We start from the raw sequence: 51,126 nt of genomic DNA, 5'->3' as shown, positions 1-51,126 counted from the left end.
CTCGACCGCTACGCCGACGCGCGTGCGGACTTTGTGCAGGAGGCCCTTGCGGAGTCGAAAGCGCGCGATGCGGTCGCTCACTTGCTGCGCGGAACGGCTGATTTCCTGACAGAGAAATGCAATCCGGTCGGGTGCCTGCTGGTGCAGGGCGTGGCGGGCGCTGGCGACCACGCCCAACGCATCCGCAACGAGACGACGGCGCGGCGCGCCGTTGGCAAGAAGAAAATTCGCGAACGCCTGAAGCGCGCGCGCGCCGAAGGCGACCTGCCCAAGACGGCCGACCCCGCCTCGTTTGCCCATTACCTCATCACCGTGATTGAGGGCATGGCCGTTCAGGCCGCGAGCGGCGCCACCAGGACCGAGCTCCGGCGCGTGGCGGAAACCGCCATGAAGGTCTGGCCGTAACCCCTCGCAAGACTTGACGAAAAGCCCCCAGCCGCCTTATTACCCTGGTCAGCAAGCCGGATGGCCGCTTCGCCAGTGTTGCGTATCAAGGCGGAGAGGAAAGTCCGGGCTCCCAGGAAACACGGTGCCGGATAACGTCCGGCGGGGGCGACCCCAGGGAAAGTGCCACAGAAAGCAGACCGCCGTCTGTCGCCGGAGACGGAGGCCACGGTAAGGGTGAAAGGGTGCGGTAAGAGCGCACCGCGTTCTTGGTAACAAGGACGGCACGGCAAACCCCACCGGGAGCAAGACCGAATAGGGGTGGCGGGGGCAGAAATGCCCGATCCTGTTTCCGGATCAGCCGCCCGGGTTGGTTGCACGAGGCGCCCGGCAACGGGCGTCCCAGATGAATGGCCATCACCTCGCGCAAGCGAGGCACAGAACCCGGCTTACAGGCTTGGTGACATGTTACGGCCGGCGCGTGGGTGTCCCCCGCGCGCCGGCCTCCAATTCCCCAATCCCTACTCGGCGGCTTCGACGCCTTGCGGCATCTTCTGCTGCTGCGCGATCTCGGACGCCTTGGCGCGCGTCATATGCGCGAGCGCGCGGCGCACGCCGGCCTCATACTCGGGATGCACCTTCTTGAAATGGGCAGGCTGCCGTTCGACGATCTCGTCTGGAATGCCCCACATCGCCTCGGCGCAGTTGAGGAAAAGGCGTGCGCGCTGACCCTCGTCGAAGAGATTGAACCGCGCCGTCACCTGCCGGTAGTCGTCATTGCCGTCGCGATGATTGTAGCGCTCGGCGTCGCCCGCGATCTTCAGCGGCGGTTCGGCGAAGCGCTCATCTTGCACAGCGCCGCCGAACTCGTAAAAGGCATCCGCCGCGCCGGTCTTCTGCTCGAAGAACCGCATCGGCCCGTCTTTATGATAGTGGTGCACGGGGCAGCGCGGGCGGTTCACCGGCAGCATCTCGTAATGCGTGCCAAGCCGGTAGCGATGCGCGTCGGCATAGGAGAAGATGCGCGCTTGCAGCATCTTGTCGGGCGAGAAGCCTATGCCCGGAATGATGTTCGACGGCGAGAACGCCGCCTACTCGATCTCGTTGAAATAATTCTCAGGATTGCGGTTCAGCTCGAGCACGCCGATGTCGATCGGCGGATAGTCCCCATGCGGCCAAAATGCGGTCGCAGCGGCAATCGTCTTCAGCTTGCTCTCCTGGGCGGGAGCGGCGCAGGTTGCACGTCGCCGCAGGCGAGCGACGAGGCTCGTGGCGTACCCGCCGCAGTGACCGTGGCGCGCACAACGATGATTCCGGATCGCACCATGTTCGTGGATGGGGCCCTCGCCAAAGGCGGCGATGGATCCGCCGGCAAACCGTACAACCATCGGCGCTGCGATTGATGCTGCAAGTCCCGGCGCCGTGATCTGCGTCGCGGAGGGCAGCTACCCGGAGCAGCTTTCTCCCGGTGTGAAATATTTCACGCTCGCGGGTGGTTTCCAGAGTGGAACGGACTTCAAGATGCGCGACTCCGCGACCTACGATCACCAAGGCGGTCGGGAAGGGCGGTTCGTTCATCCGGATTGAAGATCCGGGCCCCACGGGCGACCAGCTCACAACCATCGACGGCTTCGATATCAGCGGCTATTCGCAAGCCATCTACCGCGACTTCTACGAATCGCAGCGTTTCGACTTCACCAACAATTTCATCCATGACAATGTCTGCGCCGATCAGTCCCTCGCCGGCGCCGGCTTCGCGCTGAACAACGTCTCGGGCACGATCAAGGGCAATGTGTGTGCGAACAACGCCTGCGGCCGCGGCGGTGCCGGCTTCCTCAACGACACCACGAACAGAATAGCGTGTCGATCGAGAATAATCGGATCGAAGGCAATTCAGGCACGGAGCCCGACAGCGCGCATGGCGGCGCGCTCTATCTGTTCGGCAATACTCTCGACATCGTCGGCAACGCCTTCAGCAATAATAGCGTGACGCAATGGGGCGCTGGGCTCTATGTCGGCGCCTTCACGCCGGGCAACCAGCCGACCAAGGCAACGCTCGCCTGGAATGTGTATCGCGGCAACCGCGCATGAAATGGCGGCGGCGGTTTCTTCTGCGTCGATGGCGCAACCTGCGAAAGCGACCACGAGATTTACGATAGGAACTGCGGTGGCAATATACTGGTCGACGGCGGCTCGGCGGGCTCGGGGCCCACAATCGCCAGCTTCAACCATCTCACCAACGTTGGCGCGCTCGAACCGGGATACGAAGCTCCGGGTGCGGGCTTTTTCATCGATACCTATGAGGGCGTCGCCGCCGATGCATATGCAATCACCAACGCGATCTTCTGGGGCAATGCGCCTGACCGCGACGTCGTCACCGCGTGCAGCAGCGGCTGTGGGGCCATCAAGTTTGAAATCTCCTATTCGATGGTGCAAACACAATACGTAGACGGCAGCATCGCGATCGGCTTCGGAGAAGGGAACGTCGCGCCCGCCGACCCGCTCTTCGCCGCACCGGACCAGGGCGACTTCCAACTTGGGCCGGGTAGTCCGGCGATTGGCAAGGGGAACCCGAGCGGCAGCGATTGGCGCCTACGGCAACAGGGGCTGGGGCGTCCCACGCTCGCTAAGCTCGAAAAAGCTTGCGAAGACAGACGCCGAAAAATGGTATTGCCGTCCGAAAGCAGGCCGGATTATTCCTTCAGCGTGCCCGCCAGGAATCCGCGGATAAGCTCTGCGGTGGCCTCGGGCTGCTCTTCTTGCGGCATGTGCCCGCATTCGGAGATGATGCGCAGCGTGGAGTTGGGCATCGTGCGCCTAAGCTTCAGCCCGACGTCGAGCGGCACGATACGGTCGTGGTCGCACCATACGATCAGCGTAGGCAAGGTGATCGAGCTGTAGCGCTCCGAGAGCTCGCTCAAATCGTCGGGCACGATCTGCCGCGCGCTATGGATGATCGCGTGCTTGCCGGCCGCCGTGCGCAGCGGCTCGGAATAGGCGCGCACGTGCTCGTCGTCGATCTTGCTGTCGTCGAAATAGGCGATCTGGAGCGCGAGCTTCACTTGCGCGGTAGGAGGCACCATGCGCACGCCGAGATGGGCGAATACCGGCATGTCCAGCATTTTGAAGAAGACCGGGATCTCCTGCGGATAGGCGACGGTATCGAGCAGCACGAGTTTGGAGAATCGGCCCTTCATGCGCGGGTCGAGCGCGAGCATGAGGGCGATGCCGCCGCCATAGGAGTGCCCGACCAGAGTTAGGTCGCGGAGGTCCCGCACCTCGATGAGTTGCGCGAGCAGCGCCGCCTGATCGCGGGCGGCATAGCGCTCGTCGAGCGGCTTGTCGGATTGGCCGAACCCTTTGAGATCGACGGCGATGACGCGGTGGTCGCGGGCGAGGTCGGGCGCCACACCGCGCCACGTGAAGGTGCTCGCGCCGAAACCGTGAATGAGGAGGAGGGGCTTGCCTTCGCCCTTTTCTTCAAGAAACAGCCGCACCGGCTCGTCCGGAGGGCCGAGCCGCGCAAAGGGACCGTCGGAGACAACGTTCGCGCTGAGGCCGCAGGCGCAAAGCGTGACGACAGTCGCGATGAGAGCGGCCGCCGGTGTCAATCCGATGCCAGCCATGAGGTCCGCCGCGACCGCCTTAAGCTTGTTACGCCAATACGCGGGGTGCGGGCTCTCGAGGGCCGTACGGCCCATTTTTCGATCAATGCCGGAGCAAGCGCAGCAACCCCTTCGCCACGTTTGTATGCGCTTCGCGCCGCGGCGGCAATTCCTTGCGTTCGTGCCGTGTTTGCCCGCAGACCGACCCGGCGCGAGAGGCCATTTTCCACAGTCCTCCCGGGCCTTTCCGTTGACGCCCATGAAATCCCATGCTATCCCATTATTGCCCGTTCGGTGAGTAAGTGGGGGAGGATGGCAGCGCTCCTTAGAGGCCACGGGGGGATGTTGCGCCTCCTCTCCCACTCGATCCCGGGGCATGGGGTCTGCACCAAGTTCGTTGAAGTCGCCGCGTCAGTCAGTCGGGTGCTTGTGAGGGGGAGATGGACCAGTTTGTCTCGGCATTCACAAATAAGATCGACACCAAAGGCCGCATCTCGGTCCCTGCTTCTTTCCGCTCGGTGCTCGCCAAAGACGGGCTTGACGGCATCTACTGCTATCCTTCGCTCGACGCGCCCGCGCTCGACGCCGGCGGCCAGCGCCTCATCGATAAGATCAATCATTTGGTCGAAGACCTCGCCCCCTATTCCGATGAGCGCGATCAGCTCGCGACAGCGCTCTTCGGTACCAGCGAAATCCTCTCCATCGATCAGGACGGTCGTACGATTGTGCCTGAGCGCCTGCGCGAGCACGCGGGCATCACGAGCCACATCACTTTTGTCGGGCTCGGCGAAAAATTTCAGATGTGGGAGCCAAAGCGCTTCGAAATCAATCTTTCGGAGGCGCGCAACAAAGTGCGTGACCTTCGCAAACTTCTCGGCGCGGGGCGTCGCGCAAGCGGCGGGCCAGAGGGAGCACGGGAATGATGGCGGGTCGCGGCAAGGATTCACCTTCCGCCGGCGGACCGGCTCGCCACATTCCCGTGATGCTCTCCGAGGTCCTGGCGGCGCTCAACCCAACTAGCGGCGAGACCATCATCGACGGCACGTTCGGCGCGGGCGGCTACAGCAAAGCCATCCTCGACGCCGCCGACTGCAAGATCACCGCCATCGACCGCGATCCTGACGCCGTCGCAGCAGGCCGCGCGCTCGCGGATCAGTTTCCAGAACGCCTTACCCTGGTCGTCGGTCGCTATAGCGACATGGATGCGATCGCCGAGAGCCAGGGGCATGTCACGGTGGATGGCGTAGTGCTCGATCTCGGCGTCTCCTCCATGCAGGTCGACCAGGCCGAGCGCGGCTTTTCCTTTAGCCATGACGGTCCCCTCGACATGCGCATGGGCAAGGAAGGCCCGAGCGCGAGTGACATCGTCAACGAGCTTTCCGAATCGGAGTTAGCCGGGATTATTGCGGTGCTGGGCGAGGAAAGACGCGCCCGCGCCATCGCGCGCGCCATTGTTGCCGTGCGCTCGGAACGGCCCATCGCCAGGACAAGCGAGCTTGCCGACATCGTGGCGAGCGTCTTGGGCCGTCGATGGGACGAGAGCAAGCACCCCGCCACGCGGACCTTTCAGGCGCTCCGGCTCTACCTCAACGAGGAGCTCGATGAGCTGGCGGAAGGCTTGAGCGCGGCCGAGCGCGTGTTGCGCGCGGGCGGCCGGCTCGTGGTCGTGACCTTCCATTCCCTGGAGGATCGCATTGCCAAGCGCTTCTTTGCCAGCCGCAGCCTTCCCGGGCCGCGCGGCTCCCGCCATCTCCCCGAGCAGATGGGCGAGGCGCCGCCAAGCTTCCGGCTTCTTAACCGTCGTGCGCTACACCCATTGACAGAAGAGATTCGGCTGAACCCGCGCGCCCGCTCCGCCAGCCTTAGGGCAGGGGAGCGAACCGAGGCTCCGCCGCATCCCTTGGACCTGGCCGCCCTCGGGGTGCCTCGGGTGGGACGTTGATGAGGCATCCTAAAGTAACCTTGCGAGTACCGTCATGCTGCGTTTCGTCAATATTTGTCTCGTTCTAGCTCTCGTTGCGCTCGCCTATGTCAATTATCAGGTGAAATACGAGGCCCGCGGCCTGGACGAGGAGATCCTTTCCCTCAACAAGAAGATTGAGGACGAGCGCGACGCCATCGCGGTGCTGCGCGCGGAATGGAGCCTGCTCAATCGGCCTGAGCGCATCGAGCGGCTTGCGGAGAAGCATTTGAAGCTTGGGGGCACGCAACCCCAGCAGCTCCTGACACTCGACACGGTGTCGGATCGCGACTTCGAGCGGCCTCCGTTAGAGGCTGAAGAGAGCGCGAAGCCGATCACAGTGCGCGCCAAAACCGCCGCTCGCTAGGCCGATACGCGTGTCCGAAACCGAAAAATCGACAGTTGCCACGGCCCGCGCCGAACGCGCCTATCTGGCGCGCAGCCGCTACCGCTATCGCTTTGTGTGTCTCGGTTTTGCGGTCGCCTTCCTATTGGTCGGGTCGCGACTGGTCGTCCTTGGCTTTACGGGCGCGGAGCCGAATCAGGGCGGCGTCTACGACATTTCGACCACCGTCCATCGCCCCGACATCCTTGACCGCCGTGGCAGGCTGCTCGCCACCGACATCAAGGGCGCGACCGTCTACGCCGATCCGAAGCGCGTCATCGACGAGGACGAGCTGGTCGAGCAGGTCGCGACCGTGCTGCCCGACATCAAGACTGCGGAGCTTCGGCAGCGCCTGAAGAATGGCCGCCGCTTCGTCTCCATTCAGCGCGAGCTCACCCCGAAACAGCAGGCGGAGCTTTATGAGCTTGGACTGCCCGGCCTTGGCTTCGTCCAGGAATACCGGCGCGTCTATCCGGTCGGGGCCACGGCCTCTCACGTGGTCGGCTATGTCGACGTCGATAACAAAGGCCTCTCCGGGATCGAGCAGTTCGTCGACGACAATCCGCAGCTTGCCATGTCGCATGCGGGATCGGCCGTCGGGGAAGACACCGTCACCCTCTCGCTCGACCTCGGCGTGCAGCACGTGTTGCGCGAGGAGCTGAAAAGCGCGGTGGCGACATTTCACGCCAAGGCCGCGTCGGGCATGGTCATGGATGTGCATAGCGGCGAGGTTTTGGCGCTCGCATCTCTGCCCGACTACGATCCAAACCGGCGCGAGCAGGCCCTCGACAAGAACCGGATCAACCGGATCGGCTCCCGGGTCTACGAGATGGGCTCCGTATTCAAGATCTTCACCGTCGCCGGCGCACTCGATGGCGGCGTTGCCACCATGCGCTCGAGCTATGATGCCACCAACCCCATCAAGGTCGGCTCCTTCAGCATCAGCGATTTCCACGGCAAGAAGCGATCGCTGACGGTGCCGGAGATCTTCATCTACTCCTCCAATATCGGCTCGGCGAAGATCGCGCTCGACATGGGGACCGAACGCCATCGCGCCTTCCTGAAGAAGCTTGGACTCTTGGGCCGCATCCGCACCGAGCTCGGCTATGGACCCGCGCCCATCATCCCGGCGCATTGGCAGCGGCTGAACACAATGACCATCGCCTTTGGGCACGGTCTCTCGGTGACGCCGCTCCAGCTCGCCGCATCGGCTCTGCCTCTTGTCAATGGCGGCATCGGCGTGACGCCAACCTTCCTGCCGCGCTCGCGCGAGGAGGCGATGTCCGTAAGCCCGCGAGTGCTGAAGGCGTCGACCAGCGAATCGATGTTGAAGCTGATGCGGCTCAACGTTCTGAAAGGAACGGCAAAACGCGCCGAGGCGGTCGGGTATCGCGTCGGCGGCAAGACCGGGACCGCGGAGAAGGTGGTTGGCGGGCGCTACAACACCTCCGCGTTGCTCACGTCGTTTCTTGCCGCCTTTCCGACCGACGCGCCCGCATATCTTGTCCTCGTCATGCTCGATGAGCCGCAGCGCGTCGCCGCGAGCAGCAATCAGGCGACAGCCGGCGTGAATGCGGCCCCCACCGCGCGCAAGATCATCGAGCGCATCGCGCCGATTCTTGGGGTTGCGCCCAAGCTCGATGCGGACAGGCCCGCGTTTGACGGTAAGGTCACCGCCTCTTATTAGAGGACCGAACCGTCTTTCGATTGGTCAGCAAGCCATTGATTTAAGCACAAACTGCGGCTTTTAGGGGCGATGCCGCTTATGACCCTTGGCGACTTGATCGGGCCGGCGGCGGGACAGCCCGCCCCTTGGTCGCGCGTGCCCATCGCAGGCCTCGCGTCTGACAGCCGCGCCGTGAAGCCGGGCTATCTTTTTGCTGCTCTGCCCGGCACAGCCACCGACGGTGCGCGCTTCATCGCGGATGCCGTGCAGCGCGGGGCCGCGGCGATCCTGGTGGCGTTGGGTTCCGCACCTGCGAACATCCAGACTCCCATCGTCGAGGATGAAGATCCGCGCCGGCTTCTGGCCCTGATCGCTTCGCGCTTCTTCGCCCCACAGCCGAAAACGGTGATGGCGGTCACCGGCACCAACGGCAAGACGTCGGTTGCCGCCTTCCTTCGCCAGCTCTGGAGCGAGCGCGGCCTCGCTGCGGCGAGCCTCGGCACTGTCGGAATCGTCAGTCCGAATGGCACGCAGGCGCTCGCACACACGACGCCCGATCCGATCGAGCTGCACCGAATTCTGGCACAGCTCGCAAGCGAGGGCGTGACTCATGCCGCCATCGAGGCGTCGAGCCATGGCCTCCAGCAGCGCCGCCTCGATGGCGTACTACTCGCGGCTGGCGCCTTCACCAACATCTCGCGCGATCATCTGGATTATCATGCGAGCTTCGAGGATTACTTCGCGCAGAAGCTCCGCCTCTTTCGCGAGCTTCTGCCGCAAGGCGCAACAGCCGTCGTGGATGTCGACAGCGAGGCCGGGATGCAAGTTGCAACGGAGTCGGCCTCCCGCGGTCTGCATGTCGTCTCAGTCGGGCGCAACGGGACAACGCTAAAGCTCGTCTCGGCGGAGCGCGATGGCTTTGGGCAAAATCTGGTGATCGAGCATGCGGGCGCCGAGCATAAGGTGCGCTTGCCGCTCGTCGGTCATTTCCAGGCTGCCAATGCGCTCGTCGCGGCGGGCTTGGCGCTCGCCGGCGGAGAAAGCGCGAATGATGTCCTGCCCGCGCTGGCGCGCCTGCATGGCGCGAGGGGGCGTCTGGACCTCGCTGGCAGCGCGCGCAGCGGAGCGCCGATCTTCATCGACTATTCCCATACCCCCGATGCCCTCGCCAAGGCGCTCGAAGCGCTGCGCCCCTATGTGACGGGCCGGCTGATCATCGTCTTCGGCTGCGGGGGAGACCGCGATCGCGGCAAGCGTCCGCAGATGGGCGCTGTGGCGGCCGCGCAGGCCGACCGCGTCATCGTCACGGACGATAATCCCAGAAGCGAGGATGCCGGCGCAATTCGCAGCCAGATCCTCGCAGCGGCACCAGGAGCGGAGGAGATTGCCGACCGCGCTGCCGCCATCCGTCATGCTATTGCTGCCCTTGGAGAGGGCGACGTTTTGCTCGTGGCCGGGAAAGGTCACGAGATCGGGCAAACCATCGGGACAACGATCGTACCCTTCTCCGACCATGATGCGGTGTCGATTGCCTTGCAGGAGGTTGCGTAGAGTGGCCGAGTCGCTCTGGACCTTGGCTGAGATTATCAAGGCGACCCACGCCCAGTGCCTGGGTGACGCCCATGTTCGCGTTGACGGGTTCTCGATTGACACCCGCAGCCTCGCACGCGGCGAGGGCTTCATCGCCATCCAGGGGCCCAACCGCGACGGTCACAGCTTCGTTGAGGCGGCGCTGGCAGGCGGTGCCGCCTGCGCCATCGTCGATAGAACCTTTCCTGAGAGTGTCGACGAGGACCGGCTCGTGCGCGTTCAGGTTACGCTTGAAGCGCTCAACGACCTAGGTCGAGCGGGCCGCGCCCGCGCCAAGCGCGCCGCGGTGATTGCCGTCACCGGCAGCGTCGGCAAGACCGGGTCCAAGGAGGCCCTCAGGCTCGCGCTTGCCCCCAGCGGCAGCGTCCATGCATCGGTCAAGTCCTTCAACAATCAATGGGGCGTGCCGCTATCCCTTGCCAACATGCCGAAGGAGACGCGGTTCGGCGTGTTCGAAGCGGGCATGAACCATGCGGGAGAGATCGACGCCCTCACGCGGCTGATCCGTCCGCATATTGCGATCGTCACCACGGTCGCGCCCGTGCATCTCGGCTTCTTCCGCGACGTCGAGGAGATTGCCGACGCGAAGGCGGAAATCTTTCGCGGGCTGGAGCCGGGCGGCCTCGCGATCATCAACCGCGACAACCCCCATTATGAGCGGCTTGCGCGCCACGCCCGCGAGCAGCACGCACGCATCGTCAGCTTCGGGGAGGCTAAGGGCGCCGATGCGCGCGCGGTTGCGGTCGAGCTCGATCCCGATGGCTCTCGCATCAGCGCCGACATTTTGGGCGAGCCCGTCACCTACCGCCTCGGGGCGCCGGGACGTCACCTCGTGCAGAATTCCCTTGCCGTCCTCGCCGCCGCGAAGCTCGCGGGCGCGGATCTCGCGCCGGCCGCTGAAGCTCTCGCCGGGGTCCATGCCCAGGCCGGCCGCGGCGGCCGCATCGTTATCGAGGCGGAAGCAGGACAGATCGCCATCATCGATGAATCCTATAATGCGAACCCGGCCTCCATGCGCGCCGCCCTCGCCACCTTGGGGCTGACCCCGAGAACCGCCTTCAAGCGCCGCGTGGCCGTCCTCGGCGATATGCTGGAACTCGGCCAAAAAGCGCCGGATCTTCACCGAGAGCTTGCAGAGTGCATTGACGGGGCCGGGGTCGATGTTGTCTTTGCCTGCGGCGAGCTGATGGCGGCGCTTTACGAGGCGCTGCCGGCATCCCGCCAAGGCGCATATGCCAAAACCGCTGAGGAGCTTGCCCCCATCATGACCAAGGATGTGGGCCCGGGGGACGTGATCATGATCAAGGGATCGTTCGGCAGCCGCATGAGTCCGCTCGTCGAGGCCTTGCGCCGCCATTTCGGCGCGCCCGGCGCGCGAGCGTGAGATACGTCCGCAAGGGCGAAGAGGGATAGATCATGCTCTATTGGCTCAGTGGGCTTGCCGGCGAGCTCAGCGCCTTCAACGTTTTCCGCTATATCACCTTCCGCACAGGCGGAGCGCTGATCACGGCGCTTCTCTTCGTGTTTCTGTTCGGACCGCGCGTGATCAGGTCGCTTCGCCTCCGTCAAGGCAAGGGCCAGCCGATCCGCGTCGACGGCCCGGCACAGCACCTCCTTGAAAAGCAGGGCACCCCCACCATGGGCGGCCTCATGATTTTGTCCGGCGTCACGGCGTCGGTGCTGCTCTGGGGCAATCTCAGCAACGCCTATGTCTGGATCGTGCTGCTGCTGACGCTGGTCTACGGCGCCGTCGGCCTGTTCGACGATTATCTCAAGGTCACCCGCCATTCCGTCGCCGGCTTTCGCGGCCGCATCAAGATCGTGATCGAGGCGGCCGCCGCCCTGATCGCCACCGCGGCGATTGTTCATGTCGGCCAGGCTCCGCTCTCCACCGCGCTCGCCATCCCCTTCTTCAAGGATGTGCTCATCAACCTGGGCTGGCTCTTCATTCCGTTCGGCGCCTTCATCATCGTCGGTGCCGGCAACGCGGTGAACCTGACCGACGGCCTCGACGGCCTTGCCATCGTGCCGGTGATGATCGCCGCGGCGACCTTCGGCTTCGTCTCCTATCTCGTCGGCAACGTGCTCTTCGCCGATTATCTCCAGATCCATTTTGTGGTCGGCACCGGCGATCTTGCCGTCGTGTGCGGCGCGCTGGTCGGGGCGGGCCTCGGCTTTCTCTGGTTCAACGCGCCCCCGGCGCAGATCTTCATGGGCGATACCGGCTCACTTGCGCTTGGCGGCGCGCTTGGCACCATCGCCGTTGCGACGAAGCACGAATTGGTGCTCGCCATCGTCGGTGGCTTATTCGTGCTTGAAGCGGTATCGGTGATCGTACAGGTCGCGTCGTTCCGCCTGACGGGAAAGCGCGTATTCCGCATGGCGCCGCTGCACCATCACTACGAGCAGAAGGGATGGCCTGAATCGACCGTCGTGATCCGTTTTTGGATTATTGCCGTGGTGCTTGCACTGCTTGGTCTCGCCACCCTGAAATTGCGCTAAGATTCGAAGATCATGATTCCTGTTACGAGCTTTGCCGGGCGCGATGTCGCCGTTTTTGGATTGGGCGTCAGCGGCATTGCTGCGGCCCGGGCGCTGCAAGCCGGCGGCGCCAAGGTCCATGCCTGGGATGATGGCGCGAGCAGCCGGGAGGCCGCTTCCGCCCAAGGCATACTTCTGAGCGATCTCAGCACCGCCGATTGGTCGGCTTTTGCCACGCTGGTGCTCGCGCCGGGCGTACCCTTGACCCATCCCGCGGCGCATTGGAGCGTCGCCAAGGCGCAAGCCGCGAACGTCGAGATCATCGGCGATACCGAGCTCTTCTTCCGCGAACGCGCGGCGCAAGGGTCCGCCGCCAAGATCGTGGCCATCACGGGCACCAACGGCAAGTCCACGACGTCGGCGCTTACCGCGCACATCCTCGCCGCGGGCGGGAAGCGGGTGTCGCTCGGCGGCAATATAGGCAACGCCGTGCTCGATCTCGAGCCCTTCGCCGACGACCTCATTTATGTGATAGAGTTTTCCACCTTCCAGATCGATCTTACCCCCACGCTCGCGCCGGATGCGGCGGCGCTCCTCAACATCGCGCCGGATCATCTCGACCGTCACGGCAGCATCGAAAACTACGCCGCGATCAAGGCGCGCATCTTTGCGGGTTTGCCGCGCGGCGGCACTGCTGTGATCGGGGTCGACGACCCTCTTTCTCGCGCCATCGCCGACAGATTGAGCGGTTCAGCGGTGCGTCGCGTCGCGGTCGGTGAGCCCGTGAAGAGCGGCGTCTGGGTGAAGGACGGCATGCTGATTGAGGTGACGACGGGCATCGAACTTGCCGATGTGAATCTTGCCGGCATTGGCGCGCTGCGCGGCGAGCACAACTGGCAGAACGCGGCGATCGCATATGCGCTTGCGCGCTCGCAAGGTCTTGACGCGGCGGCCATAGAACGCGGGTTGCAGAGCTTCGCCGGACTAGCCCATCGCATGGAGCAGGTCGGGCGCGTTGGCAGCGTGCTCTTCGTCAACGACTCCAAGGCGACCAACGCCGATGCTGCGAGCAAGGCGCTCGCGAGCTTCACCGACATTTTCTGGATCGTTGGTGGCCGGCCGAAATCCGGCGGGCTTGCCGATCTTGAACCGCTCTTCTTCAAAGTGAAGCGCGCTTATCTCATTGGCGAAGCCGCCGATGCATTTGCCGATGAACTGAAGGGCAGGGTGGACAGCACCATTTGCGGAACGCTGGCGAAAGCCGTGAGCGAAGCCGCCGCCGACGCGAGCCGCTCCAAGGCGCGCGAGCCCGTCGTGTTGCTGTCGCCGGCCTGCGCCTCCTACGACCAGTTCGCCAATTTCGAGGCCCGCGGCAAAGCCTTCCGCGACATCGTCTTGGGCCTGGAGGGCGTCGAGGACATGAATAAAGAGCAGGGTAAAGCCGCATGAGGATCACCCGCGCCGATCGCAGCGTGCTTTCGGACTGGTGGTTCACCATCGACAGGCTCATGTTTTTCGGTCTGCTCCTGCTGATGGGAGCTGGGCTTGTACTGTCCTTCGCGGCGAGTCCGCCCATCGCCGCCAAATACGACCTCGAGCCGTTTTATTTCGTCCGCCGCCACGCGGCGATGTTGTTGCCCGCCATCGCCATCATGTTTGCGGCCTCGACGCTTTCCCCCAAGCAGATCCGCCGCGCGAGCCTAATCATCTTCTTTGTCGGCCTCGGTCTGATGGTGCTCGCAATTTTCGTCGGGCCCGAGATCAAAGGTGCGAAGCGCTGGCTTCAGTTCGGCGCCGTCTCCCTGCAGCCGTCTGAGTTCGTGAAGCCCGCCTTCGTTGTCCTGACCGCTTGGCTGTTCAATGAAAGCCAGAAGCGCGGCGACGTTCCTAGCATCGAACTCGCACTTCTGCTTTACGGCGTGTTCGCGCTGGTGCTGGTGCTTGAACCCGACTTCGGCCAGACGCTCCTCGTCACCTTGGTCTGGGTCGCCCTGTTCTATATGGCTGGCATCAATCTGCTTTGGATCGGCGCGATGGGCGTTGCCGGCATCGCCGGGATTCTCGGCGCGTATTTCACGATTCCTCACGTCGCCTCCCGCATCGACCGCTTTCTCGACCCGGCCTCGGGCGACACCTTTCAAGCCGACCGCGCGCTCGACTCGTTCCTCCATGGCGGCTGGTTTGGCAGGGGACCTGGCGAAGGCACGGTGAAGGACGTGCTCCCGGATTCGCACAGCGACTTCATCTTCGCGGTGGCGGCGGAAGAATATGGATTGATCGCCTGCATCATTCTCCTGACGCTGTTTGCCTTCATCGTGCTGCGCGGTCTCTCCAAGGCGTCGCGCGAGCCGGACGGGTTCATCCGCCACGCCACCGCCGGGCTCATCATGCTCTTCGGGCTTCAGGCTCTCATCAACATGGCCGTCAATGTCGGCCTGCTGCCGGCGAAGGGCATGACGCTTCCCTTCATCTCCTATGGCGGGTCCTCCTTGCTTGCGATGGCGCTGACGATGGGTTTCGCGCTCGGGCTTACACGGAAGCGCCCCACGGCCGGCCATTTGAAAGAACGGACCGGCGCCGAGACTGACGCTGAGCAGGGCGGCATAAGGGAGCAGGCAGCTTGACTGAGCGACCGATCCTGCTCGCCGCTGGCGGCACGGGTGGCCACTTGTTTCCCGCCGCCGCTCTTGCCCAAGAGCTTAGCCGTCGCGGTATTGCGGTCGAGCTCGCGACCGATGAGCGCGCGGAGAAATACGGCGTCGAGTTCCCGGCCCGCGCCATCCATCGCATCCCGTCGGCGACGCTCGCAGGCCGTTCCCCCCTCGCCATGGCGCGCACCTTCACGCGGCTCGGCATCGGCTATTTTGGTGCGCTCGCCCTGCTTCGCCGGGTGAAGCCCCGCGCCGTCATTGGCTTTGGTGGCTACCCCACTCTGCCGCCCATCATTGCCGCGCGGACGCTCGGCATTCCCACCGCCATTCACGAGCAGAATGCGGTCATGGGGCGGGCCAACCGTCTTCTGTCGCGTTTTGCCGATCGCATCGCGGTTTCGTTTTCCCCGACGAAACTTCTCGGCGAGAAGGCTGGCGCGAAAGCACGCCTCACCGGAACGCCCGTACGCGACGCCGTCCTTGCCGTCCGCGACGTGCCCTATCTGCCGCCCGAGCCTGCGGGCCGGCTTCTTCTGCTCGTGTTCGGTGGCAGCCAGGGCGCGCATTTCTTTTCCGAGTTGATACCCGCCGCATTGGCAAAACTGCCGCTACACATCCGCACGCGCCTCACGCTCGTGCAGCAGGCGCGCGAGGAAGACCTTCCCGCTCTGAGCGCGGCGTTCGCGACATCGGGCATCGCGGCGCATCTCGCGGCGTTCTTTCGCGACCTGCCGGAACGCGTCGCGGTCGCGCATCTCGTGATCGCCCGCTCTGGAGCCTCCACCGTCGCGGAGCTCATGGCCATCGGGCGCCCCGCGCTGCTCGTGCCGCTGCCCCACGCCCTTGACAACGATCAGCTCGAAAATGCAACACGGCTCGAGCAAGGTGGCGGCGGCTGGTGCATGCGCCAGGCGGATTTGACCCCGGAGCGCCTCGCTTCTGAGCTTGAGAAACTGTTTACATCGCCTGCGTTATTGGCTGAGGCGGCGGCGAAGGCCAAGGCGATGGGCGAGCGCGGCGCGGTGACGAAGCTCGCCGATCTCGCCGAAGAGCTCTGCAAGGACAAGGGCTAGTCACATGCACATGCCGGCCCCCGACGAAGCTGGACTGTTTCACATCGTGGGCATTGGCGGGATCGGCATGAGCGCCATCGCCGAAGTCATGCACACGCGCGGCTATCGCGTGCAAGGCAGCGATTTGAAAGAGGGCGCCAATCTCGAGCGTCTGCGCGCGCGCGGCATTCCGTGCCTGATCGGACATGATCCGGACAACGTCACGGGCGCGGCGTTTCTCGTCATCTCTAGCGCGGTGAAGGCGGGCAACCCCGAGTTCGAGGCCGCCAGGGAGCGCGGCATTCCCATCATTCGCCGCGCGGAGATGCTGGCCGAATTGATGCGTCCTTGCACCACCGTGGCCATTACCGGCACCCACGGCAAGACCACGACCACATCCTTGATCGCCGAGGTGCTGAAAGCTGCCGGCCTCGATCCCACCGTCATCACCGGCGGCATCATCAATGCCTGGGGCACGAATGCCCGCATCGGCGCGGGCGAGTGGATGGTTGTGGAGGCCGACGAGTCCGACGGTACCTTCCTCAAGTTGCCGACGCAGATCGGCGTCGTCACCAATATCGATCCCGAGCATATGGACTATTGGGAGTCGGTCGAAATTCTGCATAAAGCCTTTCAGCAGTTCATCGATGCGATCCCCTTTTATGGCCTCGCCGTCGCTTGCATCGATCATCCCGTCGTTCGCGAGCTCTTGTCGAAGCCTGGCGGTGTCGCCAATGGAAGGCGCACCCTGACCTATGGCGTGTCGCGCGACGCCGATATCAGGCTGGTCAATCTGCGTGCCGGCCGCGATCTCATCACCTTCGATGTGGAACTCGGTCCGGCTGTGCACGGCGGCGCGCGAAAGCTCAACAAACTCACGCTGCCGATTCTCGGTCACTACAATGCGCTGAATGCTCTTGCCGCGCTCACCGTCGCGACGGAAGCCGGCATCGACGATGATGTTATTCGTTCGGCGCTAGCCGGCTTCTCCGGTGTGAGGCGCCGCTTTACGCGCGTCGGCGAGTGGCACGGCGCCGCCATCTATGACGACTACGCACACCATCCCGTCGAGATCGCCGCCGTGCTACGGGCCGCGCGTGCGGGCGGCGACGGGCGCATTATCGCGGTGATCCAGCCGCATCGCTACTCGCGCCTACAGGCGCTGTTCAATGAGTTTTCCGCCTGCCTCGACGACGCCGACATCGCCATCGTCACGCCGATCTATTCCGCGGGCGAGGCGCCGATTCCCGGCATCGATCGCGATGAGCTGGCCTCTGGGCTCCGCCGTCACGGTCACCCTCAGGTGCTCACCATCGACGATGAGGAGTCGTTGGTCGACACGCTCGCCTCCGTCTCGCAGCCCGGCGATCTCATCGTTGGCCTCGGCGCGGGCACCATCACCGACTGGATCAACGCTCTTCCGAAGAAGCTCGCCAAGAAAGGCGCACGCGCGTGAGCATTTCCGCCCACGATCTCGCCGAGCGCCTGCCGGAGCTGCGCGGCAGGCTGAAGGAAGCGGCTTCGCTCGCCGACTTCACCTGGTTTCGCGTCGGCGGTCCGGCGGAAGTTCTCTATTCGCCGGCGGACGAGGCCGATCTTACTTATTTCATGCGTGAGACGCCGGGCGAGATCCCGGTGACGGTTATCGGCCTTGGCTCCAATCTTCTCGTGCGCGACGGCGGCATCGCCGGCGTGGTCATTCGTCTCGGCCGCGGTTTCGGCGAGATCGGTATAGAGGACGGCTCACGCCTGCGCGCCGGCGCCGCGGTCCCGGATGTCAAAGTCTCACGCGCGGCTGCCGATGCCGGCATTGCGGGCCTCTCGTTCTATCGCGGCATCCCCGGCTGCGTCGGCGGCGCGTTGCGCATGAATGGCGGCGCGCATGGCCGCGAGACCTGCGAGGTCGTCGTGCAGGCCCGCGCCGTCGATCGCAAGGGCGACATCCACGTTATGCCCGTCGCGGAGCTGCATTATTCCTATCGTCATTGCGGTGCGGCGGAAGATCTGGTCTTCACCGAGGCGCTCTTTAAGGGCGAGCCGGGCGACCCAGCCAAGATTCTCGCCGAGATGGATGACATCGCCGCCTATCGCGAGCAGGCCCAGCCCATCAAGAGCCGCACCGGGGGATCCACCTTCAAGAACCCGCCCGGAAAAAAGGCCTGGCAATTGATCGACGCGGCGGGCTGCCGCGGCATCTCGGTCGGCGATGCCAAAGTCTCTGAGATGCACTGCAACTTCCTCATCAACGAGGGAAGCGCCACCGGCGCCGATCTCGAGGAGCTGGGCGAAACCGTGCGCCGGCGGGTGAAGGAAACGAGCGGCGTCGAGCTCGCATGGGAGATCAAGCGTCTCGGCACAGCCGAAACGGCCTGATTTCGCTCTCTCTTTTCGGTAGCGGCGGCCCCTAAAGCCGGTTCCCCAAAATCGCCGATTCAGATAGCCACTAATGATTCTCGCGTTTGGCAACACGAGGTCGAGGGATGTCCACGGAAAAACACATCGCCGTGCTGATGGGCGGGCTGTCTTCGGAGCGTGAGGTTTCCCTGCGCTCGGGCGAGGCCTGCGCGAGCGCGCTCGAAAGGGAGGGCTACCGCGTCACCCGCCTCGACGTCGGCCGCGACGTGGGCGCGCGTCTGGCCGTGCTCCGTCCGGATGTCTGCTTCAATGCGCTCCATGGCCGTTACGGCGAGGATGGCTGCATCCAGGGCCTGCTCGAGACCATGGCCATTCCCTACACCCATTCCGGCGTGCTCGCCTCCGCGCTCGCCATGCACAAGGAGCGCGCCAAGGCGGTCCTGCGGGCGGCGGGCGTTCCGGTGGCGGAAAGCCTGATCGTCACCCGCGCCGAAGCCGCCCGTGCGCACGCCATGCCACCGCCTTACGTCATCAAGCCGCCGACCGAAGGCTCCAGCGTTGGGGTCTTCATCGTGCGCGAGGATCAGGCCAACCCCCCGCAGGAGTTGCATTCGGCTGATTGGAGCCTGGGCGAGGAGTTAATGGTCGAGCGTTTTATCCCCGGACTCGAGCTGACCTGCGCTGTTATGGGCGATGAGGCGCTGGGGGTCATCGAAATCCGCCCTGCGCAGGGACTTTCCTTCTACGACTACGAATCCAAATACGCGCCCGGCGGCTCCGATCACATCCTTCCGGCGCAACTTTCATCAAATGTTTACCAATTCGTACAGAAGCTGTCCCTAGCGGCTCACAGGGCATTGGGCTGCCGAGGGGTCAGTCGTTCCGACTTCCGTTACGACGACCGGCCAGGGGGTTCGGGGGAGATGATCTGCCTTGAGGTCAACACCCAACCCGGCATGACGGCCACCTCGCTCGTGCCCGAGCTCGCTAAGCACAGCGGCCGCTCATTTGGAGAGCTGGTGCGCTGGATCGTGGAGGACGCGTCGTGCAATCGGTGAGGACCGCCGGACGAAGGGTGGTGCGGAGATCGCCCGATGCGCTGCTCGCGCGCGGCGTCGCCCTCCCGCATCGGGAAACCGGCGCCATGACGCGCTTCGCCGGCGCTCTGTGCAAGAAAGATGCGCCGAAGAGCCTGCGCTTGGGGCGCGATCGCATTCGCGGCAAATGGTTTCTGCTCGCCGGGGTCTTCCTGCTCAGCGGCTTGGTCTATGGCGCCTTCGTCGGCGGACAGACGCAGCGTCTGTTCGATGCCCTCCACGGCGGGATCGATAAATTTGCCGTCGCTGCCGGCTTCGGCGTGAAGCGCGTCACGGTAGAGGGCAAGACCCACGCCACCGACGCCGATATCACAACCGCCCTTCAGGCCGGCCCAAGCAACTTGACGCTCGCCTTCGATACGGACGCCGCCAAGGCGCGCCTGGAATCCGTTCCGTGGGTCAAGCATGCCCAAGTGATGCGGTTGCTGCCCTCGACCATCCAGGTCGTCATCGAAGAGCGCGTGCCTTACGGGATCTGGCAGAACCGCGGTCAGACCTATGTCATCGACTCAGATGGTGTCGTGCTCGCGCCGGCTTTGCGCGAAGCCTATGGACATCTGCCGCTCGTTGTGGGCGAGGGCGCCGGCAAGCGCGCCGCAGCCCTTCTCGATACGCTCGCCCCCTTTAGTGAACTGAAAGAGCAGGTGGTCGCGTCCTTCCGCGTTGGCGACCGGCGCTGGACGCTGCAGCTCGCCTCGGGGCTCGAAATTTTGCTGCCCGACGACAACGTCGCCGAGGCACTTCAAGCGCTGACCCGGCTCGAGGCCGAGCATGGCGTCCTTGATCGAAATATCGCTGCGGTCGATCTGCGTCTTGGCGATCGCGTCACGGTGCGCTTGCGGGACGAGGCCCCCGCAATGACCGCACCTGTGGCGGGATCTCCTGCGCCTGAAGCACCGACAGCGAGCACCAAGCGCGTGGCGCAAAAAGGCAGCACGTAACGGAAAGGATTTGAGGTAGGGGGATGCGGCACCCAACTACAAATAGAGGCAAGAGGCAAAGGATCGTGACGGCGCTTGACGTCGGCACGAGCAAGATCTCGTGCCTGATCGCCAAGGGCACCCCTGCGCCAGATTGGATGGAGACCAACGGCGAGCCGCTGCAATTCGAGGTGCTCGGCTTCGGCCATCACCGCGCCGAGGGCCTCAAGGCCGGCATGATCACTCATCTCGACAGCGCGGAGCATTGCATTCGCTCCGCGGTCGATTGCGCCGAGCGCATGGCGGGCGTGACCGTCGAGGAAGTTCAGGTCGCCGTCACCTGCGGCCGGCTCAAGAGTGAAAGCTTTTCCGCAAGCGTGGCGCTGCCGTCCGGTGCCGTCCGTTACGACGATGTTCTCCGCCTCCTCGCCGGCGGCCACCAATATGCGGGCCGCGACAAGCGGACGGTTCTGCACGTGCTGCCGACCGGCTACCGCCTCGACGAGAATGGCGGTATCAGCGATCCGAACGGCATGTGCGGCGAGCGTCTTGCGGTCGACATGCATGCCGTGACCGCGGACGAGGTTGCAATGCGCAATCTGATGCTCTGCGTCGAGCGCTGCCATCTCGGCGTCAGCGGCCTGGTTGCCGCGCCCTATGCGAGCGCGCTGGCGGTGGTGACGCCCGATGAGGCGAAGCTCGGCGTGGCCTGCATCGATTTCGGTGCTGGCACCACGACGCTCTCGGTTCTGGCCGATGGTCATTTCATTCATGCCGACGCCATTGCCCTTGGCGGCAGCAGCATCACGACCGACATCGCGCGTGCGCTTTCCTCGCCGCTGGAGCATGCGGAACGTCTGAAGACTTTGCATGGCAGCGCCTTCGCCACGGCATCCGACGAGCGCGAGATCATCACCTTCCCATCGGTCGGCGAGCTTGAGCGGCGCAGCCTCAACCAGATCACCAAGGCGCAGCTTGCGGTCATCATCCGGCCGCGGATCGAAGAAATTCTCGATTTCATGCGCCGCCGTCTGGCCGCGTGCGGCGTAGCCTCCGAGGCCGCCCGGCACATCGTCCTCACCGGCGGCGGAAGCCATCTTACCGGCCTGCCGGAACTTGCCTCCAACATGTTTGGCCGGCCCGCACGTCTTGGAAAGCCGCGCGCTTTGAGCGGGTTTCCGCAAGCCGAAGCGAGCCCGGATTTCTCCGCGTCGGTCGGATTGCTCCTGCAATGGGCCCGCGGCGACGAGAGGCTCGGCGCGCGGGGCGAACAGCGTTTTCTTGGGACCGGCACGGGCTATCTCGCCCGCGTCGGAGAGTGGATACGGGACAATTTTTAGTCGGCGTACAAAGGGGCTGAAAGCGGCGTTCGCGGGGAGCGCGCAGCAGCCGGAACGAGGACAGTTTTAAGGATCGGAAGGCCGCCATGACCATCAATCTCAGCGTTCCAGATTTGACCGAACTCAAGCCGCGCATCACCGTCTTCGGTGTCGGCGGTGCGGGCGGCAACGCCGTGAACAACATGATCGCCTCGGGACTCCGCGGCGTGGAATTCGTCGTCGCCAATACCGACGCCCAAGCGCTTCTGAGCTCGAGCGCCGAACGGCGCATCCAGATGGGGACCAAGGTCACCGAAGGTTTGGGCGCGGGCTCCAAGCCCGAGATCGGCGGCGCTGCCGCCGAAGAGGCCATGGCCGACATCAAGGCGCACCTCATGGGCTGCCATATGGCGTTCATCACCGCTGGCATGGGCGGCGGAACCGGCACGGGGGCGGCCCCCGTGATCGCGCGCGCCTCTCGCGAGGAAGGAATTCTCACCGTCGGCGTCGTCACCAAGCCCTTCCAGTTCGAAGGTCAGCGGCGACTGCGCGCGGCGGAAGCCGGCATCGCCGAGCTTGAGAAATATGTCGACACGCTCCTCGTCATCCCGAACCAGAATCTCTTTCGAGTCGCCAACGAGAAGACGACCTTCGCCGATGCCTTCGCCATGGCTGACGACGTGCTCCGCGCCGGCGTCTCCTGCATCACCGATCTCATGGTGAAGGAAGGCCTCATCAATCTCGACTTCGCCGATGTCCGCACCATCATGGCCGGCATGGGCAAGGCAATGATGGGCACCGGCGAGTCCAGCGGCGATCGCCGCGCGGTCGAAGCCGCCGAGGCTGCCATCTCCAATCCGCTTCTCGACGACGTCTGCATGAAGGGGGCGAGCGGTCTTCTCGTCTCCATCACAGGCGGCAACGACCTCACCCTTTACGAGGTGGACGAGGCGGCAAGCCGCATCCGCGCCGAAGCGGATCCGGACGCCAACATCATCGTCGGCGCGACCTTCGACGACCAGCTCGACGGCATGATCAGAGTCTCGGTGGTGGCGACAGGTCTCGGCTACCTTCTAAACCAGGAGGCAAAGCCTGTTGCTGCGGAGAAGCCAACCCTCACCGAACGTCTGGCGGGCCTCGCCTCGGTGCCTGTCAGCACGCCCGATTACGTGGAGCAGCGCATCGCACCGGCCGCCAACGACACCGCGAGCCAGCCTCCGGTCTGGCGCGCACCCGGCAACGTGACCATCGAGAAGCGCCCCGCGCAGCTCACCAGCATCGCCTTGCCGCGCAATACCGTACCGCAAAAACCGGCGGCCGCTCCGCAGCAATTCGTGCCCACGCCGCCCGCCGCTGCGCGCCGCGTCGTGCGGCGCATGCCGAGCGTGGAGGATCTGCCGCTCGTCGTTCAGAACGAGATCAGGGCGAAATCCGGTGAGGCCGCACCGCAGGGTCTCGAAGCGCAGAAGAAGAAGGTTGGATTTTTGGAGCGGCTCGCCAATGTGGGCCGGGGTCGTAAGGATGAGGATGCCAGCATGTCAGCGAAACTTGAGCCGGAATTTGGCGGGCCGCAAACTTTTGAGGCGTCCGCAAGGATGGAGCCTGCCGCGCAGCGGGGGCTGAAGGTAGAGCGTCCACGCGCGGAAATCGCTGTCGCTCCGGTCCAAAGGCGGATCGAGGAGAAGCCGCGCCTCGCGGCCGTCGAACAGCACCGCACCTCGCCCGAATCACTTGCGGAAGACGATCTCGAAATCCCTGCGTTTCTGCGCCGCCAAGCCAACTGAAGACAGGCGGAATACGTTCACCATAAACGCCTTGCGCGACGAGGCGACCCATGAAAAGTTATGCGTTACAGGGACTTAGGAGGCACCGACAGTAGTAATACATTGAAAGAAACCGTGATTTGTAGGCCCCCTGTGGCCACGTTAAGGTTCTTATAGATTGATCAGCAGGACCAAAAAGGCACAAAGCAAGCCGACACCGGGTCGGTAGAAGTGCCGGGAAAGCTGGTCGGGGGGCTCGGGGCGCTACCCTCGAGCAGAAAGACCTATCGATTACGGCTTGGGGGCCGGGGGCATGAGGGGTTTTATTGGGGCACGCCAGACCACGCTTGCGAGCGAGATTGCCTTAACGGGCACTGGAGTTCACAGCGGGGCGCCGGTTTCCATCATTCTTTACCCGGCCGATAGCGACACTGGCCTACGTTTTCTTCTTTCCAATGGTGATGCAGACTCGACCGAGATCGCAGCCGATCAGCGCTGGGTGACGGGCGTCACGCTCTGTACCGTGCTCGGCGACGGCAACGGCGCCTCGGTGGCGACGGTCGAGCATCTCCTCGCGGCCCTACGCGGTCTTGGCGTCGATAACGCTCTGATCGAGATCGACAGTGCCGAAGTGCCGATCATGGACGGCAGCGCCGCGCGCTTCGTCGAGGCGATCGACGAGGTTGGCCTGGCGGAGCTTGATGCGCCGCGTCGCTACCTCAAGATTCTGAAGACCGTCTCCGTGGAGGATGGCGGCGCCTATGGCGAGCTTTCGCCGTATAACGGTTTCCATATCGACGTTGAGATCGATTTTGTTGCCAACGTGATTGGGCAGCAGCGCATCGACCTCGACATCAATCCCGGCTCCTTCCGTCGCGAATTGTCGCGCGCCCGCACCTTCGGCTTCATGAAGGATGTCGAGCGGCTTTGGGCGGCCGGCCTCGCTCTCGGCGCCTCACTGGATAACACGGTGGCGATCGGCGACGACCGCGTCATCAACCGGGAAGGCCTGCGATTTCCTGATGAGTTCGTCCGCCACAAGGCACTCGACGCCGTCGGCGACCTTGCGCTTGCCGGCGCCCCCATTCTCGGCGCCTACAAATCGTCTTGCGGCGGTCACCGGCTGAACAGCCTGGTCCTCAAGGCCCTGTTCGCCGATGAGGACGCTTGGACCCTGGTCGATGCACCGCGCCCTTCGCGCGAGATTCGCCACGCCGAGCTCAGCCATCTTGCCGCGGTGAACTTCGCCGCCGAGCGGAGCTAAGCAACCAAACGACGTATACGAACGGCAGACCTAGCCGGGCGGCCTCCCTTCGAGGCCGCTCATTACGTTCACAGGGCAAAAAAACACCATAATCCGCGCGTTGGGTGAGCTATGGTGCGGTGGGTTCGCATATCGTTATGATCGCGCACGGTTTGGGTCGCGTCACAATTTGGGGGTGGTTTTGAGGGTTCTCTCGTCGCGTAGGGCTGCGCCCGTCTCGGCAGGGCTAAGACTGGCGACGGGCCTGTCGGCCCTTATTCTCGGCGCGACGATTCTCGGCGGCTGCGGCTCCGTTTTCGGCAAGAAGGCGGAGGTCGAGAACAACGATCCCCCCGACGTCATCTACAGCAAGGCCGAGCGCATGGTGGACAAGGGCGACTACGCCTCCGCCGCGCGCGAATACGAGCAAGTCGATATCAACCATCCTTATTCGCAGGAGGCCCGCCGGGCGATCGTGATGGCGGCCTATGCCTATTACCGCTCCGGCAAATATGATGAGGCGATCTCTGCCGCGCAGCGCTACCTGACGCTGCATCCCGGTACACAGGAATCCGATCTCGCGCAGAACATCGTCGGCATGTCCTATTACGATCAGGTGCTGGATCCGAAGCGCGACCAGACCAATGCGCGACGGGCGTTGTCCTCCTACCAGACCCTACTCCAGCGCTATCCCGACTCCCGCTATGCAGGGGAGGCGACCAACCGTGCCCGCATCCTGCGCGATCTTCTGGCCGCCGCGGAAATGACGGTCGGCCGCTATTATCTGCGCAAGAACAACTACCTCGCCGCGATCAACCGCTTCCGTGTGGTCGTCACCGACTACCAGACCACCGAGCAGGTGGAAGAAGCCTTGATGCGCTTGTCGGAGGCCTATATGGCCTTGGGCATCATCACCGAGGCGCAGACCGCGGCCGCGGTGCTCGGCCACAACTTTCCGGACAGCAAGTGGTACAACAACGCCTATTCTCTCTTGGCCAAGAAGGGCGTGCAGCCCCAGGAGCACGAGGGCTCTTGGATCACCAAGACCTGGAAGGGCGACGGCAACCCCGCCTGACACGCGCGCCATGCTAGCTGCTCTGTCGATCCGTGACATTGTTCTGATCGACAGGCTCGATCTCGAATTCGGTGAGGGATTGTCCGTGCTGACCGGCGAGACCGGGGCCGGTAAGTCCATTCTGCTCGACGCTCTGTCCCTTGCCATCGGAGGCCGGGGGGACGCGTCCCTCATGCGCCGCGGCGCCGCCCAAGGCCAGGTAACGGCCCTGTTCGAGCCGGCCGCAGGTCACCCTGTGCTTCAGCTTCTCTCCGCCAATAGCATCGAAACCGAAGGCACCGTGATCTTGCGGCGGGTGCAAGGCAATGATGGCCGCAGCCGCGCCTTCATCAACGATGTGAGCGTGAGCGTGCAGTTGCTGCGCGAGGTGGGCCGTGCCTTAGTCGAGATCCACGGCCAGCACGATGATAGGGCTCTGATTGACCAAAGCGGTCACCGCGATCTGATCGATGCCTTCGCCGGGCTGAGCGTCGACGCGTCCGCCATCGGCGCAGCCTGGGACGCGTGGAAAGACGCCGAGCAGGAGCTTGCTCACCACGAGGCGGAGATCGCGCAAGTCCGTGCCAATGCCGACTATGTCATCCATGCCCTGGACGAGCTGCGTGGCATCGACCCGAAGGCCGGCGAGGAAGACGGCCTCGCCGCCAAGCGCCAGCTGATGATGAATGCGGAGAAGATCGCGGGCGAACTCGACGAGGCGCTCGACGCGCTGCAGGGGGAGGGGACGAGCGGCGATCGGCTTGCGGCGGCGCTGCGGCGCATCGAGCGTCAGAGCGGGCTGGCTGAGTCGCTGTTAGGTCCTGTGGCCGAGGCCTTGGAGCGTGTTCTGGAGGAAACAAACGCCGCGCGCGGAAAGATCGAGCAGGCTTTGGCCGCAACGGCCTTCGAGCCGCGCGAGCTCGAGGAGGCCGAGGAGCGCCTCTTTGCCCTGCGGGCCCTAGCGCGCAAGCACAAGGTCCTTGTCGACGAGTTGCCGGCTCTGGTCGGTCGCCTCGAGGCTGATTTTGTCGCGCTTGATCGAAGCGAAGCGCGCATCGCGGAACTCGCTGAGGCCGTCACTGCCGCGCAAGGCCTCTATGAGGATCGCGCCACGCGCCTGAGCAACGCGCGGAAGAAAGCGGCGCAGCGCCTGGATGCCGAAGTCGCGACCGAACTTGCGCCGCTGAAGCTTGAGAAGGCCAGCTTCATCACCAAGGTTGAAAGCGTGCCGCTCGACGAGGGCGGTCCGAGCGGCATCGATCGCGTGGCCTTTTGGGTGCAGACCAATCCCGGCACGGAGGCTGGACCGTTGATGAAGGTCGCGTCCGGTGGTGAGCTCGCCCGCTTCATCCTCGCTCTGAAGGTCGTGCTCGCCGCGCGCGGTTCAGCGCCGACCCTGATCTTCGACGAGGTCGATGCGGGCGTCGGCGGCGCCACTGCCGCCGCCATTGGCGAGCGTCTGGCGCGGCTTGCGGAGCGCGTCCAGGTTCTCGCCGTCACCCACGCGCCGCAGGTCGCCGCCGCCGCCGCCGGCCATCTCCTGATCGCCAAGGAGGCACTTACCGGGCCCGACGGCGAGAGCATGGCCACGCGGGTCGCGGTGCTTGAAGGCGACCATCGGCGCGAGGAGATTGCGCGCATGTTGGCGGGCCAGACCATTACCGATGAAGCCCGCGCGGCCGCGGACCGTCTTATGAGCAATTCCGCCTAAGCGATTCTAATCAAAGCACAACAGTAGCCGCGATCAGCCGTAGCGCAGCTTCATGCCGACGATGCCGAGCGCGAGCGCCAGCGTGATGGTATTGGCGATGATCATCGGCCAGTTCCAGATCATGAAGCCGAAGATAAGCCAGAACGCCACGCCGGCGGCGAAGGCCACATACATGAAAAGCGAAATCGCCTTCGTCTCCTTCAGCCGGATGATGTGCATGGCTTGCGGAACGAATGCCGCCGTGGTGAGCGTGGCCGCGAGGGCTGAGACGAGGGTTTCCATCTTTGTCCTGTTTCGTTTGCTAAGCGGGGCCTAGCGGATCGGCGCGGTCGCCTCGCGCAGCCACGGCCTATCATCGCTGCGGAGCAGCGGTTCGATCTCCCGCCGGACCCGCGCGTGGTAAGCATTGAGCCAGTCCCGCTCGAAGGGCAGCAGCAGCTTCGTGTCGATGAGACGGCGATCGAAGGGGACCTGGGTCAGTGGTTCAAATCCCATCATGTCCCGGTTGCCGCCCTCGATCGGTTGCAGCGGGGTCACCAGCACGAGATTCTCCAGCCTGATCCCGTAGTGGCCTTCCCGGTAATAGCCCGGCTCGTTGGAAAGGATCATGCCGGGCTTAAGCTCCGCGGTGCCGAGCCGCGACAGCCGCGCCGGCCCTTCATGTACCGTCAGATAGCTGCCGACGCCATGGCCCGTCCCGTGGTCGTAATCGAGTCCGGCCTGCCAGAGCGGGCGCCGCGCGAAAGGGTCGATATCCTGGCCGCGCGCGCCCTTTGGAAAGCGTGCCGTGTCGACGGCGATATGCGCCTTGAGCACAAGGGTATAGTGCCGGCGCATCTCGGCGTTCGGCCTGCCGATGGCGATCGTGCGGGTGACGTCGGTCGTGCCCTCGAGATACTGCCCGCCGGAATCGACGAGATAGAGTTTGCTCGGCTTGAGTGCGTGCTTGCTGGCATTCGTTGGCCGGTAATGCACGATGGCGCCGTTCGCGCCTGCAGCCGAGATCGTGGGAAAGCTGAGATCCTTGAGCTGACCGGACTCGCGCCGCAGAGTTTCGAGCTTACGCGCGGCCTCGATCTCGTCGATGCGGCCCGAGCCGGCATTGTCGTCGAGCCAGGCGAGAAAGCGCACCATTGCCACGCCGTCGCGGACATGTGCAGCGCGGGCGCCCGCGATCTCCGACTCGTTCTTGATGGCCTTGGGCAGGATGCAAGGATCGTCGCCGCGCACGATCTTGGCGCCCTCGCTCTCCAGGAGTTGCGCGAAGCGCACCGGCGCGCTGTCCGGGTCGAGCCGCACGCGCACGCCGGCATGACCGAAGTCACGCAATTTTGCCGTCAGCGCGTTGGGCTGGGCGACATCGGCGAAGTCGCTCAGATAAGTCTTCACCTGATCTGTGAGCTTGGCGGCGTCGATAAAGAGAATTGGCCGCCCGACCACCGGCACGATGGCGAAGGCGAGCACGACCGGCGTGTGCTTGATGTCGCCGCCGCGGATGTTGAAGAGCCAGGCGATGGAGTCGAGCAGGGTCAGGAGGACGGCATCCGCTCGGTCCTGCTTCAGGATCGCCTGCACGTCGCGGATCTTCTCCTTCGCGCCGCGCCCGGAATATTCGAGGTCGTGAACGACCACGGGGATGAGGGCTGGCTTCGGCCGATCCTGCCAGAGACGGTCGATCGGGTTCGTGGTGACCGGCTCGAGCTTGATCCCGCCTTTGCCCAGCGCCTCGATGAGGCGGTCGATTTCCTTGAGGCTGTGTAGGCTCGGGTCGTAGCCGAGCACCGCGCCCTTGCCGAGCCTGTCTTTGAGCCACTGCGAAACCTTGGCCTCGGGCGTTTGCAGCACCTCGAACAGCGCGGTGTCCACTTGCGCGCGGGCCTGCAACGTGTAGCGGCCGTCGATGAAGAGGGCCGCCGCGTCGTCGAGCACGATGGCCGCGCCCGCCGATCCGCTAAAGCCCGTGAGCCAGGCGAGGCGCTCGGCTGGCGGGGGCAGAAACTCGTTTTGATACTCGTCGCTATGTGGAACGAGGAAGCCCTTGAGCTTGCGCGATTTCAGCACCCGCCGCAGGCCTTGGAGCCGCTCTTCGCTTGCCCCCGGCACAGAAACATCATCGAAGCTTTGATACATGTCTCACTTGTAGGGCGCGCCTGTCGCGCGATCAATCGCGGACGCGAGCTTTGCGAAGGCTACGACGCTGGAGCACCAAAGTCGCCCATCCCTCGAGTAGGATTCGCCTTTTCAGGACAAAGCCGAAGGAGCGGTAGCGTGCCTCCACCTCCGGCGCCTGATCTTGCGTGATGCCGGACAGCACCAGGAAGCCATCGTTTGCCGTGTGTCGTAGAAGCGTCGGCGCCAGGCGCAGCAGAGGACGCGCCAGTATGTTGGCGAAGATCAGGTCCGCGCGAAGCCTGCGTAAGATGGGATGCGCGAGGCCTTCGGCGGTGAGGCACGAGAGCTGCGGCCCAACTCCGTTCTGGCGCGCATTGGCGGCTGCGGTCGCGACCGCCACGGGGTCGTTATCGCTGGCGGCAATCTTGGCGCCGAGCGTCTTCGCCGCGGCAATGGCGAGCACGCCGCTCCCGGTGCCGATATCGAGCACCATCTTGGGATGCCGCGACTTCAGAATCTGGTCGAACGCGATGAGGCATCCGCGCGTGCTGGCATGATGCGCGGTGCCAAAGGCTCGGCCTGCATCGATCTCGATGGCGAAGCGATTAAGGCCATGAGCGCGGTCGTAGCTGCCGTGAATGAGGAAGCGGCCGGCGCGCACCGGCCGCCGCATGCCTTGCGACAGCGTCACCCAATCCGCATCGGCGATCGGTTCGATGCAGAGCGCGCCCACAATGCTGCCATTGGCGGCCCCCGCGATGAGAGCCTGTAGCGCCTCTTGATCGGGCGCCGCCGGAAAGTGCGCAAACACTTCGGCCTGGCCAGGAGCGATCTCAAACTGCCCGACGACGACGGGCGGCGCGTCAGCCTCTTCCAAAGCCGCGACGATCCGCTCGGCGGTGCCGGCGTCGGTTGCAAGCCGCGCCTCATAGAGGGAAGGGGAAGCGGTATCGCTCATGCGGTGAGAACCAGGTCTGAGGAGCGGAAAGCGGAGGTCAGCTCCGCTCGACGAAGCTGTCGACCACCTTTTTGCGACCTGCTTTGTCGAAATCGACCGTGAGCTTGTTGCCGTCGACATGCGCGATGTGGCCATAGCCGAATTTCTGGTGGAACACCCGCGTGCCGACATCGAGGCCGGCGCCCTCGGCCGTGCTTGCGGCAACCAGGTTGCCCTCGATGGTCATTGGTTCGCGCCGCTTGGTTGGCGCGCCGCCTTGCGGCCGATTGCGTTGCGCGCGGCGCCAGCCGGGCGTTTCGTAAAATCCGCCCGCGAAGAGATTCTCCGCGCTGTCGAAGCGGCTCGGGCCGTAGCTCCGCTGATAACCCTGCTCCTCGGCGACCTCGACATTCTCGATGGGCAACTCGTCGATGAAGCGCGACGGGATCGCCGCCTGCCAAGTACCGTGCGTGCGGCGGTTCTGCGCGAAGGTGATCTTCGCCCGCTGCCGCGCCCGGGTCAGCCCGACATGGGCCAGACGGCGCTCCTCTTCCAAGCCCGAACGCCCGGACTCGTCGAGGCTGCGCTGATGCGGCAGCAGCCCTTCATCCCAGCCGGGGAGGAAAACACTGTCGAACTCAAGCCCCTTGGCGCTGTGCAGCGTCATCAGGCTGACGCGTTCGACGCCTTCCTCCGTGTCGGCATCCATCACGAGGCTGACATGCTCCATGAAGCCTTGCAGTGTGTCGAACTCCTCCATGAAGCGGATGAGCTCCTTCAGGTTCTCGAGCTTGGATTGTGCCTGCGGAGAGCGGTCAGCCTGCCACATGCCGGTATAACCGGACTCATCGAGGATCAGCTCGGCAAGCTCGGTATGGCGCATCGTATCGATCAGCGAGCGCCAGCGATCGAAGGCGGCGATGAGATCGGCGAGGGATTTGCGCGCCGCCGGCTTCAGCTCTTCGGTCTCGACGATGAGGCGCGCCGCCTGTACCAGCGGAATGTTTCGTGCCCGCGCGAGTTGGTGCACGGACTTCAAGCTCGCTTCGCCGAAGCCGCGCCGCGGCGTATTGACGATGCGCTCGAATTTCAAATCGTTCGCGGGGTTCAGCGTAACCTCGAAATAGGCGGTCGCGTCCCTGATCTCCTGCCGCTCGTAGAAGCGCGGGCCGCCGATGACCCGGTAGGGCAAGCCGAGCGTGATGAAGCGGTCTTCGAAGGCGCGCATCTGGAAGCTCGCGCGGACCAGAATAGCGACCTCGCTTAGGGAGTTGCCCTGGCGTTGCAGCTGCTCGATATCCTCGCCGATGACGCGCGCTTCTTCCTCGTCGTCCCAGCAACCTTGCAAGGAAACCCTCTCGCCTGCGCTGGAATCGGTACGCAGCGTCTTGCCGAGGCGTCCCTTGTTATGCGCGATCAGGCCCGACGCGGCGCCGAGAATATTGGCGGTGGAGCGGTAGTTGCGTTCCAGCCTGATGACCTTGGCGCCAGGAAAATCGGTTTCGAAGCGCAGGATGTTGTCCACTTCGGCGCCGCGCCAGCCATAGATCGACTGGTCGTCGTCGCCGACGCAGCAAATGTTGCGCGTGCCCTGCGCCAGCAGCCGCAGCCATAGATACTGCGCAACGTTGGAGTCCTGATACTCGTCGACCAGGATGAAATGAAAGCGCTGCTGATATTGTGCGAGCACGTCCGGGTGGTCCTGGAACAGGCGCAAATTCTCCAGGAGCAGATCGCCAAAATCGGCGGCGTTGAGATCCTTGAGCCGGCGCTGATAGGCAGCGTAGAGTTCGCGGCCTTTGCCGTTGGCGAAGCCGAAGCTCTCGCCATCTGGCACGCGTTCCGGCCTTAAGCCCCGGTTCTTCCAGCTGTCGATCATCGACGCGAGCAACCGTGCCGGCCATCTCTTCTCGTCGATATTCTCCGCCGAGAGCAGCTGTTTCAGGAGCCGGATCTGATCGTCGGTGTCGAGCACGGTGAAGGACGGCTTGAGATCCACGAGCTCGGCGTGGCGGCGCAGGATCTTCACGCCGATGGCATGGAAGGTGCCGAGCCAGGGCATGCCCTCGACCGCGCCGCCAATCAAATCGCCGATGCGATGCTTCATCTCGCGCGCGGCATTGTTGGTGAAGGTGACGGCGAGGATCTGCGACGGCCAGGCGCGGCCCTGGCTCAAAATATGGCCGATCCGGGTAATGAGCACGCGGGTTTTGCCGGTGCCGGCGCCGGCGAGCACCAGCAGCGGGCCATCGAGGGTCTCGACCGCCTCGCACTGCTCCTGATTGAGGGCATCGAGATAGGGCCGGGGTTGCTGACGCACCGCGCGCTGCGACAGCGGCCGCGTATCGGCATCCTCGATGTCTGGCTCTGGAGGTGGAAGCGCCTGGGCGGCGCGAATCTTTGTCATGTCTCAATGCACTATATCATCCCGCACCCGCGAAAAGGGAAGGGCGGCAGCCTCCTCGTCCTGGGCCATTCATGCCCCTGTCGTTGTTTCGCGCCATGGCGGATGCTGGAACTGCATTTTGAGGCCCTGTGCGCCTGTTACTTCTCGGCCACTCTCAAGTGTCGCAGGTCGAATTGAGCGCCCGGGGGGTTGCGAGGGCGGATATCCGATGGCAAATCACATACCTTCAGTTGAGGGAATAAGATTCGTTCAGGAGGGCTGGGATGCTTCGAGCTTCGAAGACGGGGATTGCGTTGCTTGCCGCGAGTATGATTTTGCTTTTCGGCCTGGAGCCGGCGGCTGCTGGATGTCAACTGATCCGCGCGACCAACAGCGCTGAATCCAAGGCGTCCGCCGCACGTGCGGCCCACGCAACCGCTCTCCAGACGGCCGAGCAGATCCGCCAGCAACGCGGATGGAGTTACGTCAATGTCCGAGCCAAGATGGTCACGCCTGACCCTTTTTGGAAGTCCGTTCGCCCCGTCGTGACGCCGGACATGCTGCTCAAGCCTGACGTCGTGACCGCCCAGACCTATGCGCAATGCTGGAAAGGCGTCGTCGTCCCCTTTGTTTGCACGGCCGGCGCAATCGCCTGCGGCAAATAGCGAGTCCTTCAGACCTCGTCCTTCGGGGCTCCAAGCACGATCTGACAGTCATCTCCGCTCGATCGTTAAGATCGGGGCGGTGGTGGCTTGCTGTGCCGTGGCCGGAAGCCATCGAACGCAATCCTCTCGTTTTGCGTTGATATCGGACTGCCGGCGTAAGCATTCCGTCACGGTCTTCTGCTGCAATCGCGCCGGCACAGGCAAAAGGTCAGGTCCCCGTTGTTACCCCAATACACGATGCGCGAGCGCTATGCGGATGGCTGCATTCATGTCGTCGGCGTCGCGGCGAGCCTTGTCGCGCTGGCCGTGCTCCTCATCGTCGGCGTGAACTCGCAGGTGACGCTATGGGGCTTGAGCCTTGCCATATACGGCTGCGCGATGGTCGCCACCTTCAGTTTCTCTGCGGGCTACCATCTCGTCGTGCGGCCGAGGGTGAAAGAGATTCTCCGCCGCTTCGACCACGCCGCGATCTTCCTCATGATCGCCGGCACCTACACGCCCTTCATCCTCATCCAGATGAACAACTCCTGGGGGCATTGGCTGCTCGCCACGGTCTGGATCATCGCGGCCATCGGCATTGCCCTCAAGCTCTTCGCGCCGCGTTACCTCGACGGCCTCTCCACCGCCCTCTATCTCGTGCAAGGCTGGGCCGTGCTCGCGGCGTGGCAGCCGCTGGTCTCCGCCGTGCCGGGCAGCGTCGTGACGCTCCTCGTCATTGGCGGCGTGCTCTATACGGTCGGCGTCGTGTTTCACCTCTGGCACCGGCTGCCCTACCAGAACGCCATCTGGCATGGCTTCGTGCTCAGCGCCGCAAGCGTCCATTACGCAGCCGTGCTGGCGGCGGTCCCCACGCTCTAGGCCCGTTCGCGCTTGGAAAAGGCTGAGCTTTCGTAACGAACCGCCTATAGACTAGGGCCATGAGTCTCGTCAGGGTAGATGCCCCGCAACCGGCGGCTACGGACGCAAAGCCAGCCCTTTTCGCCGCGCTTTCTGCCCGCTTCGGCGACCGTTTCTCCACGAGCGCGTCGTTGCGCGCCCAGCACGCGAACACGCTCACCTGGATTCCGTGCCAGCCGCCGGACGCCGTCATCTTCGCCGAGACGACGGAAGAGGTGGTGGCGGTCGTCGCCCTCTGCGCCGATGCGCGCATTCCCGTGATCGCCTTCGGCACCGGCACCTCGCTTGAAGGCCACGTCAACGCGCCGTTTGGCGGGGTGTGCATTGACCTCTCGCGCATGAACCGCATCCTTGCCGTGCATGAGGCGGACCTCGACTGCGTCGTCGAGGCGGGCGTCACCCGCAAACAGCTCAACGAGCATCTTCGGGACCGGGGCTTGTTCTTCCCCGTCGATCCCGGCGCCGACGCAAGCCTCGGCGGCATGGCCGCGACCCGCGCCTCCGGCACCAACGCCGTCCGTTACGGCACCATGCGCGACAACGTGTTGGCGCTCACAGCGGTCCTCGCCGATGGCCGTGTCATCGCGACCGGCACGCGTGCGCGGAAATCCGCGGCCGGCTACGATCTCACGCGCCTCCTGATCGGCTCCGAGGGCACGCTTGGCATCATCACGAGCCTGACGCTCAAGCTTTACGGCGTGCCGGATACCATCCTCTCCGCGGTCTGTCCCTTCGCCAGTATCGAAGGCGCCTGCCTTGCGGTCATCGCCGCGCTCCAGATCGGGCTGCCGCTGGCGCGCATCGAGCTTGCCGACGCCGTGCAGATCCGCGCCTGCAACGGCTATTCGCATCTCACCCTTCCCGAGCAGCCGACGCTGTTTCTCGAATTTCACGGCACCGAAGCCTCGGCCCGCGAGCAGGTCGCGAGTTTCGCCGAGATCGCAGCGTCCGAAGGGGGAGGGGACTTCCAATGGGCGGAGCGCCAGGAGGACCGCACCAAGCTCTGGCAGGCGCGCCACGATGCGTATTGGGCGGCGCGCGGCCTGCAACCCGGCGCGGAGCTGTTGTCGACCGATGTCTGCGTTCCCATCTCCGCCCTTGCGGCCTGCGTCGGCGAGACGCGCGAAGACATCGATCGCTTAGGGCTCCTGGCGCCGATCGTCGGCCATGTCGGCGACGGGAATTTTCACGTCATGCCGCTCTTCGATCCGAACGATCCCGAGGAGCGGCGGAAGGTGCAGGGCTTCCTCGACCGTCTGATCGAGCGGGCGCTCCGCTTCGACGGGACGTGTTCGGGCGAGCATGGCGTGGGCCAGGGCAAGATCGGTTATCTTGCCGCCGAGCATGGTCTTGGGGTTGAGGTCATGGTTGCCATAAAAAAGGCGCTAGACCCGTTGAATATTCTCAATCCCGGAAAGATCTTTCGTTACCATCACGACGGTTAGCGGGCCTTTTTCCGCGTTTCCGCGTCCGCGCCCAAGCTAAAGGCCAAGATTTCCGTGAATTCGTTTCTCCTGATCCTGTCGGCATTGCTGATTCTCGTGATCAGCGCCCTGTTTGCGGCGCCGTTCGTCATTGACTGGAACGAGTATCGGCAGGTGTTCGAGGCGCAGGCGAGCCAGCTGCTCGGACGCAAGGTCAAGGTCGACGGCGAGGTGCATTTCGTGATCTTGCCCGCGCCGGAGCTTCGCTTCGACAACATAAGGGTCGCCGACCATCACGGGCGGTTCGATACGCCCTTTCTCGAAGTCCGCTCGGTCGAAGCCCTTCTCAGCATCGGCAGTCTGATGACGGGCGCCGTGGAGGCGCGCAAGATCGCGGTGCAGAATCCTGTCCTCAGGCTCGATCTCAGAGCCGACGGCACCGGCAATTGGAGCGATGTCGGCGAGACGAACCAAGCTTCAGGCTCTTCCTTCATGCCGAAATCGGTCATCCTGGACGCGGTGAGCGTGACCGGCGGCACCGTCGAAATCGCTAAAGACGGCCGGCCCCAATTCGTGCTCACGCAGGTCGCGGGCGATGCGAGCGCGACGTCCCTGTCGGGCCCTTACAAGGTCTCGGCGACTTACCTGTTCGAAGGTCGTCCCCAGGAGCTGCGCTTTTCCACAAGCGGGCAGGACGCGGAAGGCGCGCTTCGGCTCAAGGCGGCGTTGCGTGACCCGGAGCAGCGCACCACCTACGTCGTCGACGGCAGCGTGACAGGCTTGGGCGCTTCGCCGTCTTATGACGGAAAGCTCGTGATGCGTATCGCCGACGCGGCAGCCGCGCCCGCCTCTGTGTCAGATGCGGCCTCGCCGCCTGCGGAAAAGACACCCTCCGAGGCGCTGTCGCCCGATGAGGCTTTGGTCGGCCTGCCGGCATCGTTCTTCGAGCTCAAGAGCGACCTCAAGGCAACCCTCGACCGCGCCGAGCTGCCCGCCTTCGACGTCACCATTCATGCCAAGGGCAGCCCGCAACTGCTGAAGGGCAGGCTCGCCGTGGAGTATGGCGAGCGTCCTCGCGTGGAGGGGGAAGTCTCCGCCCGCTGGCTCGACGTGGATTCCCTTTTCGCGACTCAGCCGGACGAGAAGCTAGCTCTGCTCGTGCTGCTGAGCACGCTCGCGGAAAAAGCGCTGCTGGAGGCGGCGACGTTTGGTGAAGGCACGTTCAGCATCGCCGTCGAGCAGGCGAGCGTCGCGGGCGATCTCGTCGCCGGCATCGATCTTGCCCTGACCGCGAATGGCGAGGCCATCACGGTGAGCCGCCTTAACGCGACGCTTCCCGGCGACAATCGCCTCGCCGCGTCCGGCAAGGTCACGCGTGGCGAAAATGGTCCGTCCTTCACCGGTCCGGTAAGCCTGCAAGGCGCAAAGCTCCGTCCTCTCATGCGCTGGGCGGTGGGGGACCGGGACATGTCGGGCCAGACCGCCGCCGGCGACTTTGCCCTCAGCGGCGACATCACGCTCGGTGATGGCAAGCTGCAACTTGCCAATGCGCAAGGCGAACTGAGCGGCACGAAGTTTCGGGGGCATCTCGCGTTTCAGGGCGGTGAGCAGCGCGTGATCGCGCTTGAGCTCGACAGCGACCGGCTCGATCTGCGCGAGGTGCTTGGCGATACGGTTGCGTGGCAGAGCTGGATCCCCGCCAAAGCTGAGGAGGGCGCACCGGCAAGCGAGCGCAATCTCCTCGACGAGCTTCGCGACGACACCGCGCAAGTGACGTTGCGCGTCGGCGAGCTTCTGCTCCCTGGCATTCCCGGCGGCAAGCTCGATGCGCATTTCAGCCTCGCCGAAAATAGTCTCGACGTCGAGCAGCTCGACTTCGCCGCGCCGAATGCGCTCGCCTTGAACGGCAAAGGCCGCATCGCGAACCTCAGCGACGCGCCGTCCGGCGGCGTCACCTTCGCTCTCTCCGCTCAGACAAGGGAGGCTCTCGGCGTTGCGGCGGGCCTCATGGGTCTGCCGGAAAGCATCAGTTCATCGAAGCATCTCGGCGGTCTCGTACCCCTCGATGTCCAGGTCGGCCTTGTCGCCGAGCCTGCGGGTGACGCGACCGAGGCATCGCTTGACGTCAAAGGCATGGCGGGGCGGTCCGATGTCGCCATCACCGCGCATGCTACCGGCACGCCCGCGAAGCTCGGCGATGCCGAGATCGGTCTCGCCGGCACTGTGACCGGCGACAAGCCCCAAATCGTATTGGGCTTGCTGTTTCCGAACCTCCCGCAAGATCGTCTTGCCGCCGCGGCGGGTGAGGGCGGCACGCTCAGCCTCACGCTTCGCGGCGTGCCCAACAAGGAGGTCGGCGGCCAGTTCGGTCTTGAGACCGCCGCCATGAAAATGGCTTTCGACGGCACGGCCTCCCTTCGTGACGACGGCATGGCGCTGACGGGTAAAGGAACGGCGGCGAGTGGGGATGCGGCGCTCGCGCTTGCGCTTCTGGGGCTCGAAGCGCCGCCGAGCGCCTCGAGCGTTCCGCTCGCCCTCAGTGCCTCCGTGGTGAAGGCCGGACCCACTCTGGCGTTCGACAAGATCACGGGCACCATCGCCCGCGAGGCGGTGCAGGGCGCGGCGCGTCTCGATCTCGGTGGCGCGCGCACCAAACTTTCGGTGACGGCGACCGCGGATTACATTTCCCTGCCGTCGCTGTTGGGCACGCTGGTCGCATGGCATCGCACACCGTCGACCGAGGAGATGCTTGGCGCCATCGGCGCCGGCGGCACCACGGTCTGGCCGAGCCGGGGTTTTTCCCTCGACCCCCTTGCCGGCACCGACGGTGACATCACCCTCAACGCCAAGACGCTTTCTCTGGGCGCCCCTATCGAGGTCGATGGCGCGACCCTCGTCGCGCGCTTGGATCAGAATGGTCTTTCCGTCACCGAACTGAAGGGGCAGCTTTTCGGTGGCGCCTTTGCAGCCTCCGGCACGCTATCGCCGCGGGGCGCCGGCGCAAGCCTGACCGCCCGCGCCGACCTCGCCGGCGGCAGGCTCGAAGATGCGTCGAAAGCAATCACCGGTGCGAGTCTGGCCAAGGGCCCATTCTCGCTCGGCTTCAATGTGTCGGGTGAGGGCTTGAGCCCGCCCGGCCTCGTTGCGGGTTTGAGCGGGGAGGGCAATCTCTCTGTCGAGCCGGGAACACTCCAGGCCTTCAATCCGGTGCCGCTCCAGCGCGTCGCCGCCACCGCCAAGCGCAACGTCAAGGCGACAAAGGAGCAGATCGCGGCGCAGGCACGCAGCCTTCGCGATGGGATGACCAAAGGGACTTACCGTTATGAGACGGCTTCCATCCCGTTCGAGGTGAAGAACGGTACGTTGCGGCTGACGCCCACCGTGCTTGCCGGCAAAGGTGCCGCAACCGAGATCAATGCCTATGTCGAGCTTGCAAGCCTCAAGCTCGACAGCGAGTGGAGGGTGATTCTAAAGGATAAAGCTTCGGCGGATCTGCCGCCTGTGAGTCTCGTCTTCGCGGGTCCGCTGAACAAGGCGGAGGAGATTTCGCCGACGATCGACACGGTATCGATCGAGAGCTATCTCACGATGCGCCGCATGAAGGAGGACGTCGAGCGCTTGGAGACGCTTGATGTCAGCGGCAAGACCAAGCCGCCTATCGAGGAGGCGCCGGTCGAGCCTGAACCCGAGGCGGTCGTCCCGGCGCCGCAGCCGCAAGCAGCCCCTGCAATGAAGACGCCGGACAAGGCCAACGCGCCTGCGCAGGTTCCGCCGAAGCCCGTGCCGTCAGCGAGCGCTACGCCCACTCAACAGAAGCAGCCGAAGCCGGCCTCTGCGGCAAGCGCGCCGCCCGCCGCCGGCGCCACGCCTAAACCTGTACCCGCCCCTGCGCCTGCCGCCACCAATGCGGTCCCTGCCGCGCCCGCGCCATTGCCTCAGGAACGGTCCGCCGACATGCAGCCGAGTGCGGTCCCGCCCGCGTTGGATCGCCTTGACCCTGCTTCGCTGCCGCCGCTGGAAGGCGAGGCGATCCAACTCACGGACCCCACGCAGGAAGCCGTCGTGCCGGCCGCCCCGCGCCCCGCGCCCCGGCCGCGCCGCCCGCGCCCAGATCCTGACGATTGGAAGAAGAATATCCCGTTCTTTGGGGGCGGCTAAGGCGTCTTCCGCCGCGCCTGCATGCGTTCGAGAATATAGAGCCTGATTGCTGCCGACAGGCTGGACGGCGCGTCGTCCTTCTCGCGTCCCTGGTCGATCTCGCTGACAACATCCGCAACCGAACGCCCGTCCGCCTCCGCGAACTCATGCAGCGCCGTCCAGAACCCATCTTCCAGCGAGATGCTGGTGCGGTGCCGCGCAATGGTCAGGGAGCGCTTGTTGCTGGGCTTGGCCATCTCGGCGCTTTTATTTCGGGCCTACCATGTCCTCGGGCCGCACCAGCCGGTCGAACTCCTCCGCGCTGACGGCGCCCAGCCGCACCGCCTCCTCGCGCAAGGTGGTGCTGTGCTTATGCGCTGCCTTCGCGACCTCGCTGGCTTTGTCGTAGCCGATATGCGGCGCGAGCGCGGTGACGAGCATCAGGGATTGCTCCATATGCTCCTTGATGCGCGCACGGTTGGCCTCGATCCCCACGACGCAATTGTCGGTGAAGCTCGCCGCCACGTCGGCGATCAGCTCGATCGATTGCAGCATGACATGCGCGATCAGCGGCTTGAACACGTTGAGTTCGAGATGCCCTTGGCTCGCGGCAAAAGTGATGGTCGCTTGATTGCCCATCACCTGGCACGCGACCATCGTCACCGCCTCGCATTGTGTGGGGTTCACTTTCCCCGGCATGATCGATGAGCCTGGCTCATTCTCCGGCAAGATCAGCTCGCCGAAGCCGGAGCGCGGGCCGGACCCCAACAGGCGAATATCATTGGCGATCTTGAACAGCCCCACGGCGACGGAGGCGATCGCGCCGTGCGCGAAGACGAAAGCGTCATGCGACGCCAGTGCCTCGAACTTGTTTTCCGCCGTGTAGAACGGCAGCCGCGTCATTTCCGCGATCTTCGCCGCGAACGACTTGGCAAAGAGCGGACTGGTATTGAGTCCGGTGCCCACCGCCGTGCCGCCCTGCGCCAGCGCGTAAAGCGAATGCAACGTCAACCGGATGCGCTCGATGCCATGATCGATCTGCGCCGCATAGCCGCCGAATTCCTGCCCCAGCGTTAGGGGAGTGGCATCCTGTAAATGCGTCCGTCCGATCTTCAGGATGTCCTGAAAAGCTTCCGCCTTGTCCTTGAGGGCCTGGTAGAGGCGGGAAAGTGCGGGGTTCAACCGATATGCGATCTCCTCGGCCGCTGCGACATGCATGGCCGTTGGAAACGAGTCGTTGGAGGATTGGCCGAGATTGACGTGATCGTTGGGGTGAACCGGGCTTTTGGTGCCCCGCGCGCCGCCCAGGATCTCATTGGCGCGATTCGCGATCACCTCATTCAGGTTCATGTTGGTCTGGGTGCCGGAGCCGGTTTGCCAGACGACGAGGGGAAAATGCGCATCGAGCTTGCCATCGATGACCTCCTGCGCGGCCTCGGTAACGGCGTCGGCGACGCGCGCCTCCAAGAGGCCGATCTCGCGATTGGTCATGGCGGCCGCTTTCTTGACCATGGCCAGCGCCCTGATTAGGGGCTTCGGCATGATCTCGCCGCCGATGCGGAAATTGCGTTTCGAGCGCTCCGTTTGAGCGCCCCAATAGCGGTCGGCCGTGACCTCGATCGGCCCGAACGCGTCGGATTCGGTGCGGGTTGAGCCGGCTTCGGAGAGAAGGTGGCCTTTATCTTGAGGCATAGTGTCTCGTCCTTTCGACGGCGTTCGGTGCCGCTCGCGTCTGGCTGCAACCGAATGCCCTACCTGCGGTATAGGGCCATAGGCTATAACATCGCTCTAAGGCGGGGAGAACGCGGTCCTTCTTTTGCGACCTTCTGCCGAGGAGGACGAAGCATGCCGGGACCAATCCCCGGAAGCTTCGGATGAGGAGGGGAAGTGGCTGAGGTGACGGCGAAACTGGCGCTGCCCACCCCTAGGGCGGAGCGCCTGGCGGTGCAGGTTGCGCGCCTTCTCGGTCTGACCGTGAGCGCGTTCGGCACCCTTGTGCTCGCTGGCTGGCGCCTCGATATCCCGGCCCTCATTCAACCGCTGCCCGAATTCGGCCCAATGCAGCCCAATGCTGCCCTCGGCATCGTCCTCGCCGGGCTGGGGCTGTTCTGCTTCACGGTCCAGATGCTGCGCCCCGTCGGACGCGTCCTCGGCTTCGCCGTGGTGGTGCTGGGTCTCATCACTCTCAGCCAGGACATCTTCGGCTGGGAGTTCGGGATCGACGGCGCGCTGTTGCGCGAAAGCGCGACGGCCCCGGTCGCGACGCGGATTCCCCCCGGAATCGCAGTCTCGTTCCTTCTGTTCGGATTGGCGCTTTTCAGCGCACGGGACGGCAAGTTCGCCTCCGGGCTGAGCCAATTCCTGGCCGTGCTCATGCTCGCCCAGGTTTTGATCATGCTCGCCGGACACGCCTATGGCGTCGCCACGGCCTATTACCCGTTCCCCTTCACCGCGATGTCGCTCTACGGCGCGATCGCCACCTTCCTTCTGGCGCTCGGTCTCCTTCTCGCCACGCCCGACTACGGCGTCGCCGGTGCGATTCTTGAGCAGTCGCCCGCCGGCGAGATGTTGCGGCGCCTTCTGCCCGGCATTCTCGTCCTGCCGCTCGTGATCGGCTGGTTCGCGCATCAGGCCGAGGTGCAAACCTACTACGACAGCGCCGCGACGCTTGCGCTCTTCGCCGTCGCCAGCATCGTGGTCCTCGCCGCCTTTGCCTGGACCACGATTGGCGCGGTGCGCCGCGCCGATCGCGACCGCAACGAGGCGCTGGTCGAGCTGCGCGGCCAGCGCGAATGGCTGAGCACGACGCTCGGCAGCATCGGCGACGGCGTGATCGCCACCGACCCGAATGGCAGCGTCCTCATCCTCAATAAGGTTGCAGAGGACATGACTGGGTGGACGCTGGCGGAAGCGCGGGGGCGCCCGATCTGGGAAGTGTTCCGCGTGATCGACGAGACCTCGCGCAAGCCGGTCGATGATCCTGCGCTGAAGGCGCTGCGCGACCGTTCGACGACGCGGCTCGAAGCCGGCGCGCTTCTGAAGGCCCGTGACGGCCGCGAAATCCCTGTTGAGGACAGCGGCGCGCCGATCCTCGGCTCCGATGGCTCGCTCGCCGGCGCCGTGCTGATCTTCCGCGATGTCACCGAGCGCAGGCGCGCGGCGGAGCGCCAGACTATGCTGGTCGGGGAGCTCAACCACCGCGTCAAGAACGCGCTCGCCATCGTGCAGTCGCTGGTGCAGGCGAGCCTGCGCCAGGCCACGACCAAGCCCGCGCAGGCGATGGCGCAAACCCTCTCGGAGCGGCTGCATGCGCTGCATCGCGCGCATGATCTGCTGCTCCAGTCGCAGTGGTCAGGCGCCAGCCTCAAGGCGATGGTCGAGCGCGAGCTGGAGCCCTATCAGCGCGACGACGGCCAGCGCATCACCATCAAGGGGCCCGACGTGCTGCTGCCGCCGCAATGCACCTCGATCATGGCGATGACCCTGCATGAGCTAGCCACGAATGCCGTTAAGTACGGCGCGCTGTCGCAGAGCGACGGCGAGCTGGCCGTGAATTGGAAGATGGGGCGGGGAGGGCGCCTGCTGCTGACCTGGGACGAGCGCGCCACGATCCTCAATCCAAAGCGCGTCAGCGGCTTCGGCATGCAGCTTATCGACAAGGGCATCCGCCATAATCTCGGCGGCGAGACCAAGGTCGATTTCAGGACCACCGGCCTCTACGTGGAGCTGAACGTGCCGCTGGACCAGTCGCAAGAGGCCCGCGCGCGCCAGACACCGGCGACCGCGCAGGCGTCTTAAGCCGTCTCTCATTCGAGCGCGCTGATTTCCTCATTGGCGTGGCGCAGCGCTCGGAGAACTCGCGCGTCAGATTGCTGAGAATGGTGATCATGATGTTGGGGTGCTCGGCGGCCAGCTCTTGCAGCTGCTCGACGGCGAGCCCGTAGCAGATCACCCGTTCGTCGGCGATGATATCGGCGGACCGCTTGCCGCCATCCAGCAACGCCATCTCGCCGAATAAACCCGGCCCGATCGACGCCACGCGCTTCTTGCTGGTCGTCCTGGCCGGGAATCCGAATCTGCACGCTGACCGTGCCGCGCGCCACCACGAAGAACAACTTCGCGTCGGCGCCTTCGCGGATGATGATCTCGCCCTTGTCGAAGGTCAGCGGGCGGATGAGCGTCTCAATCAGCTTATATTCCGCCGGCGTCAGTCCCTTGAAGAGGTCGATGCCAAACAGCTTTGGATCGACCTTGCTCAGCTCGGGGATATAGTCGGCGGGCCTGCCGCCGATGATCCCGCGGACGCGGGCATGCAGCTCGGCGAGATAATCTCCGACGGGGACGAGTCTGGGCGATGGCTCTGCCTGTGGCAGGCGAACGTCTTGCGTACTCAATCGACCCCCGGCCAATCGCACTGGGCTACCCGACACCAACCTTAGGCAGATCCTGCATCCGATAAAAGCAGGAGATCAGGCCCGCACAAAACTTTGTGCAGGGCACCGCTGCGGTGGAAAGGCGGGTCGTTACGTTAACGAAAGGCTATTTCTTGCGGAAGTGATCGAGCTGCACGATCTCGGCAGGCGGCTTCACCAACGTGACTTTCGCAGGCGCGGCCTCCGCGTTGTCATCATTCGACGTTTCGGGCGAGGTGGAGCGGTGCTCGTCGGAATCCCCGACGAGATCGGGCAGCGCTGCCGCCAAGTGTTGTCGCGCGGAATCGTTGGCGGCGCCGGGCTTGCCGAACTGCAATCCGAATTGCGCGCTCGGATCGTAGAACGCCTTTACCGCGCGGAACGGGACGACCAATCGCTCCGGCACGTTATAGAAGGAGAGCTTTACCTCGAAGCGATCGTTCGTCACTTGCAGGTCCCAAAACTGGTACTGCAAAACGACGGTCATCTCCTCCGGATATTGCTCCTTGAGGCGCTTGGATATGGAGACGCCGTCGGCGCACGTGTCGAAGGCGATGTAGAGGTGGTGGTCGCCGGGAAGGCCGTTTCTCTGCACGAGCGTCAAGACCTGACGCACGACGCCCCGAAGGGCATCTTGCGTCAGAACGTCGTACCGGATTTCGTTTGCCGCCATGGCTCGTCGCCCCGCTCCGCGACGTGAGGCAGAAGGCTACCCCGTCAGATAAAGTGGAGGGCTTCTGTTGGCCGGTGCCCTCCGAACCGCGCCTAGGCGCCGCGAAGCGACTAGGACTTGATTTTAAGGCTATCGCGCTGCTTACGCGGCGAGACGAGCCTCCGCATAGTTGTCATTGGCAACTATAGGGTTGGTCCGATAACGGCGGTACCATGCCGGGCGAAAGCACGACTTTTACACCCTCGTCGAGCCTGTTTCGCCCCCGCCGGGATTCAGAAGTCGCAAAATCTGATCGCTTCGAGATCATGCTTCTGGATCCTGGTGGAGGCGCCGGGTACTGCCCCCGGGTCCGAATAGGCTTATTTTGAAGGCCATTTATCGCCATAGCCGGCTTGCGCCGACGACTCCTATATAGGCTGCTTCGCGCGCAAAAAAAAGGTTGAGATCGGGCTTATCCCGGTGCGATAGCCTCAGCCGCCCGAAAGTCTAGTCGCGCTCGATTTCGACGATGGCCCCCGACCAGGCGTCCACTTTGATCTCGATCTCCCGGCCGCTCGGATCGTCGCCTTCCACCTTCCAGAAACCATGCTTGAGCTTGATCTCTTCGATTTCGACGATGCCCTTGTCGAAGGCGATGGCGCGCACGTCCTCGATCGTGAGGGGGCTTTTCGCGAAAGCGGGCAGGGCGAGGACACGCAGGGCGAGGACACCAAGGCCCAGTCCGAGAATGGCAGTCCACAGGATTTGTCGCATGACAGACACCTTTTGCGCGGGAATCGGTAATGTTCGACCCATGATGGTCGTTGCACCCTATATCCCCGTCCAAGCCGTTTCCAGCCGAACCCGGCGTGAGCTTAATGGGCTTGGTTTGAAGGCAGGAGGCTAATGGATTGCGCCAATATCTTGAATTGCTCGCTCGCCTGCGCACGACCGGCCTACGCAAGGCCGATCGGACGGGGACGGGCGCCCTGAGCCTGTTCGGCGCGCAGATGCGCTTTGACCTTGCCGACGGCTTTCCGCTGCTGACGACGAAGAAGCTGCATGTGAAATCCATCATCCACGAGCTGCTGTGGTTTTTGCAGGGCTCCACCAATATCCGCTATCTGAACGATCATGGTGTCGGCATCTGGAACGAGTGGGCCGACGCGAACGGCGATCTCGGTCCCGTCTATGGCCGGCAGTGGCGCTCCTGGCCCACGCCGGACGGCCGCCACATCGATCAGATCTCGGAGCTTGTCGCGGGCCTCAAGCGCGATCCGGATTCCCGCCGCCACATTGTCAGCGCCTGGAATGTCGGCGAGTTCGATCGGATGAAGCTGCCGCCCTGCCACTGCCTGTTTCAATTCTATGTCGGGGACGGCAAGCTGTCGTGCCAGCTCTATCAGCGCTCGGCCGACATGTTTCTCGGCGCTCCCTTCAACATCGCCTCCTACGCGCTTCTGACCCAGATGGTCGCGCAGGTGACGGGGCTTCGCCCAGGTGAGTTCATTCACACCTTCGGCGACGTGCATCTCTACCTCAACCATCTCGATCAGGCCGACGAGCAGCTGGAGCGCAAGCCCCGCGCGCTGCCCGTCATGGAAATCAATCCCGAGGTCACCTCGCTGTTCGATTTCGCGTATGAGGATTTCAAGCTAGTCGGCTACGACCCCTACCCGGCGATCCGTGCCGAGGTGGCGGTGTGAGTGTCGGCAAACACGCGAGTGACCCGGTGATCGCTCTCGTCGTCGCCATGGGCGACAATGGCGCGATCGGGAGGGGCGGCGACCTGCCCTGGCATCTCGGGAGCGACATGCGGTATTTCCGCCAAGTGACCATGGGCAAGCCCATCGTCATGGGGCGCCGCACCTTCAAATCGCTTCCCCGGGTTCTCGACGGCCGCCTCAACATCGTGCTCACGCGAGACCGCGGATTCGTCGCGCCAGACGCCGTTATGGCCTACTGTCTGGAGGAGGGGCTCGAGGCTGCGCGCCGGTCAGCCGCGCGGACCGGCGCGGACGAGATCATGGTGATCGGCGGCGAAGACGTCTTCCGCGAGGTACTGCCGCAAGCGGGGCGCATTTATCTGACCGAGGTTCACGCCTCGCCTGATGCCGATACCTGGTTTCCGACGCTTGATTCGACCGAATGGCAGGAGGTTTCCCGTGAAAAGCATGCGGCCGGGCCGAAGGACGATTACCCTTTCAGCTTTGTTCTGCTGGAGCGCCGATAGGGCGTCCGCATTGCACCGGCGGGGTGACTATTCTATAAACCACGAAAGCCTTGTCGCAGGGCCGCCATTATGATGCCGCTACTGTCGGGCGGTTCACGCATCGGCGGTTTCTCGCAAAATCCATCAGCAAATTTCGGGACCTGTAGCGATCATGCCTTGGAGCAATCAAAGCGGCGGCGGTGGCGGTTGGAAGGGCGGCAATGGCGGCCCTTGGGGTCCGCGGCCCGGTGGCGGCGGTCAGCAGCCCGACCTTGAGGAAATCCTGCGCCGCAGCCAGGACCGGCTGCGCCAGGCCATCCCCGGCGGCCGCATGGGCGGCCCGTTTCTCGGCCTTATAGTACTTGGGCTGATTGCGATTGTCGGCTTTTTCGGTTTCACCGTGCGCGTCCAGCCCGACGAGGTTGGCGTGGTGCTCCGCTTCGGTGAGTTCGTTCGCCTCCTGCCCGACGGCCTCAATTTCCGCTGGCCCTATCCCGTCGAGCGCGTTGAGCTGCCCAAGGTCACGCGCATCAATCGTACCGAGATCGGCATGCGCGGCTCCTCCGATACCCGTGACGCCGCCAGCACTATCCGCGACGTCCCTGAGGAGAGCCTGATGCTCACCGGCGACGAGAACATCGTCGACATCGATTTCGTCGTGTTCTGGCAGATCAGCAGCGCGCCAGATTATCTCTTCAACATTCAGAACCCGGCCGGCACCGTGAAGGATGTCGCCGAAAGCGCTATGCGCGAGATCGTGGGGCAAAGCGATATCGAGCCGATCCTCACCGCGGCCCGCGCCAAGACCGAGGCCGCCGCCGAGGATCTCATCCAGCGCACGCTGGACGGCTATGGCGCCGGTATCAAGGTCGTGCAGCTCCAATTGCAGAAGGTCGACCCTCCGGCGCAAGTCATCGACGCCTTCCGCGACGTGCAGGCCGCCCGCGCCGATCAGGAGCGCTTGCGGAACGAAGCGCAAGCCTATGCCAATCGGGTCATCCCCGAGGCACGAGGCGAGGCCGAGCGGATCCTGCAAGGCGCGCAAGGCTATCGCGATCAGGTGATCGCCGAGGCGAAGGGTGAGGCGGATCGCTTCCGCCAAGTGCTCGACGAATATGTCAAGGCGCCGGACGTCACCCGCCGCCGCATCTTTATCGACACCATGCAGCGGATCCTCACTGACACCGACAAGATCATCATCGACGGCAAGGACGGAGCGGGTGTGGTGCCATATCTGCCTCTTTCGGAGCTACAGAAACGCGCCCCGGCCACGACCCGCGAAGAGGGGCCCCAGCAATGAGTCGCGCCCTCCTATCCGCCGTCCTGCTGGTCTTCGGTCTGGCCGCGGTCGCGGCCTATCTGACGCTCTTCACCGTGGAGCAGACCCAGCAGGCGCTCGTGCTTCAATTCGGCAGCCCGAAGCGGCTGATCACCGAGCCCGGTCTGCAATACAAGGTGCCGTTCGTGCAGAACGTCGAATATTTCGACAAGCGGCTTTTGGACCTCGACTCGTCCCCGCAAGAGGTCATCGCGTCGGACCAGAAGCGGCTCATCGTCGATGCCTTTGCGCGCTGGCGCATCACCGATCCGCTGCTGTTCTACCAGGCGGCTGGCAGCGAAGAAGTCGCGCGCTCGCGTCTCGGTGCCATCCTCGAAGCCTCGCTCCGGCGCGTACTCGGTTCCTCCAACTTTGAGGCCGTGGTGCGCGACAAGCGCCAAGGGCTGATGAAGGACATTACGGCGCAGGTGGACCGCGAGGCGAAGGCCCTGGGTGTGACGGTCGTCGATGTGCGCATCAAGCGCGCCGATCTTCCCGAGGCGAACAGCCTTGCCATTTTCCGCCGCATGCAGACCGAGCGCCAGCGTCAGGCGGCCGAGATCCGCGCGCAAGGTGAGGAAGCCTCGCGGCGCATCCGCGCCACAGCGGACCGCCAGGTCACGGTGCTGAAGGCCGAAGCGACGGGCGAGTCGGAACGGCTGCGGGGTACGGGCGACGCGGAGCGAAACCGCGTCTTCGCCGAGGTCTTCACGCGCGACCCGGACTTCTTCGCCTTCTATCGCTCGATGCAGGCCTATGAGGCGTCCATGAAGGCGGGCGATACGCGGTTCCTGCTGAGCCCGGATTCGCAGTTCTTCCAGTATTTCAACAATTCCTCCGGCGTCGCCCCGCAAGGGTCGAATGCAACGGGCGCGCAGCCCGCCCCCGCGCCGGAAACGCCCGAAGGTGCGGGCGAGGGCTCTCCGGCGCCTGCCGCGGACGCCGCGTCCAGCACCCCGCCCGCTTCCGTCGGTAGCCCAGTCGTTCCTGCGACGCCGCCGGCGCAATGAGCGATTGCTGCCTCGATGCGCGATCTAGCGGTGGCTTTTGGCCTTGTCCTCGTGATCGAGGGGCTGTTATGGGCCTTGGCGCCGTCGCTTGGCCGCAAGCTGCTGCAAGCCACCGCTGAAGCTCCCGAGCAGACCGTGCGTCTTGCCGGCGCCATTGCCATCGCGGCAGGCGTGCTCGTGGTATGGGTGGTGCGCGGCTGACGCGAGCAATCCTGACGCCACCTGCCTTCGCCGGCGCTTTGCGCTAGACTGCCTGTAATGTTGTCCGAAGGCGCGGGAGCGCTCGCCTGATGCAGAAAGATTGTGCGAAGCGCGTAAGGACCGGTCCCGGGCTTCCCCGCGCCGCGTTCGCGGCCGCCTTGATGGCGCTGTTTCTCGCCGCCTCGCCCCTCCTAATGACGGCTGGCCTCGCGCGTGGCCCGGAATCCGTGGCCGAGGTCGCCGAGGGCTTGCAGGATACCGTCGTCAATATCTCGACGACGCAGACCCTGAAGGGCTCCAAGGAGGAAGGCGCCCCGAGTGGCCCCGGTCCCAAGGGCTCGCCGTTCGAGGAGTTCTTCGACGATTTCTTCGATGAGGAGGGTGGCGACGGTCTCCCGCGCAAGGTGAGCTCGCTCGGTTCCGGCTTCGTCATCGACTCGTCCGGCCTGATCGTCACCAACAATCATGTCATCGAGGGCGCGGACGAGATCATCATCAACTTTACCAATGGCCGGAAACTCAAGGTTACCAAGATCCTCGGCCACGATCCCAAGACCGACCTCGCGCTTCTTAAGGTCGAGCCCAAGGAGCCGTTGAAGGCCGCGAAGTTCGGCGATTCAACAAAGATGCGTGTCGGCGATTGGGTTATGGCGATCGGCAACCCCTTTGGCCTCGGTGGCACCGTCACCGTCGGCGTTATCTCCGCCACCAAGCGCGACATCAATGCCGGCCCCTATGACGACTTCCTCCAGACCGATGCCGCCATCAATCGCGGCAATTCGGGCGGCCCACTTTTCGACATGAACGGCGAGGTCATCGGCGTGAACACGGCCATCATCTCGCCGACCGGCGGCTCGATCGGCATCGGCTTCGCCGTTCCCTCCAATACCGCCCTTCAGGTGATCGATCAGCTCAAGCAATATGGCGAGACGCGGCGCGGCTGGCTCGGCGTGCATGTGCAGAATGTCACCGAGGAGATCGCTGAAAGCCTTGGCCTGCCGCGGCCGAGCGGTGCCATGGTTGCCAAGGTCTCCCCCGACAGTCCCGCAGCCACGGCAGGCATTGAGGCAAGCGACGTGATCCTCAAATTCGACGGTCAGCCCATCGAGTCGATGCGCAGCCTGCCGCGCGCGGTCGCCGCCACGCCCATCGGCAAAGAAGTCGAGATCGAGCTCCTGCGTAAAGGCGCCGCGACTAAACTCGAGGTGACGATCGGGCGGCTGCCCGCGGAAGAAGAGATCGAGGAGCCGGAGGCGGCCGACGAGGAGCAGGATGAGACCGAGCGCGAGACGCTGCTCGGCCTTTCCATTGCGCCTCTGACCGACGAGTTCCGCACCCAATTCGGCATCGGAAAAACCGTGCAAGGCGTCGTCGTTCTTGAGGTGGATCCCGCCAGCGTCGCGGCACAGAAGCAGGTGAAGGCCGGCGACGTCATTGTCGAGGTCACGCAGGAGAAGGTCTCGGAGCCGCAGGACGTGCTCGCGCGCGTCGAAGCCGTGAAGCAGGCGGGACGTAAGTCGGTCTTGC

44 protein-coding genes, 2 other RNA genes and 1 pseudogene are annotated in these 51,126 nt (G+C 64.4%); 35 read left to right on the top strand and 12 right to left on the bottom strand.

What is annotated here, in order from left to right:
* Nucleotides 1-405 (top strand): TetR family transcriptional regulator C-terminal domain-containing protein (locus ACR2J1_RS07635; RefSeq protein ID WP_434018735.1); only part of this gene is annotated, 405 nt, incomplete at its 5' end.
* Nucleotides 406-453: 48 nt separating this feature from the next.
* Nucleotides 454-852: RNase P RNA component class A (gene rnpB / locus ACR2J1_RS07630), an RNA gene on the top strand.
* Nucleotides 853-905: 53 nt separating this feature from the next.
* On the opposite strand, the pseudogene ACR2J1_RS07625 reads toward rnpB, so the two are convergent.
* Nucleotides 906-1,571 (bottom strand): annotated as a pseudogene (locus ACR2J1_RS07625) (catalase); the annotation flags it as partial.
* 172 nt (nucleotides 1,572-1,743) lie between these two features.
* On the opposite strand from ACR2J1_RS07625, the gene ACR2J1_RS07620 reads away from it, so the two are divergent.
* Together ACR2J1_RS07620 and ACR2J1_RS07615 are read left to right on the top strand one after the other, a co-directional pair.
* Complete coding sequence (locus ACR2J1_RS07620; RefSeq protein ID WP_434018734.1) at nucleotides 1,744-1,971, top strand: hypothetical protein; 228 nt, start codon at nucleotides 1,744-1,746, stop codon at nucleotides 1,969-1,971.
* A gap of 273 nt (nucleotides 1,972-2,244) precedes the next feature.
* Entirely contained in the window at nucleotides 2,245-2,475 is a 231-nt protein-coding gene (locus ACR2J1_RS07615) for a hypothetical protein (protein WP_434018733.1), read from the top strand.
* Between the two features lie 602 nt (nucleotides 2,476-3,077).
* Here the strand turns inward: ACR2J1_RS07615 and ACR2J1_RS07610 are convergent.
* On the bottom strand, nucleotides 3,078-4,085 hold the full coding sequence (locus tag ACR2J1_RS07610; protein ID WP_434018732.1) for an alpha/beta fold hydrolase: 1,008 nt from the start codon (nucleotides 4,083-4,085) through the stop codon (nucleotides 3,078-3,080).
* Between the two features lie 344 nt (nucleotides 4,086-4,429).
* On the opposite strand from ACR2J1_RS07610, the gene mraZ reads away from it, so the two are divergent.
* From mraZ to recN, 19 genes are all read left to right on the top strand, one after another.
* Nucleotides 4,430-4,912 (top strand): division/cell wall cluster transcriptional repressor MraZ, encoded by a 483-nt coding sequence (gene mraZ, locus ACR2J1_RS07605; protein WP_434018731.1) that lies wholly within the window; start codon nucleotides 4,430-4,432, stop codon nucleotides 4,910-4,912.
* A complete protein-coding gene (gene rsmH, locus ACR2J1_RS07600; protein ID WP_434018730.1) occupies nucleotides 4,909-5,931 on the top strand; it encodes a 16S rRNA (cytosine(1402)-N(4))-methyltransferase RsmH in 1,023 nt (340 codons plus the stop codon). The genes mraZ and rsmH overlap by 4 nt, the downstream gene beginning before the upstream one ends.
* 34 nt (nucleotides 5,932-5,965) lie before the next feature.
* The gene (gene ftsL, locus ACR2J1_RS07595; protein WP_434018729.1) at nucleotides 5,966-6,316 is read left to right on the top strand and encodes a cell division protein FtsL; all 351 of its coding nucleotides are present in this window, start codon (nucleotides 5,966-5,968) and stop codon (nucleotides 6,314-6,316) included.
* 10 nt (nucleotides 6,317-6,326) lie between these two features.
* Complete coding sequence (locus ACR2J1_RS07590; RefSeq protein ID WP_434018728.1) at nucleotides 6,327-8,021, top strand: peptidoglycan D,D-transpeptidase FtsI family protein; 1,695 nt, start codon at nucleotides 6,327-6,329, stop codon at nucleotides 8,019-8,021.
* A 78-nt stretch (nucleotides 8,022-8,099) separates the two neighbouring features.
* Entirely contained in the window at nucleotides 8,100-9,551 is a 1,452-nt protein-coding gene (locus ACR2J1_RS07585) for a UDP-N-acetylmuramoyl-L-alanyl-D-glutamate--2,6-diaminopimelate ligase (protein ID WP_434018738.1), read from the top strand.
* A gap of 1 nt (nucleotide 9,552) precedes the next feature.
* On the top strand, nucleotides 9,553-10,974 hold the full coding sequence (locus tag ACR2J1_RS07580; RefSeq protein ID WP_434018727.1) for a UDP-N-acetylmuramoylalanyl-D-glutamyl-2,6-diaminopimelate--D-alanyl-D-alanine ligase: 1,422 nt from the start codon (nucleotides 9,553-9,555) through the stop codon (nucleotides 10,972-10,974).
* A gap of 32 nt (nucleotides 10,975-11,006) precedes the next feature.
* A complete protein-coding gene (mraY, locus tag ACR2J1_RS07575; protein WP_434018726.1) occupies nucleotides 11,007-12,092 on the top strand; it encodes a phospho-N-acetylmuramoyl-pentapeptide-transferase in 1,086 nt (361 codons plus the stop codon).
* Between the two features lie 12 nt (nucleotides 12,093-12,104).
* Entirely contained in the window at nucleotides 12,105-13,520 is a 1,416-nt protein-coding gene (gene murD / locus ACR2J1_RS07570) for a UDP-N-acetylmuramoyl-L-alanine--D-glutamate ligase (protein ID WP_434018725.1), read from the top strand.
* Nucleotides 13,517-14,695, top strand: coding sequence for a putative lipid II flippase FtsW (ftsW, locus tag ACR2J1_RS07565; protein ID WP_434018724.1), 1,179 nt, complete (start codon nucleotides 13,517-13,519; stop codon nucleotides 14,693-14,695). The genes murD and ftsW overlap by 4 nt, the downstream gene beginning before the upstream one ends.
* Nucleotides 14,692-15,795, top strand: a complete 1,104-nt coding sequence (gene murG / locus ACR2J1_RS07560) for an undecaprenyldiphospho-muramoylpentapeptide beta-N-acetylglucosaminyltransferase (protein WP_434018723.1) — start codon at nucleotides 14,692-14,694, stop codon at nucleotides 15,793-15,795. The genes ftsW and murG overlap by 4 nt, the downstream gene beginning before the upstream one ends.
* A gap of 10 nt (nucleotides 15,796-15,805) precedes the next feature.
* Nucleotides 15,806-17,230: a UDP-N-acetylmuramate--L-alanine ligase gene (gene murC / locus ACR2J1_RS07555; RefSeq protein ID WP_434018737.1), complete on the top strand. Its 1,425-nt coding sequence runs from the start codon at nucleotides 15,806-15,808 to the stop codon at nucleotides 17,228-17,230.
* Nucleotides 17,227-18,147 (top strand): UDP-N-acetylmuramate dehydrogenase, encoded by a 921-nt coding sequence (gene murB / locus ACR2J1_RS07550; RefSeq protein WP_434018722.1) that lies wholly within the window; start codon nucleotides 17,227-17,229, stop codon nucleotides 18,145-18,147. The genes murC and murB overlap by 4 nt, the downstream gene beginning before the upstream one ends.
* Nucleotides 18,148-18,254: 107 nt before the next feature.
* Nucleotides 18,255-19,187: a D-alanine--D-alanine ligase gene (locus tag ACR2J1_RS07545; protein ID WP_434018721.1), complete on the top strand. Its 933-nt coding sequence runs from the start codon at nucleotides 18,255-18,257 to the stop codon at nucleotides 19,185-19,187.
* A gap of 20 nt (nucleotides 19,188-19,207) precedes the next feature.
* The gene (locus ACR2J1_RS07540) at nucleotides 19,208-20,167 is read left to right on the top strand and encodes a cell division protein FtsQ/DivIB (protein ID WP_434018720.1); all 960 of its coding nucleotides are present in this window, start codon (nucleotides 19,208-19,210) and stop codon (nucleotides 20,165-20,167) included.
* 65 nt (nucleotides 20,168-20,232) lie between these two features.
* Nucleotides 20,233-21,486, top strand: a complete 1,254-nt coding sequence (ftsA, locus tag ACR2J1_RS07535; protein WP_434018719.1) for a cell division protein FtsA — start codon at nucleotides 20,233-20,235, stop codon at nucleotides 21,484-21,486.
* Between the two features lie 86 nt (nucleotides 21,487-21,572).
* Nucleotides 21,573-23,249: a cell division protein FtsZ gene (gene ftsZ / locus ACR2J1_RS07530; protein WP_434018718.1), complete on the top strand. Its 1,677-nt coding sequence runs from the start codon at nucleotides 21,573-21,575 to the stop codon at nucleotides 23,247-23,249.
* Nucleotides 23,250-23,541: 292 nt separating this feature from the next.
* On the top strand, nucleotides 23,542-24,492 hold the full coding sequence (gene lpxC / locus ACR2J1_RS07525) for a UDP-3-O-acyl-N-acetylglucosamine deacetylase (protein WP_434018717.1): 951 nt from the start codon (nucleotides 23,542-23,544) through the stop codon (nucleotides 24,490-24,492).
* 175 nt (nucleotides 24,493-24,667) lie between these two features.
* Entirely contained in the window at nucleotides 24,668-25,546 is an 879-nt protein-coding gene (locus tag ACR2J1_RS07520; RefSeq protein ID WP_434018716.1) for an outer membrane protein assembly factor BamD, read from the top strand.
* A gap of 10 nt (nucleotides 25,547-25,556) precedes the next feature.
* Nucleotides 25,557-27,236 carry a DNA repair protein RecN gene (gene recN, locus ACR2J1_RS07515; RefSeq protein WP_434018715.1) on the top strand — a complete coding sequence of 560 codons (1,680 nt, stop codon included), beginning with the start codon at nucleotides 25,557-25,559 and terminating at the stop codon, nucleotides 27,234-27,236.
* A 33-nt stretch (nucleotides 27,237-27,269) separates the two neighbouring features.
* Here recN and ACR2J1_RS07510 read toward each other — a convergent pair whose 3' ends face one another.
* The 4 genes from ACR2J1_RS07510 to ACR2J1_RS07495 are packed head-to-tail and all read right to left on the bottom strand — an operon-like array spanning nucleotide 27,270 to nucleotide 32,692.
* Nucleotides 27,270-27,518 carry a SemiSWEET family sugar transporter gene (locus ACR2J1_RS07510; protein ID WP_434018714.1) on the bottom strand — a complete coding sequence of 83 codons (249 nt, stop codon included), beginning with the start codon at nucleotides 27,516-27,518 and terminating at the stop codon, nucleotides 27,270-27,272.
* A 30-nt stretch (nucleotides 27,519-27,548) separates the two neighbouring features.
* Entirely contained in the window at nucleotides 27,549-29,366 is a 1,818-nt protein-coding gene (locus ACR2J1_RS07505; protein ID WP_434018713.1) for an aminopeptidase P family protein, read from the bottom strand.
* A gap of 31 nt (nucleotides 29,367-29,397) precedes the next feature.
* Nucleotides 29,398-30,306 (bottom strand): 50S ribosomal protein L11 methyltransferase, encoded by a 909-nt coding sequence (locus ACR2J1_RS07500; RefSeq protein ID WP_434018712.1) that lies wholly within the window; start codon nucleotides 30,304-30,306, stop codon nucleotides 29,398-29,400.
* A gap of 37 nt (nucleotides 30,307-30,343) precedes the next feature.
* Nucleotides 30,344-32,692: an ATP-dependent helicase gene (locus ACR2J1_RS07495; RefSeq protein WP_434018711.1), complete on the bottom strand. Its 2,349-nt coding sequence runs from the start codon at nucleotides 32,690-32,692 to the stop codon at nucleotides 30,344-30,346.
* Between the two features lie 263 nt (nucleotides 32,693-32,955).
* Here ACR2J1_RS07495 and ACR2J1_RS07490 point away from each other — a divergent pair, with 263 nt between their 5' ends.
* The 4 genes from ACR2J1_RS07490 (at nucleotide 32,956) to ACR2J1_RS07475 (ending at nucleotide 39,815) form a co-directional block, all read left to right on the top strand.
* Nucleotides 32,956-33,336, top strand: a complete 381-nt coding sequence (locus tag ACR2J1_RS07490; RefSeq protein WP_434018710.1) for a hypothetical protein — start codon at nucleotides 32,956-32,958, stop codon at nucleotides 33,334-33,336.
* 237 nt (nucleotides 33,337-33,573) lie between these two features.
* A complete protein-coding gene (gene trhA / locus ACR2J1_RS07485; protein WP_434018709.1) occupies nucleotides 33,574-34,194 on the top strand; it encodes a PAQR family membrane homeostasis protein TrhA in 621 nt (206 codons plus the stop codon).
* Between the two features lie 59 nt (nucleotides 34,195-34,253).
* Nucleotides 34,254-35,678, top strand: coding sequence for an FAD-binding oxidoreductase (locus ACR2J1_RS07480; RefSeq protein WP_434018708.1), 1,425 nt, complete (start codon nucleotides 34,254-34,256; stop codon nucleotides 35,676-35,678).
* 54 nt (nucleotides 35,679-35,732) lie between these two features.
* Nucleotides 35,733-39,815, top strand: coding sequence for an AsmA family protein (locus ACR2J1_RS07475; protein ID WP_434018707.1), 4,083 nt, complete (start codon nucleotides 35,733-35,735; stop codon nucleotides 39,813-39,815).
* Here ACR2J1_RS07475 and ACR2J1_RS07470 read toward each other — a convergent pair.
* Together ACR2J1_RS07470 and fumC are read right to left on the bottom strand one after the other, a co-directional pair.
* A complete protein-coding gene (locus ACR2J1_RS07470; RefSeq protein ID WP_434018706.1) occupies nucleotides 39,812-40,051 on the bottom strand; it encodes a ribbon-helix-helix domain-containing protein in 240 nt (79 codons plus the stop codon). The two genes, ACR2J1_RS07475 and ACR2J1_RS07470, sit on opposite strands and share 4 nt — an antisense overlap.
* 10 nt (nucleotides 40,052-40,061) lie before the next feature.
* Nucleotides 40,062-41,486, bottom strand: a complete 1,425-nt coding sequence (gene fumC / locus ACR2J1_RS07465; RefSeq protein WP_434018705.1) for a class II fumarate hydratase — start codon at nucleotides 41,484-41,486, stop codon at nucleotides 40,062-40,064.
* 195 nt (nucleotides 41,487-41,681) lie between these two features.
* Between fumC and ACR2J1_RS07460 the strand changes: the two genes are divergently transcribed.
* On the top strand, nucleotides 41,682-43,592 hold the full coding sequence (locus tag ACR2J1_RS07460; RefSeq protein ID WP_434018704.1) for a sensor histidine kinase: 1,911 nt from the start codon (nucleotides 41,682-41,684) through the stop codon (nucleotides 43,590-43,592).
* Here ACR2J1_RS07460 and ACR2J1_RS07455 read toward each other — a convergent pair.
* Nucleotides 43,495-43,800, bottom strand: coding sequence for a hypothetical protein (locus tag ACR2J1_RS07455; protein ID WP_434018736.1), 306 nt, complete (start codon nucleotides 43,798-43,800; stop codon nucleotides 43,495-43,497). The two genes, ACR2J1_RS07460 and ACR2J1_RS07455, sit on opposite strands and share 98 nt — an antisense overlap.
* A gap of 40 nt (nucleotides 43,801-43,840) precedes the next feature.
* On the opposite strand from ACR2J1_RS07455, the gene ACR2J1_RS07450 reads away from it, so the two are divergent.
* Nucleotides 43,841-44,233 carry a hypothetical protein gene (locus ACR2J1_RS07450; RefSeq protein WP_434018703.1) on the top strand — a complete coding sequence of 131 codons (393 nt, stop codon included), beginning with the start codon at nucleotides 43,841-43,843 and terminating at the stop codon, nucleotides 44,231-44,233.
* Between the two features lie 100 nt (nucleotides 44,234-44,333).
* Here ACR2J1_RS07450 and ACR2J1_RS07445 read toward each other — a convergent pair whose 3' ends face one another.
* From ACR2J1_RS07445 to ACR2J1_RS07435, 3 genes are all read right to left on the bottom strand, one after another.
* Nucleotides 44,334-44,879: an SspB family protein gene (locus ACR2J1_RS07445; RefSeq protein WP_434018702.1), complete on the bottom strand. Its 546-nt coding sequence runs from the start codon at nucleotides 44,877-44,879 to the stop codon at nucleotides 44,334-44,336.
* Nucleotides 44,880-44,931: 52 nt separating this feature from the next.
* Nucleotides 44,932-45,320, bottom strand: a transfer-messenger RNA (tmRNA) gene (gene ssrA, locus ACR2J1_RS07440).
* Between the two features lie 45 nt (nucleotides 45,321-45,365).
* On the bottom strand, nucleotides 45,366-45,632 hold the full coding sequence (locus ACR2J1_RS07435; protein ID WP_434018701.1) for a PepSY domain-containing protein: 267 nt from the start codon (nucleotides 45,630-45,632) through the stop codon (nucleotides 45,366-45,368).
* A 137-nt stretch (nucleotides 45,633-45,769) separates the two neighbouring features.
* Between ACR2J1_RS07435 and ACR2J1_RS07430 the strand changes: the two genes are divergently transcribed.
* From ACR2J1_RS07430 to ACR2J1_RS07405, 6 genes are all read left to right on the top strand, one after another.
* Complete coding sequence (locus ACR2J1_RS07430; protein WP_434018700.1) at nucleotides 45,770-46,564, top strand: thymidylate synthase; 795 nt, start codon at nucleotides 45,770-45,772, stop codon at nucleotides 46,562-46,564.
* Nucleotides 46,561-47,091, top strand: a complete 531-nt coding sequence (locus ACR2J1_RS07425; RefSeq protein WP_434018699.1) for a dihydrofolate reductase — start codon at nucleotides 46,561-46,563, stop codon at nucleotides 47,089-47,091. Before ACR2J1_RS07430 ends, ACR2J1_RS07425 begins: the two co-directional genes overlap by 4 nt.
* Nucleotides 47,092-47,242: 151 nt before the next feature.
* Nucleotides 47,243-48,370 (top strand): FtsH protease activity modulator HflK, encoded by a 1,128-nt coding sequence (gene hflK / locus ACR2J1_RS07420; RefSeq protein ID WP_434018698.1) that lies wholly within the window; start codon nucleotides 47,243-47,245, stop codon nucleotides 48,368-48,370.
* Nucleotides 48,367-49,398 (top strand): protease modulator HflC, encoded by a 1,032-nt coding sequence (gene hflC, locus ACR2J1_RS07415; protein ID WP_434018697.1) that lies wholly within the window; start codon nucleotides 48,367-48,369, stop codon nucleotides 49,396-49,398. The genes hflK and hflC overlap by 4 nt, the downstream gene beginning before the upstream one ends.
* A 15-nt stretch (nucleotides 49,399-49,413) precedes the next feature.
* Nucleotides 49,414-49,599, top strand: coding sequence for a DUF2065 domain-containing protein (locus tag ACR2J1_RS07410; RefSeq protein WP_434018696.1), 186 nt, complete (start codon nucleotides 49,414-49,416; stop codon nucleotides 49,597-49,599).
* 89 nt (nucleotides 49,600-49,688) lie between these two features.
* The coding region (locus ACR2J1_RS07405; protein ID WP_434018695.1) for a Do family serine endopeptidase at nucleotides 49,689-51,126 on the top strand (1,438 nt) is incomplete at its 3' end.

The sequence above is a fragment of the Methyloceanibacter sp. genome, assembly GCF_050999895.1.
In the GTDB taxonomy this organism is placed as follows: Bacteria; Pseudomonadota; Alphaproteobacteria; order Rhizobiales; family Methyloligellaceae; genus Methyloceanibacter.
This window is presented reverse-complemented; position numbering and strand designations above follow the sequence as displayed.

What these genes read in the sequence shown, in the direction of transcription:
- ACR2J1_RS07435 (WP_434018701.1), bottom strand. Translation starts at nt 45,632, where the DNA reads ATGCGACAAATCCTGTGGACTGCCATTCTCGGACTGGGCCTTGGTGTC.
- ACR2J1_RS07445 (WP_434018702.1), bottom strand. Translation starts at nt 44,879, where the DNA reads ATGGCGGCAAACGAAATCCGGTACGACGTTCTGACGCAAGATGCCCTT.
- murD (WP_434018725.1), top strand. Translation starts at nt 12,105, where the DNA reads ATGATTCCTGTTACGAGCTTTGCCGGGCGCGATGTCGCCGTTTTTGGA.
- murC (WP_434018737.1), top strand. Translation starts at nt 15,806, where the DNA reads ATGCCGGCCCCCGACGAAGCTGGACTGTTTCACATCGTGGGCATTGGC.
- ACR2J1_RS07510 (WP_434018714.1), bottom strand. Translation starts at nt 27,518, where the DNA reads ATGGAAACCCTCGTCTCAGCCCTCGCGGCCACGCTCACCACGGCGGCA.
- ACR2J1_RS07490 (WP_434018710.1), top strand. Translation starts at nt 32,956, where the DNA reads ATGCTTCGAGCTTCGAAGACGGGGATTGCGTTGCTTGCCGCGAGTATG.
- ACR2J1_RS07410 (WP_434018696.1), top strand. Translation starts at nt 49,414, where the DNA reads ATGCGCGATCTAGCGGTGGCTTTTGGCCTTGTCCTCGTGATCGAGGGG.
- ACR2J1_RS07495 (WP_434018711.1), bottom strand. Translation starts at nt 32,692, where the DNA reads ATGACAAAGATTCGCGCCGCCCAGGCGCTTCCACCTCCAGAGCCAGAC.
- ACR2J1_RS07585 (WP_434018738.1), top strand. Translation starts at nt 8,100, where the DNA reads ATGACCCTTGGCGACTTGATCGGGCCGGCGGCGGGACAGCCCGCCCCT.
- trhA (WP_434018709.1), top strand. Translation starts at nt 33,574, where the DNA reads ATGCGCGAGCGCTATGCGGATGGCTGCATTCATGTCGTCGGCGTCGCG.
- recN (WP_434018715.1), top strand. Translation starts at nt 25,557, where the DNA reads ATGCTAGCTGCTCTGTCGATCCGTGACATTGTTCTGATCGACAGGCTC.
- ACR2J1_RS07545 (WP_434018721.1), top strand. Translation starts at nt 18,255, where the DNA reads ATGTCCACGGAAAAACACATCGCCGTGCTGATGGGCGGGCTGTCTTCG.
- rsmH (WP_434018730.1), top strand. Translation starts at nt 4,909, where the DNA reads ATGATGGCGGGTCGCGGCAAGGATTCACCTTCCGCCGGCGGACCGGCT.
- ftsW (WP_434018724.1), top strand. Translation starts at nt 13,517, where the DNA reads ATGAGGATCACCCGCGCCGATCGCAGCGTGCTTTCGGACTGGTGGTTC.
- ACR2J1_RS07505 (WP_434018713.1), bottom strand. Translation starts at nt 29,366, where the DNA reads ATGTATCAAAGCTTCGATGATGTTTCTGTGCCGGGGGCAAGCGAAGAG.
- ftsL (WP_434018729.1), top strand. Translation starts at nt 5,966, where the DNA reads ATGCTGCGTTTCGTCAATATTTGTCTCGTTCTAGCTCTCGTTGCGCTC.
- ACR2J1_RS07455 (WP_434018736.1), bottom strand. Translation starts at nt 43,800, where the DNA reads ATGGCGTTGCTGGATGGCGGCAAGCGGTCCGCCGATATCATCGCCGAC.
- hflK (WP_434018698.1), top strand. Translation starts at nt 47,243, where the DNA reads ATGCCTTGGAGCAATCAAAGCGGCGGCGGTGGCGGTTGGAAGGGCGGC.
- mraY (WP_434018726.1), top strand. Translation starts at nt 11,007, where the DNA reads ATGCTCTATTGGCTCAGTGGGCTTGCCGGCGAGCTCAGCGCCTTCAAC.
- ACR2J1_RS07610 (WP_434018732.1), bottom strand. Translation starts at nt 4,085, where the DNA reads ATGGGCCGTACGGCCCTCGAGAGCCCGCACCCCGCGTATTGGCGTAAC.
- ACR2J1_RS07620 (WP_434018734.1), top strand. Translation starts at nt 1,744, where the DNA reads ATGGATCCGCCGGCAAACCGTACAACCATCGGCGCTGCGATTGATGCT.
- lpxC (WP_434018717.1), top strand. Translation starts at nt 23,542, where the DNA reads ATGAGGGGTTTTATTGGGGCACGCCAGACCACGCTTGCGAGCGAGATT.
- ACR2J1_RS07500 (WP_434018712.1), bottom strand. Translation starts at nt 30,306, where the DNA reads ATGAGCGATACCGCTTCCCCTTCCCTCTATGAGGCGCGGCTTGCAACC.
- ACR2J1_RS07470 (WP_434018706.1), bottom strand. Translation starts at nt 40,051, where the DNA reads ATGGCCAAGCCCAGCAACAAGCGCTCCCTGACCATTGCGCGGCACCGC.
- hflC (WP_434018697.1), top strand. Translation starts at nt 48,367, where the DNA reads ATGAGTCGCGCCCTCCTATCCGCCGTCCTGCTGGTCTTCGGTCTGGCC.
- mraZ (WP_434018731.1), top strand. Translation starts at nt 4,430, where the DNA reads ATGGACCAGTTTGTCTCGGCATTCACAAATAAGATCGACACCAAAGGC.
- ACR2J1_RS07480 (WP_434018708.1), top strand. Translation starts at nt 34,254, where the DNA reads ATGAGTCTCGTCAGGGTAGATGCCCCGCAACCGGCGGCTACGGACGCA.
- fumC (WP_434018705.1), bottom strand. Translation starts at nt 41,486, where the DNA reads ATGCCTCAAGATAAAGGCCACCTTCTCTCCGAAGCCGGCTCAACCCGC.
- ftsZ (WP_434018718.1), top strand. Translation starts at nt 21,573, where the DNA reads ATGACCATCAATCTCAGCGTTCCAGATTTGACCGAACTCAAGCCGCGC.